The following is a 56,585-nucleotide window of genomic DNA, read 5'->3' as shown; positions in this document are numbered from 1 at the left end:
GCCGCGGTTGATCTGCACGCGGCCCGAGTCGTCCACCCACGGGACCCGGAAGATGATCTGGCGCTCGGGCTCGCACACGCGCTCGAGGACGGCCGCCTCGACGTAGCGCGGGTGCTTGCGCAGCACCGGGCCGAGCGAGTCGAAGACCTCGCGCACGGCCTGGTGGAACTCGGCCTCGCCGGGGTTGCGACGCAGGACCTCGTCGTAGACGGACTGCAGTCGGCTGTCCATGGGCTCTCCTCGTCTGGACTCGCGGAAACTCCTGCTGACGGTACGCCTGTGCCAGAAGTTCCCGTACCGGCGTCTCACTCCCTGCGCACCCGCAGCGGTCGCGCACAGGTTCGACGCGGGGTCGGGGACGACACAACCGTCCACCCACTGAGAAACCCGATCGATCTGGTGCGGTTTTCGTGGAGCCGTTGCTATACCCGTCCCCAGGTCACGAGCACCAGCGCCAAGCCCCGGCTCGCTGGTCGGCAACCCCCTGTCACGGCGGGGTGCTCCGGGAGATGACCAGGCCGCGCGCGACCGGCCCCGCACCCGCGGGACGGCCGCACGGCAAGCGTGATCGACGACTACTGCGAGGTACACATGACCCACCGCTCCCTCTCCCCGACGGTCCTCGCCGTCTCCGGCAACCCGCGACCCGGCTCGCGGACGCTGGGGGCCGCCGAGACCGTGGCGCACCGCGTCGCCGCCCTCCTCGGCACGACCGACGTCTCGACGATCGACCTCGCCGCGTTCGGCAGCGAGATCCTCGGCCCCAAGCACCCCACCGCGGACGCCGCCCGCGACCGGCTGGCCGCGACGACCGTGGCCGTCGTGGCGACGCCGGTCTACAAGGCCTCGTACACCGGGCTCCTCAAGGCGTTCCTCGACCTCTACGGCCCGGACGGGCTCGCGGGCGTCGTCGTCGTGCCGCTCGTCGTGTCCGGCAACCCCGCCCACGCGCTCGTCGGCGAGGTGCACCTGCGGCCCGTGCTCGTCGAGCTCGGGGCCGTCGTCCCGACCCGCTCGCTCACCGTCACGGAGGCGCAGCTCGCGGACCTCGCGCCGGTCGTCGAGACCTGGGTCGCGCGCGAGGGCGAGGCCCTGCGCCGCGCCACGACCCCGCTAGCCACGCACGACCCGCTGCCCGGCGACGACCGCGACCAGGCCGTCACCGACGCCTTCGCGGGGGTGGCCCGATGACCGCCGAGCTCACCCACCTGGAGGCCCTCCTGGCGGAGCAGGACGAGCCGCAGCTCTCCCCCGACGAGTACAAGTCCGTGTTCCGCGGCCACCCCGCCGGGGTCGCCGTGATCGCGCTCGAGCACGACGGCCGCCTCGTCGGGTTCACCGCGACGTCGGTCATCTCCGTCTCGGCCGCGCCCCCGCTGCTCGCGTTCTCGCTCGCGTCGACGTCGTCGTCGTGGCCCGCGGTCTCCGCGGCGCGCACGCTCACGGTGAGCTTCCTCGCCGACCATCAGGACGACGTCTCGGCACGCTTCGCGACGAGCGGCATCGACCGGTTCGCCGACGGCGGCTGGTCGCGCCTCGGCACCGGGGAACCCGTCATCGACGGGGCCCTCTCGTGGGTCCGGGGCCGCGTGGTCCAGCGCACGCCGGTGGGCGACTCCTACCTCGTCTCGCTGCGGGCGCTCGCGTCGAGCGTCGGCACGGACACCGGCCCGCTGCGCGGGGCGACCGACACGGCGTCGCCCCTCGTCTACCACGACCGCACCTACCACCGGATCGGGGACCACTCGGCGCTCTGACCGCACGCGACAGGCACCACGGGCGAGGGGCCCCACGGCGGACGCACCGCCGTCGGGCCCCTCGCCCGTCCCGCGCCGCCCCGCACGGGTGGACCGGTCACCAGCTCCAGCCGCGCGCGCTCAGCTCGAGCTCCTCGCGGAACCGCTCGTCGTCGCCCGTGCGGAACCCGGCCCGCAGCGGCGCGTCCTCGACCGAGAGCCCGGTGAGCCGGCACGCCTCCCGCAGCAGCGCGTCGTAGGCGCCCTGGACCGCGAGGTAGTGGTGGGCGCGGGCGTAGACGTCCGGGTCCGCCTCGATGCGCCGCATCTCCGCCGCGAGCTCGCTCAGCCGGACCTGGAGCGCGAGCGTCGCGAGCGGGTCGGGGGCCGGCGGGCGGCGCCGCAGCAGGTGCGGCCGGCTGGTCGTCCGGTGGCTCGGGGGTCGGCCGGCGCGGCGCAGCACCCACCACACGGCGGCGACCGTGCACGCCGTCGCGCACCAGACCATCAGCAGCCACGACATCGGAGCCGACCTCTGCGCGAGAGACCACAGGACACCTCCAGTCTAGGTCCGCACGCCGCCGCGAGCCATGGGTCGCGCGCACCATCCCCCGGACGACGGCGCCGCCGTACGATGCCGACGACGGCTCGCGACGACGCGGGTCAGGGCGACGAGGGGGCGACCGGTGGCGACAGCACGACGGTTGCGGACGATCGCGTTCCGCGGCCAGCTCTGGGCCGCGCTCGTCCTCCCGCTCTGCCTCGTGGCAGGGGCCGCAGCAGCGGGGGGCGGCCTGCTCCTGGCGGGGTTCGTCGTGGCGGCGATCCCCGTCGCGGGCTTGTTCGCCCTCGCCCCCGTGCTGGGGACGTGGGTCGGGCGCATGCGGACCGCCGACGACGTCCCGCTCCCCTACGCCGTCGTGACCCTGGCCCTGTGGGTCGCGGCGCTCCCCGTCGGCTTCCTCCTGGCATTCACCCAGCCGGTGCCGGTGGACGTCCCCGTTCCTGCGGGGTACGCCGCCGCGGAGGCCGCGAGCGCCGTCGTCGCCCCCGCGGTCCTGCTGCTCTGGGTCGCCCAGCTCGTCCTGGCGCTCGTCGGCGTCCGGGCGCGCCGTCCGGGCGCACCCGACGGCGTCGCGCGGACCTCGCCGACGGGGCCGGCAACCGGCTCAGAACGGCACGGCATGGGTGCGTGACGCGGTGCCGCCGGTGCGCGTGGCGGGAGCGGTGAGACCACGCGCGTCGAGGAGCGGGCGCACGCCCTCCGCGAACCAGTACGCCTCCTCGAGGTGCGGGTAGCCCGAGAGGACGAGCTCGTCGAACCCGGCCGCGCGGTACTCCTCGACCAGGTCGGCGACCTCTTCGTGGCTGCCGACCAGCGCCGTCCCGGCTCCGCCGCGCACGAGCCCGACGCCTGCCCACAGCCCGGGGTGGATCTCGAGGTCCCGCGCGCGCCGGGTGGCCGCGAGGTCGCCGCCGCCGTGGAGCGCGACCATGCGCTGCTGCCCGACCGACCCGGACGAGCCGAGGAGCCGCTGGGCGCCCGCGATCTGCTCGGGCGTGAGGTCGTCGAGGAACCGCTGCGCGACGTCCCACGCGTCGGCCGACCGGTCGCGCGTGATGACGTGCAGGCGCACCCCGCAGCGGATCGTGCGCCCCTGTGCGGCGGCGAGCTCGCGCACGCGCTCGATCTTCTCGCGCGCCTGCGCGGGCGGCTCGCCCCACGTGAGGTAGACGTCGGCCTGGGCCGCCGCGACGGGCAACGCGGCCTCCGACGATCCGCCGAAGAAGATCTCGGGGCGCGGGTCCGGCGGCGCGGACGTCCGGGCGTCGGCGATCCGGTAGTGCGTGCCCTCGTACGAGAGCGGCGCCTCGTCCCACACGCCGCGCACGACCTCGAGGAACTCGCGCGTGCGGTCGTACCGCTCGTCGTGCTCGAGCCAGTCGCCGAACCGGCGCATCTCGTTCTCGTCGCCGCCCGTGACGACGTTGAGGAGCAGCCGCCCACCGGACAGGCGCTGGAACGTCGCGGCCATCTGCGCCGCGAGCGTCGGCGAGACGAGGCCCGGGCGGAACGCGACGAGGAACTTCAGCCGCTCCGTGCTGCGGATCAGCGCGGACGTGACGAGCCACGCGTCCTCGCACCACGTGCCCGTCGGTGTGAGCACGCCCTCGTAGCCGAGGCGGTCGGCAGCGACCGCGACCTGCTCCAGGTAGTCGAGCGACGGCGCGCGGAACCCGGTCGCCCGGCCGGGAGTGTCCTTCGCGTGCGCGCCGTCCACGATCCCGCGTGCGTCGCCCGACGTCGGCAGGAACCAGTGGACCGCGAGCGGGCGGCGGGCGGCCGCCTCGTCGGGCGGGGGCGCGGGTGTCGCGGGCACGGCCGCTGCGTCGGTGCTCATCCCGCGAGCAGGTCTGGCTGCGGGTGACGGACGCCCTGCACGGCCCCGCGCGGGATGGCCGCTCCGATCGCCGCGACGTCGTCCGGGGTGAGCGCGATCGAGGCGGCCGCGACGTTCTGCTCCAGGTACGCGAGGCGCTTCGTACCGGGGATCGGGACGATGTCGTCACCCTGGGCGAGGAGCCACGCGAGGGCGAGCTGCGCCGTCGTGACGCTGCGCTCGGCCGCGAGCTGCTCGAGAGACCGGACCAGGCCGCGGTTGTGCTCGAACGCCTCGCCCGCGTAGCGGGCGTGGGAGCGGCGCACGTCGTCCGCGGCGAAGCCGTCCGTCGCGTCGACGGTGCCCGTGAGGATGCCGCGACCGAGCGGCGAGAACGGGACGAACCCGACACCGAGCTCGCGCAGCGTCGGCAGGACCTCGTCCTCCGGGTCGCGCGTCCACAGCGAGTACTCGCTCTGCACGGCCGTGACCGGGTGGACGGCGTGCGCGCGGCGCACGGTGGCCGCCGACGGCTCCGAGAGCCCGATCGTCCGGACCTTGCCCGCCTCGACCAGCTCGGCGAGCGCCCCGACCGTCTCCTCGATCGGGACCTGCGGGTCGATGCGGTGCAGGTAGTACAGGTCGAGCCGGTCGGTACCGAGGCGGCGCAGGCTCGCGTCGATCGCGGCACGCACGTACTCGGGGCGCCCGTCGACGCGGCGGCCGTCGGGGTGGCCGCCGACCGGGGGAAGCCCGAACTTCGACGCGAGGACGATCTGGTCGCGGTGGGCTCCGAGCACCCGGCCGATGAGCTCCTCGTTGCGGCCGTGCCCGTAGACGTCGGCCGTGTCGATGAGCGTGGCCCCGAGCTCGAGCGCCCGGCGCAGCACGGCCTCCGCCTCGACGGCGTCCGCCGGTCCATAGGCGTCCGTGACGGACATGCCGCCGAACCCGACGGCCGAGACGGTGAGGGCGGCGTCCCCGGAGCCGAGCGTGCGCGGCGGGAGGAGGTGCGGGGCGGGGGCGAGGTCGTCGGTCATGCCGCCAGCGGACCACCGCGAGCGCCCCGCGGCAAGAGCGAGGGCCGGTCCTCTCACCTGGCGAGAGAACGTGACGCGCCCCGCCGCCGCGGTGCCCGCCGACACGTGTCGGCGCAGGTCAGGCACGCCTGTCCTTGCTGGCGGGGACGGGGAATGGTACCTAGTCTGGAATCGTTCAAGAGAACGAGTCACGAGTCGGCACCGACGGAAGCCGGGTGACCGCCGCACGTTCCGGGAGACCCCCGAGAGAGCGAGGAGCACCATGTCCGCACCCACCATCCACCGCGCCACCACCCGCTTCGAGGCGTCGGAGGCGCTCCGCTCCCACCTGCAGCGCGTGCTCGTCGCGCTCGTCGACCTGCACGTCCAGGGCAAGCAGGCCCACTGGAACGTCACGGGCCGCGGGTTCCGCGACCTGCACCTCCAGCTCGACGAGGTCGTGGACGTCGCGCGCGAGCACAGCGACACGGTCGCCGAGCGCATGCGCGCGCTCCAGGTCGTGCCCGACGGCCGCACCGAGACCGTCGCGACGACGACCGACCTCTCGCCGTACCCGGCGGGCCTCGTCTCCGTCGGCGACACGGTCGACGCCATCGTCGAGCGCCTCGCCCAGACGGTCGAGGTCGTGCGCGAGGTGCACGACGGCGTCGACGCCGAGGACCCGACGAGCGCCGACATCCTGCACGAGATCATCGCCGACCTGGAGAAGCAGGCCTGGTTCCTCTCCTCGGAGAACCGCGAGGCCTGATCCCGCCCGGCCTCACGAGGTAGAGCCGCAGGTCGCGAGGTAGAACCCCTGGTGTTCTACCTCGCGACCTGCGGCTCTACCTCGCGGCGGGGCGGGCGAGCCGTTCGTCGAGCAGGGACGCCGCCCAGGCGGCCAGCGCCAGTGCCGCGACGGCGGCGCTCACGACGACGAGCCCGTCGCGGTGGGCGTCGAGGACGCCCGGGACCGCGCTGCCGGTCCGGGCCACGAACGTGCCCGTCATCGCGGCGATGCAGACCGTCGCGGCGACGCGCTGCACGAGCTGGAGCGCCGCGCCGGCGACACCGCGCTCCGTGCCCGGGGCACCCTCGAGCGTGAGCGTCTGGTTGGGCGAGATCGTGAGCCCCGCGACGACGCCCGTGAGCACCTGGGAGACGACGAGCGCGGCGACCACGGCCGACGTGGGCGCGACGGCGACGGCCAGCGCCGTCCCCCCGGCCACGAGCGCCTTCGCGCCGACGGCCACGGTCACGCCGCGGCGGCCGAACCGGCGGAACAGCCGCCACGAGAGGTTCGCCGCCACGACCGAGGCGATCGCGCCCGGCGTCGTGACCAGGCCTGCCTGGACCGGGCTGAGGCCCGCGCCGTCCTGGAGGAACAGCATGAGGACGGCGGAGTACCCGAGCGCGGCACCGAAGCTGAACGCCGCGACGACGCAGCCCAGCACGTAGGTCGGGGAACGCAGGAGGACGGGCGCGAGAACCGGTGTCCGGCCGCGCCGTGCGTAGCGCGGCTCCCACACGACGAGCGCCCCGACGGCGGCCACGAGCACCCCGAGCGACAGCGGCAGCACGACGGCTCGCGGCCCCTCGGCGACGAACGGGACGAGCAGCCCGAGCGTCACGAGCGACACGAGCACCAGCCCGACGGCGTCGAACCCGCCACCGACGCGACCGCCGCGGGCGCGGCTCGCGGGCAGGCCCTCGCCGGCCGGACGGCCTGCTGCCCGGCCGCCCCCGGCACCGCCGTCGCGACCGGGCGCGCCGGGCGGGGTCGGGCCAGCCGCTCGCGTCGAGCCGCGACGCAGCACGCGCAGGGCGACGACGGCCACGGCGAGCCCCAGGGGCGCGGCGAGCCCGACGGCGGCGCGCCACCCCGCCGCCGGACCGAGGACGGACAGGATCCCGCCGCCGACGAGCGGGGACACGACCATCGCGAACGCGCCCGTCGAGGCGTACGCCCCGAGCGCACGCGCGCGGGCGGGCCCGGCGTAGTGGTCCTGGAGCAGGCCGATGACCTGCGGGTTCGCGGTCCCCGCGCCGACTCCCTGGAGCAGTCGCGCGGCGACGAGCACGTCGGCGTCCGACGCCGTCGCGCCGACGAGGCTCCCCACGGCGAACAGGGCGAGACCGACGGCCAGCGGGCCACCGCGCCCGAGCCGGTCGCCGAGGCGGCCCGCCGGGACGAGCGCGAGGCCGAAGGTCAGCGAGTACCCGGCGAGGATCCACTGGAGCTGCGCGGTCGTCGCGCCGAGCTCGGCCCGCAGCGCCGGCGCCGCGACGGTGAGGATGGCGGAGTCGAGCAGCGTGACGAACCCGGTCGCGAGACAGACCCGCAGCACGGCCCGCGACGCCCGGCCGTCCGTCGTCACCGCCACGGCAGGCCGTCACCCGGACGACCGCTCACCCGAGGTAGCTCGTCACGACGTCGTGCAGCGCGGTGGCGGTGAGACCCAGCGACTCGACGTCGACGCGCTCGTCGTTCCCGTGGAACAGGGAACGGAACACCCCCGGGTCCCACTGCTCGCTGAGCAGGCCGAACCCGTAGGCCGGCACGCCGCGGCGGCGGAAGAAGCGCCCGTCCGTGCCGCCGGTCCCGAGGACCGGCACGACGTCGGCGCCCGCGTGCGCGCGCACGGCCCGCTCGATCGCCGCGTACGCCGCGCCGTCGGTGGGCGACTGCGACGCCTCGCCGAACCAGTTCCCCTCGACGTGCACGTGCGCGCGCAGGTCGCCGAGGGCGTCGTCGAGCAGGTCGGCCACGTCCTGCGGGGTCGCGCCGGGAAGCACGCGGATGTCGAGCGTGACCTCGGCGAGCCCGGGGATGACGTTGGGCTTCGACCCGGCGTGCAGCACGGTCGGCGCGACGGTCGTGTGCGTCGTGGCGTGCGCGACGGACGCGAGCGCGCCGAGCTCGGGGAGCGCGTCGTCGAGCCGCGCGGGGTCGAGCAGCGCGGCCCGCACGTCGGGCGCGAGGTCGAGCGCGTCGACGTAGCGGCGCCACAGGTCGCCGATGACGACCGGCCCGCGGTGCGCGGTGATCCGCCGCACGGCCTCGGCTGCGAGCACGATCGCGTTGAGCGACCCGTACGGCCCCGACCCGTGCCCGGGCCGCCCGACGACCCGCAGCCGGCGCCCGGCGCCGCCCTTCTCCCCGACCGCGATCGTGCGGCTCCCGCGAGACCCCAGCGGGACCCCGCCCGACTCCGTGAGGACCGCGTCGACGTCCACGAGGTCGTAGCGGTGCTGCGTGATCCAGTCGACGCCCCACGTGCTGCCGTGCTCCTCGTCGGCCACGGCGGCGAGCACGAGGTCGCCGCGCAGCCGCCGCCCGCTCTCCGCGACCGCGCGCGTGACGACCGTGAACGCGGACGTGAGTCCCAGCATGTCGATCGCGCCCCGGCCCCACACCCAGCCGTCGACGAGCTCGCCGCCGAAAGGGTCGCGCGTCCACCCCTCCGGCTCGACGGGGACGACGTCGGTGTGCCCGACGAGCGCGAGCGACGGGGCGTCGGGGTCGGTGCCGCGCAGGCGCGCGACGAGCGACGTGCGGCCGGGGCGCGGCTCGACCCACTCGACCTCGAGCTCGAGGCCGTCGAGCGCGTCCGCGACGGCGCGCGCGTTGCGCGCCTCGTGCCCCGAGCCGACGGTGCCGTCGTTGACGCACGCGTTGCGGATCATCGCCTGGAGCAGCTCGGTCGTGCGGCCCGCGAGCTCGGTGCGCGACGGCGCGGGGGCCGGGTCCGCGAGCACGCGCGGCCCGGGCGTCGGCCTGGTTCCGGGCCGGGCACCGGGTGCTGCCGGTCGTGCGGCGGCGACGGTCATCGTGCGCTCCTTGCGGTCGTGGACGACGCCCGGGACGCGTCCTGGAGCGCGCGTCGGCCGGGGATGGCCGCCACGAGCTCGCGCGTGTACTCCTCCTGCGGGTCGAGCAGGATCTGCTCGGCCGCCCCCTGCTCGACGACGCGCCCGCGGTGCATGACGCCGACGTGGTCGGACACCTGCCGCACGACTGCGAGGTCGTGCGAGATGAACAGGTACGCGAGTCCGTGCTCGGCCTGGAGCCGCACGAGCAGCTCGAGGATCTGGGCCTGCACGGACACGTCGAGCGCCGAGACGGGCTCGTCGAGCACGACGAGCGCCGGGTTCAGGGCGAGCGCCCGCGCGATGGCGACGCGCTGCCGCTGGCCGCCCGAGAGCTCGCGCGGTCCCCGCCGGAGCACGTCCGGCGGGAGCGCGACGTCCTCGACGAGCGCACGTGCCCGGTCTGCCCGCTCGGACGGCGACCCGACCCGGTACGCCCGGAGCGGCTCGGTGACGATCTGCTCGACGGTGAACCGCGGGTCGAGCGACGCGTACGGGGACTGGTAGACCACCTGGAAGCCGCGGCGCAGCGACCGCAGCCGCTCGCCGCGCGCCGTCGTGATGTCCTCGCCGGCGAACTCGACCGTGCCCGCGGTGGGGCGCTCGAGGCGCAGGGCGAGCCGCGCCGTCGTGCTCTTGCCGGAGCCGGACTCCCCCACGAGCGCGTACGTCTCGCCCCGCCCGACGGCGAGGTTCACGCCGTCCACCGCGACGAGCGTCCGGTGCGCGGCGCCCCGCGGCAGCGTGAACTCCTTGCGCAGGTCCCGCACCGCGAGGACGGGCGTGCTCGCGGTGTCCGGACCGCCGCCGTCGGGCACCGCGAGCCGCTGATCGGCCGCGCGGCTCGCGACCGCGGCGCGGCTCGCCTCGGCGCCCGGGACGATGCCGTCGCCCGGCACCGCCTCCGGGGTGCTGCCCGCGACGAGGCGCGAGCTCGCGAGGCTCGGCGCGGCCGCGATGAGCTGCTGGGTGTACGGGTGGCGCGGGTCGTGCAGCACCTGGTCGGCCGTGCCCTCCTCGACGACGACCCCGCGCTCCAGGACGACGATCCGGTCGGCGCGGTCCGCCGCGACGCCGAGGTCGTGCGTGATGAGCAGGACGGCGGTGCCGAGGTCGCGCACGAGGCCGTCGAGGTGGTCGAGGATGCGGCGCTGGACGGTCACGTCGAGCGCGCTCGTCGGCTCGTCGGCGACGACGAGGCGCGGCCGGGCCGCGACGGCGATCGCGATGAGCACGCGCTGGCGCATCCCGCCGGAGAGCTGCGACGGGTACTGCCGCGCACGGGCCTCCGGGTCGTCGATCCCGGCCTGCCGCAGCAGCTCGACCGCCCGCTCGCGTGCCTCCTTGCGCCGCGCGAGCCCGTGGATGACGAGCACCTCCGCGACCTGGTCGCCCACGCGCGTGACGGGGTTGAGCGAGACCGTCGGGTCCTGCGGCACGAGGCCGACGTCGCGGCCGCGCACCTGCTGCCACTCCTTCTCGGAGAGGTCGCCGACGTCGCGTCCGCCGAGCCGGATGGTCCCGCCCGTCACCGCTCCCCCGCGCGACAGCAGGTGCAGCGCCGCGTGGGCCGTCGTGCTCTTGCCCGACCCGGACTCGCCCACGAGCGCCACGACCTCGCCCGCCCCGACCGTGAGGTCGACGCCGCGGACCGCCGCGTACGAGCCGCCGTCGCGCGTGCGGTAGGCGACCTCGAGCCCGCGGATCTCGAGCGCGGGCACCTCGTCCGGCGTCGTGCCGGGACGTTCCTGGGTGGTCGGCGTCGTGGCGGTCATGCGTCCCCTCCGGTCCGTTCCAGGGCCCGCGCGATGCGGTTCGCCGACAGCACGACGGCGACGATCACGAGGCCCGGCATGGTCGTGAGCCACCACGCGGTGGCCAGGTAGTCGCGCCCGCCCGAGACGAGCGACCCCCACTCGGGCGCGGGCGGCGGCGTCCCGTAGCCGAGGAAGCTCAGCGCCGAGATCGCGAGCACGGCGGTCCCGAGCTCGAGCGCGACGAGCGCGAGCACCGGTCCCGTCGAGTTGGGCAGCACGTGGCGCCCGAGCACGCCGTACCAGCGCACGCCCGACGCGCGGGCCGCCTCGACGTACACCGACGTCGAGGTCCGCAGGACCTCGGCCCGCATGACGCGCGCGAACGTCGCGACGCTCGTGATGCCCACGGCGATCGCGACCTTGACGGTCCCGAAGCCGAGCGCCGTGATGATCGCGAGCGAGAGCAGGATGCTCGGGATCGCGAGCAGCACGTCGACGAACCGCCCGACGACGTCGTCCACCCACCCGCGCACGAACCCCGCGACCAGGCCGAGCAGCGACCCGGCGACGAGCCCGACCGCGACCGCGATGACGGTCGCGCTGAGCGAGGCCGACGCGCCGTGGACGACGCGCGCGTACACGTCGCGCCCCAGGTGGTCGGTGCCGAACAGGTGCGCGCCCGACGGCGGCTGCAGACGGTCCGCGGGCACGCCCGTCAGGGGGTCGTACGACGTGAAGAGCTGCGGGACGACCGCCCACGCCGTGACGAGCAGGACGACGAGCACGGCGACGACCAGCCCGGGACGCCGCGCGGCGTATCGCACCCCGCGGCGCCACCGGCCCGCCGGGCCGGCGCCGCGGACCCGCCCGTACCGGATGATCGCGCGCGCGTCCTCGCGGTCCGCGACCTCGATCTCCTCGGGCGTGCGCACCTCGGGCGCGTCGGCGGGCGGGGCGTCGGGGACGAGCTGGCCCGACGGCGGTGCGTCGGCCACCGCGGCACGGTCCACGACCCGGACCTCGTCCCGGAGCACGATGCGCACTCCCGGCCTGGTGCTCATGCGGCCACCGCCTTCTGTCGTGCGTCGATCCGGGGGTCGAGCAGGGGGTAGAGCAGGTCGACCACGAGCGTGACGACCACGAACACGAGCGCCGAGAGGACGACGACCGCCTGCACCACGGGGATGTCCTGCGCGTCCACCGACGTGACCGTGAGCCGTCCCAGGCCCGCGCGCGAGAACACCGTCTCCGTGACGACCGTGCCGCCGAGCAGCCCGCCCACGACGACCCCGAGCACGGTCAGCGCGGGGATCGCGGCGTTGCGCAGCGCGTGGCCGAAGTGCACGCGCGCCCGGCTCGCGCCCTTGGCGCGCGCCGTCTCGACGTACGGCTCACCGAGCGTCCCGCGCAGGCTCCGCGCGAGCACCTGGGCGAGCGCGGCGCTCGCCGGGACGGCGAGCGTGATCGCCGGCAGCACGAGGCTGATCGCGCCCTCGTTGCCGATCGCGGGGAACACCGGGAGCTGGAAGGAGAACCACTGCAGGAGCAGCAGGCCCAGCCAGAACGGCGGCAGGGCGACGCCGAGCGGAGGGAGCGACGCGAGCGCGTGGCGCAGCCAGGCCGCGCGCGGGAACGTGCTCGCGATCGCGATGCCGGCGCCTGCCACGACGGCGAGGACGAGCGCCGCGGCCGTGAGCCGGAGCGTCTCGGGGAGCGCCTGGAGCACGAGCTGGGTCGCGGGCGCGCCCGACGAGTACGACGTACCGAAGTCGAGGCGCAGCGCGTGCCACAGCGCGTCGGCGTACTGCACGAGCACGGGCCGGTCGAGGCCGTACTGCGCGCGGAGCGCGTCGAGCAGCGCGGGGTCCACCTGGTCCGCCTCGCCCCCGCCGCTCGCCATGAGCGCGGCCGGGTCGCTGGGCAGCAGGTAGAGGACGAAGAACGAGATCGTGAACGCCGCCCAGAGCACGAACAGCCCCTGCCCGGCGCGACGCAGGACGTACCGGCCCATGGGTCGGTCCTCCTTCCGTGGGGAGACGGTCCGCCTGCCCGACGCCGCGACGTCGGGCAGGCGGACCCGTCGGGTCAGCCCTGGGTGACCCAGGCGTCGTAGAAGTCGAGGCGCGACGACGCCTCGAACGTCAGGCCGTGGACCGTGTCGGCCGCCGCGATGGTCGTCGACAGCTCGTAGACCGGGATCGCGTGGCCCTTCTGGACCAGGAGGCGCGACGCCTCCGTGACGAGCTCCTGCCGCTCGGCCGGGTCGGTCGCCGCGGCCGACGCGTCGAGCAGGTCGTCGACCTCCTCCGCGTCGCGCTGGTTGATGTTGCGCGCGTTGGCCGAGAAGATCGTCCGCAGCACGTCCGGGTCGGAGCGCGTGAGGTTGTAGTAGTCGAAGTCGAAGTCGCCGCTCTCCTTGATCGCCTGCGACTCCGCGACGGTCACGTGCTGGAGCTGGAGGTCGACGCCGATCTGCGCGAGCTGCTGCTGGACCAGCTCGAGCGGCTCCGGCACCTGCCAGAACGTCACGGTCGTCGAGAGCTTCTGGCCGTCCTTCTCCCGGACGCCGTCGGCGCCCTCGACCCAGCCCGCGTCGTCGAGGATCTTCTTCGCGCCCTCCGGGTCGTAGGCGAGCTCGTCCGCGACGCTCTCGTAGAGCGGCGTCGAGTGGGACAGGACGCTCGTGGCCGGCTCGTCCTGCTCGCTCAGCACGGTGTCCGCGATCTGCTCGCGGTCGATGCCCTTGAGGATCGCGGTGCGCACGGCCTCGTCGCCCGCGAGCGGGCTCGACTCGTTGGGGAAGAGGTTGAACACGACGCCCGGGTTGGCGCGGTACTCGAGCCAGAACCCGTTCCCGTCGAACTGCGGGAGGTCGACCGTCGAGATCGCGGCCGTGGCGTCGATCTGACCGGAGACCAGGCTGCCGCTGCGCACGCTCGCCTCGGGGATGACCTTGAACGTCACCGTGTCGAGGTAGGCCTCGCCCTGGTGGTCGTTGGCCTCCGAGCCCCACGCGTAGCCCGCGACCTTCTCGAGCACGATCTCCTGGTCCTGCGTGTAGGACTTCACGGAGAACGGGCCGGAGCCGACGAACTTGCCGGCGCAGCGGTCCTCGACGCTCAGGTCGGCCGACGACGGCGCGAGGAGGCCGAGCGAGAAGGTCGAGGTGGCCTGGAGGAACTGGGCGCTCGGCGCTGCGAAGTCGACCGTGAGGGTCTGCGGGTCCGTGACCGTCGTGCCCTCGTAGCCGACGAGGTACTGCGACCCGAGCGACGCCGTCGCACCGAGGGCGACGATCGCGTCGAAGTTGGTCTTGACCGACTCGGCGTCGATCGGCGTGCCGTCGGCGTAGGTCGCGTCGTCGCGCAGGTGGAAGGTGTAGCTCGACGCGTCGTCGTTCACCTCCCAGCTCTCCGCGAGCCACGGCAGGATCTCGCCCGACTCCGGGTCCTGCGCCGTGAGCGACGCGACGGTCTGCCGGGCCGCGGCGATGGCGTCGTTGTTGCCGACCTGCTGCGGGTCGATGCAGTGCGAGTCGACCGTGATCGCGAAGGTCAGGTCGCCGCCCGCCACGGGCTCGCCGGACGGGCTCGGCGACCCGTCGCCGTCGGACGCGCCGGAGCCGCCGCCCGCGCACGCGCTGAGCAGGAGGCCCGTCGCGGCGGCCGCCGCGGCGACGGTCAGGGACCGGCGTCGGTGAGGTGTGGGGATCATGTCGTGCTGCTCTCCTCGTGTGCCGGCTGAGGACCGGCGATCGTCCGGCGCCGGTGGTCGTCCGCGCCGGGCCGAGGGCCGGTGCGGCGGGGGAACCCACCGGGGTGCCGTGCTTACCGCGCGGCGGGAGCCGCGCGGTCAGGTCGTTCCCGGAGCACCCCGTCACGTCGAAGGGTTGCTGGTCAGCGAGCCGGGCCTGCGTGCTGACGCTCGTCACCTGGGAGCAGGAAAGACAATCTCGACCGGTTGAGTCAAGTTTCGAGACGGGCGTCCCGCCTGCCGGACGGATGTTTCCCGCAACGGCGCCTCCCCACTCGCTGTGGGCATGAGATGGGCCCGGTCCCGCCGCGGGAACCGGGCCCATCTCCCGCCCACAACCCGTGGGCCCGCGTCAGGAAGCGGTGAAGCCCGCCGCACGGCGGGCGTCGGCCGGGCCCCACAGGTCGGTCTTCACCTCGGCCCTCACGACGGGGACCACCTCCTCCGCGAACCGGCGCAGGACGTCCTCCTGCTGCGTGGCGGGGATCAGGTGGTTCACCGAGACGGACTGGAGGTCGTGCCCGTAGGAGGCGTGGTAGTCGAGGATCTTCTCCGCCACGCGCTCCGGCGAGCCCACCAGCGCCGGGCCGCGCTCGACGGCGTCCTCGACCGTCCGGAAGCTCGGCGCCTTCCCGACGGCGTCGGGCCCGTAGCCGCGGCGTGCCGCGGCCGCGACCTGGCCCTCGTAGATCGGGCGGTACTGCTCGATCGCCTCCTCCGTCGTGTCGGCGAGGAACAGCCCGCCCGAGCCCGACCCGACGAACCCGTACGCCGGGTCGTGCCCGTGTTCCGCGTACTGCTCGCGGTAGCGGTCGATGAGCACCTGGTAGTTCTCGCGCGGCTGGAGCGCGTTGGCGCTCACGATCGGGTCCCCGTACCGCGCCGCGAGCTCCACCGCGAAGCGCGACGTCGCCGACCCGTGCCAGATGCGGAACGGCCCCGCGAACGGACGCGGCAGCGTCGTCGCGTGCTCCAGCGCGTGCCGGTGCCGCCCGGTCCAGCTCACGTCCTCCTCGGACAGCAGCAGCCGCAGGAGCTCGTAGTTCTCCTGGAGGTACTCGTACTGCTTGTCGATGTCCAGCCCCAGCAGCGGGTACTGGAGCACCTCGTTGCCCTTGCCGATGACGATCTCCAGCCGCCCGCGGCTGAGCTGGTCCACCGTCGCGAGGTCCTCGGCGACGCGGATCGGGTCGAGCAGCGACAGCACCGTCACGCCGGTGCTCAGGAGGATCCGCGACGTCCGCGCCGCGACCGCCCCGAGGATCACCGTCGGTGCCGACGACAGCACCTCCCCCGCGTGCCGCTCCCCCACCGCGAACGAGTCGAACCCGAGCTCCTCCGCCAGCACCGCCGTCTCCACGACCCGGTTCAACCGGTCGGACGGCGCGACCGCCTCCCCGGTCACCGGATGGGGCGGGTTGAACACGATGTCGAGTACCTGGAACCGCACGGTCCTGCTCCTTGCTGTCGTCGTTCGTGGTCGGGCCGGGCGGGCGCGCCACCGAGATCGGCAGCGCCGGTCGAGGTCGGCACGTGCACGTGCCGATCTCGGCCGGGGCTGCCGACCTCGTCCTTCTCTGCCGATCTCGGTCGCGGACCGTCAGGCCGCTGCGGCCTCCGCGGTCGCGGCGTCGCGCTTCGCGACCTCCTCGCGGACGATCGGGATGACGTAGCGGCCGAAGTCGATCGCGTCGTCGAGCAGGTCGTAGCCGCGGGCGGAGATGACGCGGACGCCGAGGTCGTAGTACGCGAGGAGGGCCTCGGCGACCTGCTCGGGCGTGCCGACGAGCGCGTTGGAGTTGCCGGCGCCGCCGGTGGCCTTGGCCGTCGCGGTCCACAGGGCGGTGTCGAAGCGCTCGCCCTGGGCGGCGATCTCGAGGAGTCGCTGCGACCCGGCGTTCTCGGGCTTGTCGATCGGGTGCCGACGGCTGAGCTGCCCGCCCGCGGCGGCCTTGCGCGCCTCGATCCGGTCGAGGACGCGGTGCGCCTTCTCCCAGGCGAGCTCCTCGGTCGGCGCGACGATCGGCCGGAACGCGGCGTGGATGCGGGGCGGCGTCGCGCGGCCCGCGGCGGCGGCCTCGGCGTGCACGCGCGCGATCTGCTCGGCGGTGCGGTCGAGGGGCTCGCCCCAGACGGCGTAGATGTCGGCCTCGGCCGCGCCGACGCGGAACGCGGCGTCGGACGACCCGCCGAACGAGATGGTCGGGGTGCGTCCCTCGAACGGCTTGGCGTCGAGGACGAAGTCGTCGAAGTCGTAGAACGGGCCGTGGTGGTCGAACGGCTCGGCGCTCGCCCAGGCCTGCTTGACGATCTGGATGTACTCGTGGGTGCGCGCGTACCGCTCGTCCTTGGTGAGCGTGTCACCCTCACGGCCCTGCTCGTGGTCGTTGCCGCCCGTGATGAAGTGGACGGACAGGCGCCCGCCGGAGAGCTGGTCGAGCGTGGCGAACGTCTTGGCGGCGTAGGTCGGGTAGGACACGTTGGGGCGGTGCGCGAGCAGCAGCTCGATCGACTGCAGGCGTGCCGCGGTGTACGCGGCGAGGGCGGCCGGCTCGGGACCGGAGGAGCCGTAGGCGAAGAGGACGCGCGTCCAGCCGTTGTCCTCGTGCGCGCGGACGATGCGTTCGAGGTAGGCGGGGTCGAACGCGGCGGTCGTGCGCTCGGTGGTCTCCGAGGCGTCGTTGGTCGTGGCGATGCCGAGGAACTCGACGGGCATGAGGGTTCTCCGTGGGGTGTGGTGGTGCGGGTGGGGTCGGTGGGCTCAGGACCGGGCGGGTGTCGTCGGCTCCGCGGGGGCCTCGACCGGGTCGGACGCCGGGAGGCCGGCGTCCTTCCAGGCCGGGAACCCGCCGTCGACGTGCGAGACGTTCGTGTACCCGCGCTCGGCGAGCGCCGCGGCGACGGGTCCGGAGCCGTTCGGCGAGCCGCACACGACGACGACGGGCGTGTCGAGCGAGATCGCCGGGTTGTCGGCGGGGCCGAACAGCGCGTCGAGGTCGTGGCGGTCGGCGAGCGTCGCGCCGGGGATCTCGCCGTGCGCGGCGCGGCCGCCCGCCGAGCGCACGTCGATCAGCAGGGCGCCGTCGGCGACCTTGGTGGCGGCGTCGGCCGCGGTCTGGAGGGGCGGGGTGGTCATGGTGTCTCCTTCGAGGTGGGTCGTCAGCGGGTGGTGGCGAGCGCAGGGACGACGTCGGTGGTGGCGGTGGAGCCGGCGGCGAACCAGTGCTCGGCGAGCAGCTCGAACGAGCGGCGTGCGTCGTCGGCGTCGTGGGTCGCGGTGGTGACGAGCAGCTCGTCGGCGCCGGTCGCGCGGCGCAGGGTCTCGAGCCGCTGGACGACCGTCTCCGGGTCGCCGACGATGCGCGTGTCGACGCGGTCGGCGACGAGCGCTCGCTCGGCCTCCGGGCGCTCCTCCCACGCGGGCGAGGTGCCCGGCTCGGGGTAGGCGATCGCGCCGTCGGCGCCGCTGCGGATGGAGAGCACCCAGTCGGCGAACGGCGTCGCGAGCTCGCGCGCCCGCTCGATCGTGTCGGCGACGAGCACGTCGGCGGACACGACGACGTACGGCTCGTCGAGCACGCCCGGACGGAACGCCTCGCGGTAGGCGGCGACCGTGTCGATCGTCGCCGACGGCGCCACGTGGTAGTTCGCGGCGATCGGCAGGCCGAGCTCGCCCGCGACGCGCGCGCTCTCGCCGGGGCTCGACGCGAGGACCCACAGGTCCCAGTCGGCGCCCTCGACGGGCGGGCTCACGTACGGCGTCCCGTGCTCGTCGCGGTACGTCCCGGCACGCAGGCCGAGCACGAGGTCGAGCTCGTCGCGGAAGCTGACCGGCGTGCGCGACGCCCCGACGATGCGCTTCTGCGCGAGGATCCGCTCACGCAGCACGGAGTCGTTGAGGTTCGACGGCGGCGCACCGGGGACGTAGAGCCCCTCGACGACGCGCGGCCCGGTCGGGACGGACCGCGCGGCCCGCAGCGGACCGTCGGAGCCGCCGGTCCCCTTCGGCGGCGTGAAGGCCCGCCCGAGCCCGAGGTCGACCCGGCCCGGGTGCAGCGCGGCGATCGTCCCGAACTGCTCGGCGGCGACGAGCGGGCTCGTCGTACTGAGCAGCACCGCGCCGCTGCCGACGCGGATGCGCTCGGTCCGGGCCGCGACGGCCGCGGCGAGCACGGCGGGCGACGCGGAGCCGACGCCGGGCGACAGGTGGTGCTCGGCGTACCAGACCCGGTGGTAGCCGAGCCGGTCGAGGTCGCGCGCGAGCCCGACGGCGCGGCGCACCGCGTCCTGGCCCGTCGCCCCCTCGGGCACGATCGCGAGGTCGAGGACGGACAGCGGGACGCGGCCGGACGCCGGTCGCGGCCCGCCGGGAGCGGCGGTCGGGTGCGGGTGCTGGTGGGACGACATGGCTTCCTTCAGTGGTCGTGCGGCGGCCGGTGGTGGTGCGGCGACCGGTGGCGGTGCGGCGGCTCCCGACGACGCGGTCGCGCGGGATGCCGGGTTACTTGGACGGGAACCCGAGCGCGGCGAGCGTGGGTCGCAGGTGGGCGCGCCCGCGGAGGGCGCCGGGGACGCGCAGGCGGTCGACGACGCGGTCGTGCCAGCCGCCGTCGAGCCCCTCGTCGCGGTAGAAGGGCGCGATGCGCTCCTCGTACGCCGCGACGTGCTCCGCCTGGTCGCCGTGGTAGCGCTCGGCGTGCAGCACCGCCGCCTGCGGCAGCCGCGGCTTGACGCGCTCGCCGCCCGCGGGGTCGGGGTGGCCGACCACGAGCCCGACGACCGCCACGACGCCCTCGGGCAGGCCGAGCTCCGCCGCGACCTGCGCGGGGTGGTTGCGCAGCGCGCCGATGTACACGGTGCCGAGGCCGAGGGACTCGGCCGCGACGACGGCGTTCTGCGCGGCGAGCGCGGCGTCGAGGAACGCCACGACGGTCGTCTCGAGGTAGTCGGTGGCCTCGAGCCGGACGCCCTGGCGCTCGCCGAGGGCGCGCGCCCGCGCGACGTCCGCGAGCCACACGAGCAGCAGCGGCGCGGTGCGTACGTGGTCCTGGTCGCCCGCGAGCGCCGCGAGCCGGTCCTTGCGCGCGGGGTCGGTGACGGCGACGACGCTCCAGAGCTGGAGGTTCGACGACGTCGGCGCGGACTGCGCGGCGGCGACGAGCGTCGGGACGACGTGGTCGGCCAGCGGGTCGGTGCGGTAGCGGCGCACCGTCCGGTGACCGAGCTGCGTCGCGAGGACGGTGCCGGGACGGACCACGGCGGGTGCCAGTCCCTCGGTCGCGCCCGGCGCGACGTCCTCGACGGAGCCGGGGTCCACGCCGTACCGCGCCGCGACCGCAGCGCGGGAGCCGTGGGTGTCGTGGGGCGGCGTGGCGAGCGTCGCGGGGTCTGCGGGCGGAGCCGGGGCGTCCGCGGCGGCAGGTGCGGGAGCGATCGTCACGAGGCGGTCCTCTCGGGAAGTGCGGCGAGGCGGGCGAGCGCGAACCGGTCGGCCGCGGGGAGGTCGTCGGGGGTGGTCGCGAGGTCGGCGAGCACGCGGCCGACCGCCGGCGCGAACTTGAAGCCGTGGCCGGAGAACCCGGCCCCCACGACGACGGGGCCGCGGCGGTCGAGCACGAAGTCGTGGTCCGGTGTCGTGGTGTAGGTGCAGCTCACGGGGACGTAGGCGTCGGGGTCGAGCCCGGGCAGCCACGTGCGCACGTAGTCGCGCAGCGCGGCGAGCTGGCCCGGCTCGGGCCGGTAGGAGCGCCGGTCGGGGTCGACGACGGGGCCGACCCCGTGGAAGCCGACCTTGACGCCCTCGCCCGGGGTCGCGAGGCCGTAGACGCCGCTCGGCCAGGCCGTTCCCGGGCCGACGTCGTGCGTGAACGCCGGCCACCCCGCGGGCGACGCGCCCGCGGCGAGCGCGAAGTGCGCGGGCTGCTCCTGCGTGACGACGAGCGGGAGCTCCTGGCCCAGCAGCCCGCCCCTCGGACCGCCGAGGAGCCCGGCGCTCCACGCGCCGACGGTCACGACGACGACCCGCGCGACGACGTCGCCGCCGTCGGTCACGACGCGCACGCCCTCGGGGACGCGCTCGACGTGCCGGACGGCGACCTCGTGGCGGACGTCGGCCCCGCTCGCGGCGGCCGCGCCCTGGAGGGCCGCGACGGCGCGGTCGGCGTGCAGCCGTCCGGCCGTCGCGACCTCGTGCAGCACCCGGCCCTCGAACCGCAGCCCCGGCCACCGCTCGGCCGCGGCCGCGGGGTCGAGCCACTCGTGCTCGATCCCGCGGGCCGCGAACGCGGCGCCGATCGCGTCGGCGCGGCGCTCGGCGGCGCTGTCGCGCCGCCCGTGGCTCACGCCGCCGGTGACGGCGAGCAGCTCGGTCCCGGTCTCCGCCTCGACCTCGCGCCACAGGCCGAGCGCCTCCTGCGCGAGGTCGAGGTACTCGGGCTCGGCGTACGTGGTGCGGTAGATGCGCGACGTGCCGTGCGAGGCGCCGTGCGCGTGCCCGGGCGCGAAGCGCTCGAGCAGCACGACGTCGCGCCCGCGCCGGGCGAGCTGCCACGCGGCGGCCGAGCCCATCACGCCACCCCCGACCACGAGGTGGTCGACGTGCTGGGTGCTGGTGGTCATGCGCGAGTCACTCCGTCTTCGGGAGGCCGGGCGGGTTGGTCTGCGACTCCTCGACGGCCTCGGACTCCAGGCCCCACCGCTGGAGCACCTCGAGGTACGTGCCGTCCTCGACGGCGTGGTTGATCGCGGCGGTGATGGCCGGGGCCACCTCGTTGCCCTTCTTCGTCGCGACGGCGATCTGCGCGGTGTCCGGCCAGCCGCCGTTGAGCGTGCCGACGACCGAGAAGTCCTGCGGGGAGATCGCAGCCTGGTACGCGAGCGACGCGTTGGGGCCGACGTACGTCTCGATGCGCCCGGACTGGAGCGCGAGCAGGACGTCGGAGAACTGCTCGTAGTACTCGGGGCCCTGGATGGGGTCGAGGCCGTCCTCCTGGTTGAGGCGGTCCCACTCGAGCACGATCTTCTCCTGGTTGGTCCCGGAGCCGACGGCGACGACCTTGCCCGCGATGTCCTCGCGCTTCGTGATCGACGTGATGTCGGAGTCGGCGCCCACGAGCCAGCCGAGCTCGTCGTTGCGGTACGTGGAGAAGTCGATGGTCTCCTTGCGCTCCTCCGTCACGGTGACGTTGGAGATCACGGCGTCGACGTCGCCCGAGCCGAGCGCCAGCGGCCAGTCGGCCCACGCCTTGACCTCGAGGCGCAGGTCCTTGCCGAGCGCGTCGGCCACGAGCTGCGCGATGTCGGTCTCGTTGCCGATCGGCGTCTCGTCGTCGTCGGCGAGGAAGCCGAGCGGCGGCGCGGAGCCGGCGGAGATCGCGACGACGAGCTCGTCCTTGTCCTTCCAGGCGTCCGGCAGGAGCGCGATCGCCTCGGCCGACTCGGTGGTGCGGATGCGGTCCTGGTCCGGGCTCGTGCTCACGTCGAGGGCGTCCGAGACGGACGTCGTGCTCTCCTCGGTCGCCGCGCCCTCGTCCGCGGCGGCCGGGGCCTCGGTGCTCACCCCGGAGCAGGCCGCGAGCGCCAGCAGGGGCACGACGGCGAGGGCGGCGAGCGCGCGGGGGGCGCGGGCGCGGGTGGTCGTTGCGGTCACGGGTGTCCTACCTCTCGGGTGGTGCGTCGGGCGACGCAGGGAGTGCGGGTGTGCGGGACGGCCGGGCGGCCGGTCGCGGGTGACGACGTCGGGAAGCGGTGGCGGGGGCGGTGCGCGAGGTCGTGGACCCCGGTCCGCCCCGGGTCAGAGGACCTTCTGGAGGAAGGCCCGGGTGCGGTCGTGACGCGGGCGGTCGAGCACCTCGGCGGGCGTGCCCTGCTCCACGACGACCCCGTCGTCCATGAAGACGACGGTGTCGGCGACCTCGCGGGCGAAGCCGATCTCGTGCGTGACGACGACGAGCGTCGTGCCCGTGCTCGCGACGTCCTTGATCACCTCGAGCACCTCCCCGACCAGCTCGGGGTCGAGCGCCGAGGTGGGCTCGTCGAACAGCAGCACCTTGGGCCGCAAGGCGAGCGCGCGGGCGATGGCGACGCGCTGCTGCTGGCCGCCGGAGAGCTGGCGCGGCCGCGCGTCGGCCTTGTCCGCGAGCCCGACGCGCTCGAGCAGCGCCCGGGCCTCGGGCTCGACGTCCTCGCGGCGGCGGCGCTGCGCCGAGACCGGGGCCTCGACGACGTTCTCCAGCGCGGTGAGGTGCGGGAACAGGTTGAAGCTCTGGAACACGAACCCGATCTGCGTGCGCTGGCCGAGGATCTCGCGCTCCTTGAGCTCGCGCAGGGTGTTCCCCTTGCGGCGGTACCCGATGAGCTCTCCGTCGAGCGAGATGAACCCCTTGTCGACCTTCTCCAGATGGTTGATCGCGCGCAGCAGCGTCGACTTGCCCGAACCGGACGGGCCGAGCACGACCGTCACCGACCCGGGCGGCACGGTGAGCGACACGTCGCGCAGCACCTCGAGCGTGCCGAAGCTCTTGTGGACGCCGTGGATCTCGACGAGCCCGGCGGTCGCCACGTCGGTGGGCGCGACGGCGGTGGTCGCGCCGACGGCGCTCATGCCGCACCTCCCGACGTGCGCGCGGTGCGCGTCAGCACGCCCACGCGGGCGCGGGCCGCGTACGCGGGCGGGACGGAGTCGGGCACCGGCCGGCCGGAGAGCCGCGACGCCCAGACCAGGACCGTCCAGCGCGCCTTCTGCACCGGCGTCGGTGGCAGCGTGCGCACCGCGCCCTTCGCGTAGTGCCGCTCGACGTAGTACTGGACGACCGTGATGAGCGTCGTCAGCACGAGGTACCAGATCGACGCGACGATGAGCAGCGGCACGACGCGGCCGTTGCGGCCGTAGATGACGCTCACGATGTAGAACAGCTCGCCGTACGCGAGGACGTAGACGATCGACGTGCCCTTGAGGAGCCCGATCACCTCGTTGACGGCGGTGGGGATGATGGAGCGCATCGCCTGCGGCAGGATGATGCGGCTCACCTGGCGCCGCTTGGGGATGCCGAGCGAGGCCGCCGCCTCCTGCTGCCCCTGGTCGACCGAGAGGATCCCGGCGCGCACGATCTCCGCCGAGTACGCGGCCTGCGAGAGTCCGAGGCCGAGGATCGCGGCCCAGAACTTGTCGATCACGGACAGCGTGTCGAAGTACAGGAACTCGGGCCCGAAGGGGATGCCGACGCTCAGGTACGGGTACAGGTAGGCGAGGTTGTACCAGAGCAGGAGCTGCAGCAGCAGCGGCACGGACCGGAACACCCACGTGTACGTCCACGACACCGACTGCAGGAGCGGTGAGCGCGACAGACGCATGAGCGCGAGGACGGTGCCGAGCGCGAACCCGACGACCGACGCGACGAGCGTGAGCCGGATCGTGGCCCACGCGCCCTCGAGGATCGAGGGCCAGGTGAGGTACGTCGCGACGACGTCCCACTCCCAGCGGTCGTTCGTCACGAGCGAGCTGACGACCATCGCGAGCAGCACCGCGACGCCGGCCGTGGCGACCCAGCGGCCCGGGTGCCGGGCGGGGACGATGCGCAGGCTCTCGAGCGGGAGCGCGTCGTGGACCCCGTGCGAGCCGGCGCGCGGGTCGGCGGGGTGCCGGCCCGACGGCGGCGCGAGCTGGCGGGACTCGTCCTGCGGGAGCGACACGGTGCTCATGGCGCGACCTCCAACCACTTCTCGAAGGCGAGCGGGCCGATCTCCTCGGGATCGGTCCCGGTGTCGAACAGGGGCGTGTAGCCCGTCGCGAGGTAGAGGCCTGCCGCCTCGGGCTGCCGCGGACCGGTCGTCAGGTAGAGACGCCGGTACCCGCGCTCGACCGCGCGGCGCTCCAGCTCCACCAGCACGACGCGCGCCAGGCCCTGGCGCCGGTGCGCCGAGTGCGTCCAGATCCGCTTGAGCTCGGCGGTCCGCACGGCGGGCGACCCGTCGCCGCGCCGTGCGGACTGCCGGGCGAGGCGTGCGGGGTCGCCGAGCTCCGGCTCGGTCCGACGGCGGAACGCGCCGCCCGCGACCGGCTCGCCGTCCTCCAGCACCAGCACGAGCTCGCCGTGCGGCGCCGCGAAGTCCTGCGCGGGGTAGTGCTCCATCTCGGCGCGGAGCTCGTCCGCGGTGAGCACGCGCTGGTACCGCGTCCAGTACTCGTGGGACAGCTCGTCGAGGAGGGGGCGGACGAGCGGGTCGTGCATGGCGACGGACCGGACCTCGCGCACCACCGCGCCCGACCCCGTCGCTCCCGGCGCCGCCGGGCGCGCCGCGACCGCGGTCACCGGGGTGCCCTCTCGCCTGCGGTGACGGCGAACGGCACGTGGTTGCCCTCGACCGGCGCCGGGCACGTCCCGAAGTCGCTGAACGCGTACGGGAGGTTGATCGTGCGGTTGAGGTCGAGCCGCACGCGCCCCTCGGTGCCGGGCGCCACGTCGGCGTCCACCCACAGGACGCGCCAGGGCGCGACGTCGTCCGCCTCGTCGCTGAAGAGCAGCGTCACCGCGCCGCCGGCCTTGCCCGTGAGGACGAGCGTCGCGCGATGGGCGACCCCGTCGCGCTCGACCACGAGGTCGACCTCGCCGACCGTGCTCACGTGGTGCACCAGCCCGGGGCGCGCGGCGCCGACGACGACGGGCCGCGGCGCGTCGTACCACCGCACCGCCGCGTCCACGACCCAGGCGGGGTCGTCGGCGAACGTCGGGACGCCGTCGAACGCGAGCCGCGCGGGCGCGAGCGGGTCGCGCACGCGGACCGCGTACCGGCCCGTGCGGCGCACGACCTCGATCGCGACCTCCCGTGTCTCGCCGGGACGACGACCGTCGTGGCGTCCGCACCCGCCGCCGTGCGCACGGCGCCGTCCGTGCCCGCGCGGTGGTGCGCGCCGTCGGCGTCGGCCCACCAGAGCCCGGGCACCCCGGGCAGCGCGGCGGGCTCGGAGGGCAGCCAGTGGTACGCGACGAGGCTCAGCCAGCCGTGCGGCGGGCGCAGCCCCTCCTCACGCTCGGCGTGCCAGTCGGCCCACGCGGAGGCGTCGGGCGACGGGGGCGACGCGGGCGACACGGCGGCGTCGGGCGTGCCGGTGGTGGTGGGCGCGGTGGCCACGGCGCCCGTGGCGGTCGGCGTGCTCGTGCTCATGGGTCCTCCGAGGTCGGTGCGGTGCAGATCTGCGGGACGGTTGCGGGCGGGCTGCGGTCAGCCCACGAGCTCGGCGGACGCCGGCTCGGGGTCGGCGGTGCGCTGCGCGGCGTCGGGCCGGACGAGACCGAGGTGCTCGCGCAGGGTCGTGCCCTCGTACTCGGTGCGGAACGACCCGCGCTCCTGGAGCAGCGGGACGACGCGGTCGAAGACGTCGTCGAGCCCGCCCGGCGTGAGGTGCGGCACGAGGATGAAGCCGTCGGACGCGTCCTCCTGGACGTGCCGGTCGATGTCGTCCGCGACCTGCTGGGGCGTGCCGACGAACCCGCCGCGCGACGTCACCTGGAGGACGAGCTCGCGGATCGACCACCCGTTCGCCTCGGCCTGCTCGCGCCACGCCGCGGCGACCGCCGCCGGGTCCTTCGCGTGCCGCACGCGGCCCCGCGTGATCGACAGGTTCTCCGTGTCGGGGTCCACGTCGGGCAGCGGCCCCTCGGGGTCGTACGCCTCGAGGTCGCGGCCCCAGACCTGCTCGAGGAACGCGATCGCCGTCGGACCCGAGACCTGCTGGAGCCGGATCTCCCGCGCGCGCTCCTCCGCCTCGGCGGGCGTGTCGCCCAGCACGACGACGGTCGCGGGCAGGATCTTCAGGGAGTCGCGGTCGCGCCCGTGGGCGGCGAGGCGCCCCTTGACGTCCTCGTAGAACGCGCGCCCGGCGTCGAACGTCGAGTGGGCGGAGAACACGACGTCGGCGGTCCGGGCGGCGAAGTCGCGGCCGTCGGCGGAGTCGCCCGCCTGGAACAGGACCGGGTGACCCTGCGGTCCGCGCGGCGTCTCGAACAGCCCGACGACGTCCGCGTACGTCCCGTGGTGCGCGACCGGCCGCACCGACCCGGGGCGCAGGAACTCGCCCGCGATCCGGTCGGCCAGCACCGCGTCGTCGTCCCACGAGTCCCACAGGGCGCGTGCGACCTCGACGACCTCCGCCGCACGCGCGTACCGCTCGGGGTAGGGCAGGTACCCGCCGCGGCGGAAGTTGGCGCCCGTGAAGGCGTCGGGGCTCGTCACGAGGTTCCACGCCGCGCGACCCTCGGAGAGCAGGTCGAGCGTCGCGAACTGCTTCGCGAGCTCCCACGGCTCGTTGAACGTCGTGTTGATCGTGCCCGCGAGGCCGAGGCGGTCCGTGACGGCCGCGAGCGCGCCGAGGACGGGCAGCGTGTCGGGGCGGCCCACGACGTCGAGGTCGTGGATGCGGCCCTTGTGCTCGCGCAGGCGCAGGCCCTCGGCGAGGAAGAAGAAGTCGAGCTTCGCGTCCTCGGCGCGGCGGGCGAGGTGCTCGAACGAAGCGAAGTCGATCTGGCTGCGCGAGCGGGGGTCGCTCCAGACGGTGGTGTTGTTGACGCCCGGGAAGTGGGCGCCGAGGTGGATCTGCTTGCGGGGGCGCGTGCTCATGTTCGTCGGTCCGTCCGGGTTCAGGCGATCGCCGCGTAGCGGTTGGCGGGGAGCGGGAGGCCGAGCGTGTCGCGCAGCGTCGTCCCGGGGTAGGCCGTGCGGAACAGGCCGGCCCCCTGGAGGAGCGGCACCACGCCGTCGACGATCGCGTCGAGGTCGGTGCTCAGGGACGACGGGCGCAGGAGGAACCCGTCGGCCGCGCCGGCGTGCGTCCACTCCTCGACCGTGACGGCGAGGTCGCGCGCCGTGCCGACGTGCGTGAGCGAGTCGGTGTCCCACGAGACGCCCTCGAGGTCCTCGAGCAGGTCGAGGCGCGCCTGGGCGCTCGCACGGGTGTCGCCGATGACGACGTAGGCGTCGACGAGGACCCGGAGGGTGTCGGGGTCGCGCCCGGCGTCCGCGGCCGCGTCGCGCACCTGCGACCGGAGCGCGACGGCCTCGTCGCGGGTCGCGGCGCGGACCCGGACGACGTCGGCCCGGCGGGCCGCGAGGTCGAGCGACGCGGGCGTGTCCGCCCGGACGACGACGGGCGGCTGGCCCTGCGGCGGGCGCGGCGTGATCGACGGCCCCTTGACGGCGAAGCGGATGCCCTCGTGGTCGACGTAGTGCAGCTTCTCGCGGTCCACGAACCGGCCCGTCGCGACGTCGCGGATCTCGGCGTCGTCCTCCCACGAGTCCCAGAGGCGCGTGACGACCTCGACGGCCTCGTCCGCCTCGGCGACGGCGTCGGGCTCGTCCTGCGCGCCCTTGCGCCCGAACGCGGCGGCCTCGGCCGGCGTCGTCGACCACCCGACCTGCCACCCGGCGCGGCCCGCGCTCACGTGGTCGATCGTCGCGATCGCCTTGGACACGTGGAACGGCTCGGTGTGGGTCGTGGTGACCGTCGGGACGAGGCCGATGCCCGCGCTGCGCGGCGCGAGGCGGGACGCGACGAGCGCGGCGTCGAGCCGGCCGCGCACGGACCCGTTGCGGCCCGGCTGGAGCGTGAAGGCGTCGTCGAGGGTGACCAGGTCGAGCAGGCCGCGCTGGGCGGTGGCCACGAGCTCGACGAGGCGCTTGGCGTCGAAGAGGCGCTGGGCCTGGGAGCCCACGGTCCGCCAGGCGGCGGGGTGCGCGCCGGCGTCGGTGAGGTCGACGCCGAGGTGGAGGGTGCGGGCGGGGCGGGGGTCGGACATCGCGAGGATCCGTTCTCAGTTGAGCCGACGGCGCGCTCAGGGCGCGGCGGGGTGCCGGAAGGTGGGCAGGGCGGTCCGGCCGCGCGCGGGCGGCAGGACGGGGCTGGGGAAGCCGGGAGGGACCCGGACCGCGCGCGGGTGGCGCGGGGTGTCAGAGGCGGGTCGTCGTCAGCGACAACAGGCGACGCGCGCGGGACCCGTGGCCCCGAGGGCGGGGGCGCCAGGGCCGCCCGCGAACGGACAGGGGTACGTCGACGCGTGCGCGGTGCTCACCGCGGTGCTCGACTCTCGCCGGTCCATCGTCCGTCTCCTTCGTGCCCGTCGCCGGGCTCCGCGTCGTTGCCCCGCACCGCGCGTGTCTGCGCGACGCGGGACCTGGTCCTCACCCGGGGCACCCCACCGCGCGGGAGGGTTGCCGTCCGACGAGCCGGGGCTTGGCGTCGGAACTCATGACCATGTCCTGTGACCGGGGTACGTCGACCTCGGTTGCGCGGGAACTTACGAGCGGCCACCGCGGGGTGTCAACGCGCCGAGGAGACCTTCCCACATACTGGACTGGATCGGTCGACTTTGAGCTGGTTCGGAGCGCTATTTGCACTGAGTGCATCGATGCACTTAGTGTCAAGAGGTGCCCCTCCCCTCCGCGACCGAGCCGCCGGGTGTGCCCGCGCCCGACCCCGCGACCGACTCCGGGAGCGACCCCGCGACCGGCCCCGCGACCGATCGCCGCGCCGCGCTGCGTGCGCGGCACCGCCGCGCGATCGTCGACGCCGCCGCGTCGCTCATGGAGGAGAACGGGGGCGCCCGGTTCACGGTCGACGAGCTGGCCGCACGCGCCGACGTCGCGCGGCGCACGATCTTCAACCACTTCGCGTCGCTCGACGACGTGGTGGTCGAGGTGTGCGAGGACGTGCTGGGCACCGTGGTCGACGCGCTCGGGGCGAGCGCCGCGGACCCCGGCACCGACCGCACGACCCCGCTCGACGACCTCACCGCCGCGCTCCGCGGCACCGACCTCGTCGGCCCGATGGCCTACCTCACGCGCGCCCTCGGCGGCACCGCGACCGAGCCCACCCCGCGCGTCACGACGATGGTCGTGCGCACGTTCACCCACCTCGCCGAGCGTCTGGTCGCCGAGACCACGCGGCGGCACCCCGACGTCGACCCGCTCGAGATCGAGATGCTCGTCGGCGCGCTCATGGCCGGGGTCCTGGTGATCCAGCGCCGCTGGTGGGCCGCGACCGGCGCCGCCGACGACGACGCCTCGCGCCGCGTGTGGGCGGACCTCCTCGACCGTCTCGTCGCGCGCATGCGCTCAGGCTGGGAGCTCCCCGCCTGACGCCTCCCGCCCTCACCTCCCCGACCGCCACCGGACCGCACGCCGCACCGCCCACCGGACCACCCCGGACTCCCCACCGAAGGACCCTCATGGCTGAACTCCTCTACCGCCTCGGGCGTGCCAGCGCGCGCCGCGCGCGGACCGTCCTCGCCGCGTGGCTCGCGGTGCTCGTGCTCGCCGGGGCGGCGTTCGTCGCGTTCGGCGGCTCGCTCGCGAGCAGCTTCTCCATCCCCGGCACACCGACCGCCGAGGTCACCGAGCGCCTGCAGACGGCGCTCCCGGAGGCGTCGGGCGGGAGCGGCACCGTCGTCTTCGTCACGGAGGACGGCTCCGCGTTCACGCCCGAGCAGGAGGCGGAGATCTCCGACCGCCTCGCCGCGGCCGAGGACGTCGACGGCGTCGAGACGGCCGTCGACCCGTTCGCCACGCAGGCCGAGCTCGCGGACCAGCGTCAGCAGGTCGAGGACGGCCGCACCCAGATCGAGGCCGGGCGCACGCAGATCGAGGACGGTCGCACGCAGCTCGCCGCGGGCCAGGAGCAGATCGACGCCGCGCTGACCCAGCTCGACCAGGGCCAGACCCAGCTCGACGCGGCGCGCGCGCAGGCAGAGGCCGCGGGCGCGCTCGACCAGGCGGCGCCCCAGCTCGACGCGCAGCAGGCCGAGCTCGACGCCGGGCGCGCCGAGCTCGACGCCCAGGCCGCGGCGCTCGACAAGCAGGTGACCGCGCTGGAGGACCAGAGCACGACGCTCGAGGAGCAGTCCGCGCAGCTCGAGGCCTCGGCGCCGCTGCTCGAGATGGCGTCGGAGATCCGCATGGTGTCCGAGGACGGGAGCGCCGCCGTCGCGAGCGTCGCGTTCACCGAGCCGAACATGAGCATCGAGCAGCAGACCAAGGACGACCTCGTCGCGGCCTTCACCGACGACCCGGTCGAGGGTGTCCAGACGGACTTCTCGTCCGACATCACGCAGGGCGTCCCCCAGGTCTTCGGCGTGGGCGAGGCGATCGGCCTCGTCGTCGCGGCGGTCGTGCTGGTCGTCATGCTCGGCACGCTCGTCGGCGCGGGGCTGCCGATCCTCACGGCCCTCATCGGGGTCGGGATCGGCGCGCTCGCCGCGATGTCGCTCTCCGGCGTCGTCGAGATGTCGTCGGTGACCCCCGTGCTCGGCCTCATGCTCGGGCTCGCGGTCGGGATCGACTACTCGCTGTTCATCGTCAACCGGCACCGACGCCAGCTCAAGCAGGGCGACGAGGTGCTGGAGTCGATCGCGCTCGCGAACGGCACGTCGGGCAACGCGGTCGTGTTCGCCGGCGCCACGGTGCTCATCGCGCTCCTCGCGCTCAACGTCACCGGCATCCCCTTCCTCGGCCTCATGGGGACCGTCGGCGCGCTGTGCGTCGCGATCGCCGTGCTCATCGCCGTCACGCTGACGCCCGCCCTGCTGAGCATGATCGGGACGCGCATCCTCAGCCGCCGGGAGCGCGCCGCGCTCGCCGGTGCCGCGGGTGCAGCCCCGGGCGAGACGGACACGGCGGCCGACACCGCGTCGTCGGGCACGACCGCCCCGGACGGGACCAAGCCCGTCCGCCCGATGTCGACGCTGCGCGCGGTGGGCACGGCGCTGCTCGCCGTCGTGGCGCTCGGGGTGATCGCCCTCCCCGCGCTCGACCTGCGCACCAACCTGCCCGACGGGTCGTCGGAGGCGCACGACTCCACGCAGTACCGCGCCTACTCGACGATCGCGGAGCAGTTCGGCGAGGGAACCAACGGGCCGCTGCTCGTCGTCGCCGACCTCCCGGGCGAGCCCACGGAGGCGGAGGCGCTGGAGTACCAGGTGCAGGTCGCCCGGTCGCTCTTCGCGCTCGACGACGTCGTCGCGGTCGCCCCGATCGGGACCTCCGCGGACCGCACGGTCGCCGCGTTCCAGGTGATCCCCGCCGAAGGGCCCACGAGCGAGTCGACCGAGGCCCTCGTCCACGCGCTGCGCGACGTCGAGGCGCCCGACGGCAAGGCGTCCCTGGGAGTCGCGGGCTCGGCGAGCGGCAACATCGACATCTCCGACAAGCTCGCGCAGGCGCTGCCGATCTACCTCGCGGTCGTGGTGGGGCTGTCGCTCGTCATCCTCGTGCTGGTGTTCCGGTCGGTCTTCGTGCCGGTCGTCGCGACGCTCGGGTTCATCCTGTCCTACTTCGCCGCGCTCGGCGGGGTCGTCGCGATCTACCAGTGGGGCTGGCTGTCGGGGGTGTTCGGCGTCGAGACGCCGGGACCGATCCTCAACTTCCTGCCCACGATCCTCGTCGGCATCCTGTTCGGCCTCGCGATGGACTACCAGCTCTTCCTCGGTTCGGGGATGCGCGAGGCGTACGCGCACGGCGCCCCGGCGCGCGTCGCGATCACGCAGGGCCTGCGCGCGGGCCGGTCCGTCGTGACCGCGGCGGCGATCATCATGATCTCCGTCTTCGGCGGGTTCGTCTTCTCGCACAGCGCGATGATCCGGCCCATCGGGTTCGCGCTCGCGTTCGGCGTGCTGGTCGACGCGTTCGTCGTGCGGATGCTGCTCGTCCCGGCGCTCATGCACCTCGTGGGCGACAAGGCCTGGTGGCTCCCCCGCTGGCTCGACCGCATCCTCCCCGACGTCGACGTCGAGGGCGCCGCCCTGGAGCGCCGCCACCCGCACCACCCCGACGGGGATGCCGGCGCGGACGACGCGGGCAGTGCCACGACCGACCCTGGAGCGACCGAGCCGGAGCCCGCGCGCGGCTGAACGCTCCACGTCACCCCCCGGCGCCGAACCCGGGGTTCCGCGTCACCGAGTCTGCTCGGTGGCGCGGAACCCCGGGTTCGGCGTCAGGGGCGGGGCACGTGGACCGTCGCGACGATCGCGCGGTGGTCGCTGCCGGGCACGCGCAGGGAGCCGACGTCGGTCACGACGTTCTCGCGGTCCGTCACCACGTGGTCGAGGTTCAGGACCGGCGGGACGGTGCCCGGCCGCGGCGACCACGACAGGTCGAGCCCGCTCCCCGACGCGCGCGACGCGTCGTGGAAACGGTCGCCCAGCAGGCGGCGGAACGTCGCGTGGTCGTGGGTCGCGTTGAAGTCGCCGACGAGCACCTGCGGGAGCGGGTCCGCGGTCGCCCGCTCGGCCAGCGCGGCGGTCTCCTCGCCCCAGACGCGCACGTACTCCGGGATCGGCGGGATCGGGTGCACGGCGGTGACCCGCACCGGCACGCCGTCGACCTCGACGGTCGCGGAGGGCATCGCGTCGTTGGAGAACGGCTCGACGTCGACGTCGTCGAGCGGCAGCGCGCTCCACAGCCCGCTGCCGAGCGCCCCGGACCCGACCTTCGCGTCGGCGCTGTACGGGAGCACGTCCTCGATGCCCGCCGCGACGAGGCGCTCGCGCAGGTCTGTCGTCAGCTCCAGCACGGCGAGCACCTGGACGTCCTGCTCGCGGACGAGGTCGACCAGCGCGTCCGCGTCCGCCGACCCGAGCCACGCGTTGGCGCCCATCACACGCACGGAGGCCGCGTCGTCGGGCGGCGCCGGACCGGGCACGAACGCCGGCACGAGCCACACCGCCTGCGCGGCGACGCACACCGCGAGCAGCGCCGCGAGGACCCACCGGCGCGCGACGAGCGTGACCACGAGACCGACGACGGCAGCCGCCGCGACGAACGGCGTGAACCCGACGACCTGCGCGAACGGTGTCACCGCGTCGTACGGCACCGCGCGCACGACCGTGAGCAGGACGCCCACCACGGTCCCGACGGAGAGCAGCACCGTGAGCACCGGACCGCCGGGCCGCCGTCGGGCGGTGACGCGCGCGGGCGGGAGGCTCGTGGTCGCCGAGGTCATCCCCGGACTCTCGCAGCGTCGCCGCGCACGCGACGACCCGCCGCACCACCTCGCCCATCGATCTCCACCGAACCCACCCGTCGCCCGAGACCCGCCGAACACGACGTTGCTGTCGTTCTCGGGCTCTTTCCGACGGCAACCCCGTGATCGACCGCGCGCAGGGTCGTGCTCGGCGGCCCGGCGCGAGCGGCGGCAGGTCAGGAGACGACGACGCCCCGGTCACCTGTGCGGTGACCGGGGCGTCGGTGGAGCGGGTGTCAGACGAAGATGGCCGGCAGCGTGCCGCGGAAGGCCGCGTCCGCCTCGCTGAGCGCGACGGTGAACAGGCCCGCGACCTCGAGCGCCTCGCCCGACTCGGCGGCCGCACCGGGCTCGGTGCCCGTCTCGCCGATCTTCAGGACGGGGACGCCGCGCGCGACGCACGCGTCGACGAGCTTGGACTCCTCGCCGCGGGGGACGGCGACGAGCGCGCGCGCCGTCGACTCGGAGAACAGCGCCTCGAACGGGGTGACGCCGTCGCGCTCGGTCAGCGCGTCGAGCGACACCGTGGCGCCGACGCCGAAGCGCAGCGACGCCTCGAGGAGCGCCTGCGCGAGCCCGCCCTCGGAGAGGTCGTGCGCGGCCGACACGAGGTCGTCGCGGCTCGCGTTGACGAGCACGCCGGCGAGCGCCTTCTCGGCCGCGAGGTCGACCTGCGGCGGGAGGCCGCCGAGGTGCCCGTGCTCGACCTCGGCCCACGCCGACCCGTCGAGCTCGGGGCGCGTCGTGCCGAGCAGGTAGATGCTCTCGCCCGTCTCGCGCCAGCCCGACGGCGTCGCGTGCGCGACGTCGTCGAGCACGCCGAGCACGCCCACGACCGGGGTCGGGTGGATGGAGGAGTCGATCTGCCCCGGCTCGCCGGTCCCGTTGTAGAGCGAGACGTTGCCGCCCGTGACGGGGACGCCGAGCTCGCGGCACGCGTCCGCGAGGCCCTCGATCGCCTCGACGAGCTGCCACATCGAGTCCGGGTCCTCGGGCGAGCCGAAGTTGAGGCAGTCGGTCACGGCGAGCGGGCGAGCGCCCGTCGTCGCGACGTTGCGGTACGCCTCGGCGAGCGCGAGGCGCGCGCCCGTGCGCGGGTCGAGCTTGCCGTAGCGGCCGTTGGCGTCGGTCGCGAGCGCGACGCCGAGGCCCGTGCTCTCGTCGACGCGGATCACACCGGAGTCGTCGGGCTGCGCGAGCGCGGTGTTGCCCTGGACGAACCGGTCGTACTGGTTGGTCACCCACTCCTTCGACGCGAGGTTCGGCGACGCGAGGAGGCGCAGGGCCGTCGCGCGGAGCTCGTCGCCGGTCTCGGGACGGGCGAGCGCGTCGGCGTCCACGGTGCGGGCGTTGAGCCCGTCCTGCCACGACGGGCGCGCGTACGGGCGGTGGTACACCGGGCCCTCGTGCGCGACCGTCCGGGGGTCGACGTCGACGATGCGCTCGCCGTGGTGGTCGATCGTCAGGCGGCCCGAGTCGTTGACCTCGCCGATCACGGCGGTCTCGACGTCCCACTTGCTCGTGATCGCGAGGAACTCGTCGAGCTTGTCCGGCGCGACGACCGCCATCATGCGCTCCTGCGACTCGGACATGAGGATCTCGCCCGCGTTGAGCGTGGGGTCGCGCAGCAGGACGTCGTCGAGCCACACGTGCATGCCGCCGTCGCCGTTGGAGGCGAGCTCCGACGTCGCGCAGGAGATGCCGGCCGCGCCGAGGTCCTGGATGCCCTCGACGACCTTCGCCGCGTAGAGCTCGAGGCAGCACTCGATGAGGACCTTCTCCATGAAGGGGTCGCCCACCTGGACGCTCGGGCGCTTGGCGGGGACGCCGTCCTCGAACGTCTCCGAGGCGAGGATCGAGGCGCCGCCGATGCCGTCGCCGCCCGTGCGGGCGCCGAACAGCACGACCTTGTTGCCCACGCCCGACGCGTTGGCGAGGTGGATGTCCTCGTGGCGCAGCACGCCGAGGCACAGCGCGTTGACGAGCGGGTTGCCCTGGTACGAGGCGTCGAACACGAGCTCGCCGCCGATGTTCGGCAGGCCCAGGCTGTTGCCGTAGCCGCCGACGCCGCTCACGACGCCGTGCACGACGCGCGCCGTGTCCGGGTGGTCGACCGCGCCGAAGCGGAGCTGGTCCATGACGGCGACGGGGCGCGCGCCCATCGAGATGATGTCGCGCACGATGCCGCCGACGCCCGTCGCGGCGCCCTGGTAGGGCTCGACGAACGACGGGTGGTTGTGCGACTCGACCTTGAACGTCACGGCCCAGCCGTCACCGATGTCGACGACGCCCGCGTTCTCGCCGATGCCGACGAGCAGGTGCTTCTTCATCTCGTCCGTCGTGGCCGTGCCGAACTTCGACAGGTGCACCTTGGACGACTTGTACGAGCAGTGCTCGGACCACATGACCGAGTACATCGCGAGCTCCGCGGCCGTGGGGCGGCGCCCCAGGATGTCGCGGATGCGCTGGTACTCGTCGGGCTTGAGGCCGAGCTCGGCGTACGGCTGGTCCTCGTCGGGGGTGGCGGCGGCGTGCTCGACGGTGTCCAGCGTCGGTCGAGCGTCAGAGCGTGCGGAAGCCTGGGGTGCGGGGGCGGTCATCGTTTCCCTCGGGTGGGCGCTGATGCGGGGAGCGCACGACGGCGCGGGGCCCAGTCTACCGGCGGGTCGCCGGACGTCGTGGCCCCGTCCGCCCTCCGGTCGGGTGCCGTCAGGCGACGAGGCCGACGACGACCCCGACGACCCCGAGCAGCGGCGGGACGAGCTGCACCAGCGCGGCGCGCGCCTTCGACGGCGACGAGAGGATCAGGACGAGCCCGGCGGCGACCATCGACCCGGCGCCCGCGACGACGAGCGTGAGGCCCACGTCCTGCCGGTCCGTCGCGTACAGGACGATCCCGAGCACGACGAGCACCGCGAGGAACAGGTTGTAGAAGCCCTGGTTGAACGCGAGCTCCCGGGTCGCCTCCGCCTCCTCGCGCGACGTGCCGAACGTCGCGCGAGTGCGCGCGCTCGTCCACGTGAGCGACTCCATGACGAAGATGTACACGTGGATCGCCGCGGCGACCCCTGCGAGCGCCAGCCCGAACCCGATCACGGTCGGCCCCTCCCGGTCCGCGAGGCCGCACGGTGCACGACCTCACGCCGGTGGGCCGGCCCGGGTCGCTGCCTCAGCGGTCCTCAGCGTTCCACAGGTAGGGCTCCGCCGCCGCGAGCGCCACGGCGAGCGCGCTGAGCGCGAGCCCGACGCGTGCGTGCGGCAGGCGCACGCCCCGGGCGCGCAACCGCTCGCCCCGGCGGTAGGCCCACTTCTCCCCCGCGACGGCGAGCGCCGTCGCGAGCACGACTCCCCCGACCGCGGCGGCTCCGACGACCCCGGGCGGGACCTGCGTCGGCTCGACGCGGTCCGGCGCGTACGTGTTGTCCTCGCGCACGGCGTCGTCCGCCGGCTCGGCCTCGGGCAGGGTGCTCGTCCTGCTGCTCGGCACCACGTCGAGGCCGTCGGCGTCGGTGCCCGCCGCGCGGGCGGCGTCGCGCAGCGACCGGACGCCCTCGCGCGCCTCGCGCCCCTCCGCGGTCGAGGTCACCGTGAGCACGGCTCCCGTCGTCGCGACAACCGTCTTGGCGAGCGCGCGGGCCCAGCGCGGCCGCACGACGTCGGGCACGGCGTACCAGGCGACGGTCGTCAGGCCCGCGATCGCCACGGTGCGCGGGTCGGCGGACCGGCGGGTCGGCTCGTGCTCGGTCATCGTGTCCCTTCGTCGGACGGGTGCGGTCGGCCCGGCGGGCTCGCGGGGTCCAACGGCCCGGGGCCGTCCGGAGTTCCTCGTCACGGCGCGACGGCGCGCAGCCGCTCGCGCAGGTAGCGGACCGCCGGGGCGTCGGTCATGGTGGCGCGCCACACGACCGTCACCGGACGGGTCGGGACAGGCTCGCGCACGGGCACGGCGACGACGTCGGCGGGCAGGGGGCCGCGACCGAGCCGCGGGACGAGCGCGACGGCGAGGCCCTGCGCCACGACCTCGACCTGCGACGCGAACTCGAGGCACCGGAAGTCGATGCGCGGGACGCGCGGCTCGCGCGCGAACATGTGGCAGAACCACTCGTAGCAGATGGTGCCGTCGGGCGTGCAGACCCAGGTCTCGTCGAGCAGGTCGGCGGGCGTGAGCGTGGACCTCCCGGCGAGGGGGCTCGACGCGTGCACGAGCACGTCGGCCTCGTCGCGGAAGAGCTCCTCGGCCCGCAGGCTCGGGGGCAGCGCGAGGCCGACACCCTCCCAGTGGTGGACGAGCGCGAGGTCGAGCGTCCCCGCCGCGACGGCCGCGACGGCGTCCCACGGCTCAGCCTCCTCGACGACGAGCCGCAGGTCGGGGACGTCGTCGCGCACCCGTGCGACGAGCGGCGCGACGACGCCGCGCACCGCCGTCGAGAACGACCCGAGGCGCACGGTCCCCGTCGGCCGGGCGCCCGCGTCGTGCAGGCGGGCGCGCAGCGACTCGACCTGCTCGCGCAGCGCGCGGCCCTCGTCCACCACGCGCCGGCCGGCGGCGGTGAGGACGACCCCGCGCCCCTCGCGGTCGAGCAGGCGCGCGCCGAGGTCGCGCTCCAGGCGCTTGACCTGCTGCGAGACGGCGGACGGCGTGTACCCGAGGTCGCGCGCGGCGCCGTGGACGCTCCCCGTGCGCTCGATCGCGATGAGCGCGCCGACGGCCGAGAGGTCGATCATCGCGCGGCCCGACGACGGACGGCGGTCGTGCGGGCGGGCTGCCGGACGGCGGGTGCGGCGCACTCCGCGGGGCCGGTGCGCGCGGGGTCGGAGCTCACCGCGCCACGGTAGCGCGGCGCGCGCGACCTCGTTCCCGAGCCGGCGACGAGCGGGTCGGTGCGGGGTGCTCCCGCCGCCCAGACCGTTCCGGCATAATACCCGGAGGGGTATTCGACAGGAGGCGCGCACCATGACCCGACCCGCCCAGGACGCCGTCGCCGACCCGCGACCGCGGGACCCCGGGACCGCGCGCACAGAACCTGGGGGCACGCCCCGCGGGCGGCTCCGGCCCGACCGGCGCCGCGCCGTCGCCACCGCAGCGCTCACCGCGCCCGTGGGCGCGCTGCTGGTCGTCGCCGGCGGCGGCTGGGACCCGCTCCGGGCTCCGGTCTGGACCGCGGTCGTGCTGGTCGCCGCCGTCGTCGGAGCGAGCACGCTGGCGACCTTCGTCCCCCGCCGCGGCGAGAGCTGGCGGTCGGCGCTCGGCTGCGGGCCGTGCGCGGCGGTCGGCGCCCTCACGGTCCTGCTCGCCGCCTGGCTCGTCGAGACGACCCCGCACGGCCTCGCGGCGGCGGCGGCCGGACTGGGCGCCGTCGTGGTCGGGCGCGTGCACCGGCGCGTGTCGGTGCAGGCTTCCTGCCCGGTCCCGTGAACCGCTGACAACCCTGCACGATCCGCACCGAGAACCATGCACGACCGTGCGCTGGACGTGCACGATGCCGAAGGCGCACCCTCGTACCCATGCCCCTGCGCTCGTCCCTCCTCGCCCTCCTCGTCGCCGTCGTCTGGGGCGTGAACTTCGTCGTCATCGACCTCGGCCTCGGTGACATGCCGCCGACGCTCTTCGTCGCCCTGCGCTTCCTCGTCGTGCTCGTCCCCGCGATCTTCCTCGTCCCGCGACCCCGCGCGCGGTGGCGGGACGTGCTGCTCGTCGGCGCGTTCATGAGCCTCGGCCAGTTCGGCCTCCTCTACACCGCGCTCGCGCTCGGCATGCCCGCCGGCCTCGCGTCGCTCGTGCTCCAGGCGCAGGTCGGGCTCACCGTGCTGTTCGCCGCCGCGACGCTGCGCGAGGTGCCGACGCGGTCGCAGCTCGTCGGCGTGCTGGTCGGCGCCGCCGGGCTCGTCGTCGTCGGCGTGGGTCGCAGCGCGTCGACGCCGGCGCTCGCGTTCGTCGTGACGCTCGCCGCCGCGGCGTCGTGGGCGGTCGGGAACGTCGTCGCCCGGCGCGCCGGGAGCCGCCAGGCCCTTCCCTCGGCGGACCAGGGCTCGACGTCACGGCGGCCCGGGCTGGAGGGGCTGTCGATGACCGTGTGGTCGGCGCTCGTCGTGCCCCTCCCCATGCTGGGCCTGTCGCTCGCGCTCGACGGGCCCGACGCCGTCGGGCACGCGCTCACGCACCTCACGCTCGCGCCCGTCCTGTCGACCCTGTACACCGCGTGGCTCGCGAGCCTCGTGGGCTACGGGATCTGGAACACGCTGCTCGCGCGGCACCCGGCGTCCGCGGTCGTGCCGTTCACGATGCTCGTGCCGCCGGTCGGGATGCTGGCCGCGTGGGTCGTGCTCGACGAGGTGCCGAACGCGGCCGAGCTGCTGGGCGGCGTCGTGCTCCTGCTGGGCGTCGCGACGACGACGGGCGTGCTGCGCCGACGTCCACGTCACGCCACGAGCGCACGCCCGGGGTCCGCCGAGCCCGGGGTCGCTCCCCACCCGCCGGCCGACCTGGGGAGCGACCCCGTGCTCGGCAGCCCGGAGGCGACACGCGCCCGTTCGCGCTGACAGGAGGCAGCGGCCGGGGGTTCCATGGAGGTCCGGGATGTCCGAGACGCGAGGGAGCCTCTCATGAGCCAGACCGAGGGTCGTACGGAGGAGCGGCAGCAGCCGGAGCTCAAGCGCGTGATGGGGCCCAAGCTGCTGCTCCTGTTCATCGTCGGGGACATCCTCGGCACGGGCGTGTACGCGCTGACAGGGCAGGTCGCGGGCGAGGTCGGCGGGGCGGCGTGGCTGCCGTTCCTGCTCGCGTTCGTGGTCGCGACGATCACCGCGTTCTCCTACCTTGAGCTCGTCACCAAGTACCCGAGCGCCGCCGGCGCGGCGCTGTACACGCACAAGGCGTTCGGCATCCACCTGCTGACGTTCGTCGTCGCGTTCATGGTCATGAGCTCGGGCATCACGTCCGCGTCGACGGCGTCCAACGCGTTCGCCGGGTTCGTCTCCGACGGGTTCGGGCTGGCGCTCCCGACGGGCGGCGACGGCAGGCTCCTCATCGCGCTCGGCTTCATGGCCCTCGTCGCGCTCGTCAACTTCCGCGGCGTCGGCGAGAGCGTCCGGGCGAACGTCGTGCTGTCGCTCGTCGAGCTGTCCGGCCTGCTGCTCGTGATCTTCGTCGGGCTGTGGGCGACGACGCAGGGCCGCGCCGACTTCTCGCGCGTCGTCGTGTTCGAGAGCGCGGACGACAAGAGCGTGTTCCTCGCCGTGACCGCCGCGACGACGCTCGCGTTCTTCGCCATGGTCGGGTTCGAGGACTCGGTGAACATGGCCGAGGAGTGCAAGAACCCCGTGCGCGACTTCCCCCGCATGATGCTCACCGGGCTGTCGGTCACCGGCGCGATCTACGTGCTCGTCGCGATCACCGCCGTCGCGCTCGTCCCCGTCGGCGACCTCGTCGACGACTCGAAGGGCTCCGCGCTCACGCAGGTCGTCGCGGCGGGGGCGCCGAACCTGCCGTTCGACACGATCTTCCCCTTCATCGGCATGTTCGCCGTCGCGAACTCGGCGCTCATCAACATGCTCATGGCGTCGCGCCTGCTCTACGGCATGGCGAACCAGGGCGTGCTGCCGCGCGCGTTCGGCCAGGTGCACCCGTTCCGCCGCACGCCGTGGGTCTCGATCCTCGTGACGACGGCCATCGCCTTCGCGCTCATCGTCTACGTGGTGCGGCAGTCGGGGACCGAGTCGGGCACCAACGCGATCGCGCTGCTCGGCGGGACGACGTCGCTGCTCCTGCTCGTCGTGTTCACGATCGTCAACATCGCGCTCCTCGTGCTGCGCCGCGACCGCGTGGACCACCAGCACTTCCGCACCCGCACCTGGCTCGCGGTCCTCGGTGCGCTCACGTGCGCGTACCTCGCCGGCCCGTGGGCGCGCAGCGCCGAGCAGCAGGAGCAGTACGTCATCGCGGGCGCGCTCGTCGGCCTGGGGATCCTGCTCTCGTTCGTCACGTGGCTGTACAACCGCTCGGTGCGGCACCGTCAGATCGCGTTCTCCGACGTCTCCCGCCTCGAGGACGAGGTCCCGGACGACTCCGACGACGACGGCAGGTCCCGCTGAGCGACGACGTCCGCCCGGGGCCGTGAGCCTCGGGCGGACGTCGTGCGCAGCCTCAGGTCGAGCGCTGGCGCGTGCGGAACGCCTGCGTCGCGAGCCAGCCCATGACGACCGCCGCGAGCGCGAGCAGCCCGAGACGGCCCCACACCACGCCCCAGTCGGGCGACGCGGCGAGCGCCTCGCGCCCCGCGACGACGGCCCAGTCGAACGGGTTGTACCGCGCGACGTCGGACACCCAGTCCGCGGACAGCCGCGTGTCCATCACGGCGGACGACAGGAACATGAGCGGCAGCGTGATGAGCTGCGAGATGCCGATGAGCGCCTCCTGCTGCCCGGTGAGCAGGGCCATCGCGTTGCTCAGCGCCGAGAACAGCGCCGTGAGCAGCACGACCGCGAGCAGCAGCGCGAGGACGCCGAGCGTCGTCTCGCCCGGCGTGCTGCCGAACCGCGCCCCGCACAGCCACGCGACCGCGAGGACGACGAGGGCCTGCCCGACCGCGATGACGGCCTGGTAGATCATCGTCGACGCCATGAGCGCGCCGCGCGACGCCGGGGACGTGAGGAAGCGGTCCATGACGCCGCGGTCCATGTCCTGCACGTACGACGTGCCGGCCCACGCGGCGCCGAACATCGCCGTCATCATGACGACGCCCGGCGTGATGAACTCGAGGTACGTCCCGCCCGTGGAGAAACCGGGGATCTCGACGACGGCCTGGAAGAGCTGGCCGAACAGCAGCAGCCAGATCATCGGCTGCACGAGGTTCATGACCATGAACACGGGGATGCGCGCGCCCTGGCGCAGCGCCCGGGCGGTGAGCAGCCCGGTGTGCACGACGGCGGTCATGCGGCCACCCCCTCGGTCGTCGCGTCGAGATCGCGGCCGGCCTCGGCCGGTTCGGCGGACTGGGCCGCTGCGAAGGTGCGGCCGGTGTGCCGCAGGTACACGTCGTCGAGGCTCGGGCGCGCGAGCGTCGCGGACGCGACGGGCAGCCCCGCCGCGTCGAGCGCGGTGAGGACGGCGGGCAGCGCGACGGCGCCCGAGTCGGCCCGGGCGCGCAGGGTGCGGCCCTCGACGTGCACGTCGCGGACGCCCGCGCAGGCACGCACCGCGTCGGTGACGCGCGCCGCGAGGGCGGTCGCGCCGTCGGGCACGGCAGCTGCCGTCCCGGGCGCGAGCTCGACGACGATGCCGTCGCCGCGCAGCTCGTCCTTCAGCGCGTCGGGGGTCCCCGCGACGGCGACGCGGCCGTGGTCGACGATCGCGAGGTTCGCGGCGAGGCGGTCGGCCTCCTCGAGGTAGTGCGTGGTGAGGAGGATCGTCATGCTCTCGCGCGCCGTCATGCGCTCGATCTCGGCCCACATCTCGGCGCGCGCCTCCGGGTCGAGCCCGGTCGTCGGCTCGTCGAGGAACAGGACCTGCGGCCTGTGCACGATGCCCATCGCGACGTCGAGCTTGCGCGCCATGCCGCCGCTGTACGTCTTCACGAGGCGGTCGGCCGCGTCCGCGAGGGAGAACCGGTCGAGCAGCTCGGTCGCCCGGGCGTGGGCGGCGCGCGCGCCGAGGCCCTGGAGCCGGCCCGCGAGGACGAGGTTCTCGCGTCCGGAGTCCATGGGGTCGGTCACGGGCTTCTGCGCGACGTACCCGATCGCGCGCCGCACGCGCTCGGGGTGGCGGGCGACGTCGATCCCCGCGACGGTCGCCGTGCCGGAGTCGGCGCGGCTGAGCGTCGTGAGGATCTTGGCCGTCGTCGACTTGCCCGCCCCGTTGGGGCCGAGCAGCGCGAACACGGTGCCCGCGGGGACGGCGAACGACAGGCCGTCGAGCGCGTGCACGGGCGGGCGGCCGCGGCCGCCCGGGTAGGTCTTGCGCAGGTCGACGGCGGCGATCGCCGTCTCCCGCGCGCGGGTGGTGGTGGGCACGATGGGGCTCCTTGTGTCGGGAGCCGTCTCGCCGGGGGTGGTCCCTCCCGCGCGGCTAGCATGGGAGGGCCCTGGGTGACTGTTGACGCAGCGGTTCTGTCGGTTCCGGCGGGACGACTCGGGCTCGGTGGTCCGGATGTTGGCGCATCCGGGCCACCACTCTTTCTCCGTCCGGCACGCGCCCGGTCGGGCGCGCCCCGGTGGTCTCAGGGGGTGGGGTCGGCGGGCAGGTGCCGGCGCACGACCTCCTCGATCTCCTCGGGCGAGGCGCCCGCGGCGCGCAGGCGCGCCATCTCGGCCCAGCCGTCCTGGCCGCCGACCTCGCCCGCCTCCAGGCGTGCGGCGAACCGGTCGATCCACGTGCGCTCCGCGCGGAGCATGGCCAGCCGGTAGTCGGCCTCGACGAGGAAGAGCTCCGGCAGCCCGGCTGCCGCGGCGCCGGTGAGCCCGGCGTCGCGCGTGCGGATCTCGTTGTCCAGCGACGCGAGGCGCGCACGCAGGAGCGCCGCGACCTCCTCCGGCGAGAGCATCGCGATGAGCGACAGCCCGGCCTCGACGTCCGGGTACTCCTTGGACGGCACCGCCAGCAGCTCGCGCAGCCACGCGGCCGCCTCGACCTTGCCCGCCTCCGTGATCTCGTAGACGACGCGCTCGGGCCGGTTGCCCTCGCGCTCCGAGTGCGACGGCGTGATGAAGCCGTGCTTCTCGAGCGACTTGATGACGGAGTACAAGGAGCCGAAGTTGAGCCGGATGCTGTCGTCCTTGCCCCGCTCGCGCAGGGTCGTCGTGATCTCGTACGGGTACATGGGTCGCTCGGCGAGGCTCGCGAGCACCGCGAGCGCGAGCGGGTTGGACACAGGACGACGGGACATCGCTCACCTCCAAATACTTGATCTAGAATATTCGATCCAGATCACTCGTGCAAGACTCCCTCCACGGCAGCCGAACGGGGGGTTGTGGCCCGTCCGGGCGCTGGGATGGGCGACATCCACATGCTCGGCGCGCCGGATCGCATGCTCGACAGAACGGCAGGGGGCTGTGGCGGTCGTCGGGCGGTCGTCGCGCATGATGGGTCCATGCAGACCCGCGTCGCCGCCTACGCCGTGATCGTCCGCGAGGACGGGAGGATGCTCCTCCCCCACTGGAGCGAGGGCGACCACGGCGGCTGGACCCTGCCCGGCGGCGGCATCGACCCCGGGGAGCACCCCGAGGCCGCGGCCGTCCGCGAGGTGCGCGAGGAGACCGGCTACGACGTCGAGCTCGACGGCCTGCTCGGCGTCGACAGCATCGTGGTCGACGCCGCGGCCCGGCTGCGCCCCGAGGACCGCGACCGGGCGCTGCACGCGATCCGCATCGTCTACCGCGCCCACGTGGTGGGCGGCGAGCTGCGCGTCGAGGAGGACGAGTCGACCGACGACGTCGGCTGGTTCACGCCCGACGAGGTCGACGCGCTCCAGCGGGTGGGGCTCGTCGACCTCGCCCGCCGCTGGGCCGGCCTGCTTCCCGTGTCGTCGTGACCCGGCCCGGCCGCGCCGGAGCGCGGCGCCGGCCTCGTCCGACGGTGCGACCCCTCGCCGCCGGCGTCCTGATGCTCGTCGTCCTCGCGGGGTGCACGCCCGACGGCGGGGCGTCCGCGCCGAGCCCCGGCACCGTCACGACGACGCGGGCGGACGGCACGTCCGGCGAGCCCGACGAGGACGGCACGGCAGACGCCGGTGGCGACACGACCGCGGCGCCCGAGGTCGTGCGGGTGCCCGTGGGTCCAGCGACGGTCGAGATCGCGGCGCCGGCGCTCGTTTCCACCGCGGCGGACGGCGGTGCTCCGGCAGCGGCTGTCTCGGCAGGCGACGAGGGCGCGTCGAACGTCGCGCTCGTGCTCACCGACGCCCCGGCTCTGGTCTCGGTCGAGGCCGGGTCGCTCGTGCGCCACCCGGACGGCACCCTGACGGTCCTGGACGACGCCGGCACGCCCGTCGGCGGGCTCGACGCCCCCCGCGTCGTCGGTCCGCACGGTGAGGACCGGGCCGAGGGCACGGCCGGCGCCGACGGGACGGACGACGAGGCATCGGCCGGACCGACCGCAGCCGGCGCTCCCGGGGTGCGGGTCGTGCTCCTCGACGCGCACCGCGCGGAGGTGACGCTCGTGCCCGCGGCAGGGACGTCGTCGGGCACGTCGCCGGACACCTCGTCCGGTCCCGACGGGACGAGCGGCGCGCCGCGGACCCTCGCGGGGGACGCGAGCGGGACGGGGACGGCCGACGACGCAGGCGCGACGGGCGCCGGCCCGGCCGCAGCCTGGGACGTCGTCGTGACGCTCGGCACGCAGGCGGTGCGGAGCGCCGACTGGGGCGAGCGCGAGGGCGGGCGGTCGCTCGCGGTCGACGCGACCGCGTGGGCGCGCGCCGCGGGCCGGGCGGGCCAGGAGCTCGTCTGGGCGCAGGTGCTCGCGGCGGAGCCGGAGGCCGACACTCCGACGATGCACGACCAGCTCGTGTGCCACGCCGTCGGCGCCCCGGACAAGGCGACGTGGAACCTCGAGCCGTGGCGGCCCGACGTCGGGCTGCTCGCCACGATGGCGGCGCGCTGCAACCCGACCTGACCGGCAGCGCCCGTACCGCGCCGAGCACGACGTCGCGCGCCGTCGAGCACGAGGTTCGTGTCGTTCTCGCCCTCAGAACGGCAGCAACCCCGTGCTCGGCGGGGGGACGGGGGGCGGGGGGCCGGGGGGACGGGGGCGGGGACGGCAACGGCCCGGGCGGCACGAACGGCTGGTGGACGTCGTGCTGCCCGGGCCTGACCCTCGGCGGCGGTACCGCTCCGCTGCAGTGCCGAGGACGTTCCGGGGACGGGCCGGTCAGCGACCGGTCGCGAACCTCAGCGGGCCTGCGGGCCGCCCTTCGCGGCCTTGCGCAGCGACTTCTCGCTGCGCGGCTCGTCGCCGCTCGCGCGCAGGCGGCGATAGTGGTCGCGCGCCTCGTCCTGGCGCTCCTTCTCGATGCCGGTCGCGATCGTCGCGCGCAGGTGCTCGGGGCCGTAGCCCCACGCGTCGACGAGGTCCTGCGCGTGGGGGCGCAGCCGGTCGATGAGGCGGTCCAGGTAGCTCGTGACCGTCCGTGCGCGCTGCGTCGAGAGACGGCCGTTGAGCAGGTACCACGCGAGGTGGCGCTCGACCAGGCTCAGGCCGAACAGGTCCCGCACGGTCGTGAGGACCTCGCGCGTGCCGGCGTCCTCGATCGTCTCGAGCGCCCGCGTGAACGCCTCCCAGCGCAGCAGCTCCGCGTGGGCGCGGGCGGCCTCGACGAGCTCGACCTGGTGGGCGTTGAACAGGTTCGTCGCGGTCTCCGGGTCGGCCTTCTGCGCGGGGCGCAGGGCCTGCGCGACGTCGGCGACCATCGTCTCGACCCGGTCGGTGAGCAGCGCGCGCTGCGTCTCGGGGTCGCGCAGGTGACCCGCGGCGCGGCGCGGGTCGCCGACGTCCGCGAGCGCCTGCGCGGCCCGCTTGAGCGGCGTGCGGTGCAGGGCCATGTCGCCCGCGCGCTCGACGACGACGCGCGCCATCTGACCCGGCGTGATGCCCTTGAACTGCTTGCCGTAGTCGGCGAGCAGGCGCTTGGCGACGAGCTGGAGCAGGACCGTGTTGTCGCCCTCGAACGTCGCGTAGACGTCGAGGTCCGCGCGCAGGCTCGTGATGCGGTTGGCCGTGATGAACCCCGCACCGCCGCACGCCTCGCGCGTCTCCTGGAGCGTGTCGAGCGCGAACCGGGTGCTCGTCGCCTTGAGCGCGGCCGCCGTCGTCTCGAGGTCCTCGCGCTGCTCCGGGGTGTCCTCCTCGCCGGAGAACACCGAGTGGAACAGGTCGAGCAGGCGGTCGTGCGCGAAGTGCGCGGCGTACGTCTCCGCGATCGGCACGATGAGGCGCCTCTTGTGCGTGCCGTAGTCGAGGAGCACGACCTCCTCGGTCGCGCTCGCCCCGGTGAACTGGCGGCGCTCGTTGGCGTACCGCACGGCGATGGCGAGGCCGAGCTTCGACGCGGTGACCGCGGCGCCGTCGAGCGACACGCGCCCCTGCACGAGCGACCCGAGCATCGTGAAGAACCGGCGGCCCGGGCTCTCGATCGGGCTGGAGTACGTGCCGTCCGCGTCGACCGAGCCGTAGCGCGCGAGCAGGTCGGCGCGCGGGATCCGCACGTGGTCGAAGTGCAGGCGGCCGTTGTCGATGCCGTTGAGCCCGCCCTTCTGCCCGTCGTCCTCGCCGCCGACGCCGGGCAGGAACGGCAGACGGCCGAGCTCGTCGCGCTCGCCCGCGGTGTCGCGGATCGGCACGTAGAACGCGTGCACGCCGTGGTTGACGTTCTTCGTGATCAGCTGCGCGAACACGACCGCCGCGACGCCGTGCACCCCCGCGTTGCCGAGGAACTCCTTCCACGCCCCGCGGAACGGGGTGTGGACGACGAACTCCTCGGTCTCCGGGTCGTAGGTCGCCGTGGTGCCGATGCTCGCGACGTCGGACCCGTGGCCGATCTCCGTCATCGCGAACGCGCCGGGCACCGAGAGGTCCATGGCGCCCGGGAGGAGGCGGTCCTGCTGCTCGGGCGTACCGAGGTGCAGGATCGCCGCACCGAACAGGCCCCACTGCACGCCCGCCTTGATCTGGAGCGACGGGTCGGCCGCGACGAGCTCCTCGAACCCGGCGAGGTTGCCGCCCGCGTCGTCCGCGCCGCCGAGGCGCTCGGGGTACCCGCGCCAGACCTGCCCCTTGCCGACGAGCAGGCGCATCTGCTCCAGCACGCGCTCGCGGTGCTCGCGCAGGGTCAGGCCCTCGATGCGCTGGAACGCCTCCTCGCCCGCGGTGGCGCGCGCCGTCGCGCGCAGGTCGGCCCACCGGCCGAGCAGGAGCTTCTCGAGGGAGGCGACGTCGACGCGGGCGTCGCCCTGCGACGTCGCGCTCGCGTCACCCGTGGTCGACGCGCGCTGTGCGAGGGCGGGACGGTCGGACGTGGCGGTCATGGGATCTCCTTGAGTTCTGAGGCGGTCGCCGGGTGCTCAGGGTGGCCGGTGACGGGGCGGACGCCGTCGCGACGGGTCGCGGGCGACGTGCGCCGGTCGTCGTGGGAGCGGGGGGTGCCCGGGTTGTGGGAGAGGACGCCGACGGGCCCGGCCCAGAGCCAGGCGGCGACGCGCTCGGTGAGCTGCTCGCGGTCGGGGACGTCAGCCCGGTCGCGGTGGCCGAGCCACCACTCCCCGGCACCCCGCACGAACCCGACGGCGCCCGCGGCCCAGGCCGCGGCGTCGGTGGGAGAGACGTCGGTGACGCGCGCGAACGGCTCGGCGACCAGCTCGATCACCGAGTCGAGGAACGCCGCGAGCGGTGCACGGCTCGCGCCGGCCGTCCCGTTCGTGAGCCCGCTCGCGGCGAGCTGCGCGGCGGGCTCCTCCGTCCCCGCGACGGCGCTCGTCCGGGTGACGAAGTAGTAGACGTTGGGCGAGCTCTCGATCATCTCGAGGTAGACGCCGACCATCGCGCGCAGCGCACGCTTGGGCGTCTCGGCCGACTCGGCGGCCTGGGTCAGCGCGTCGTGCATCTGCCCCACGACGGCGGAGCCGAGCGCGACCTGCAGGCCGGTCTTGTCGTCGAAGTAGCGGTAGATGATCGACTTCGACGTCCCCGACGCCGCCGCGATCTCGTCCATGGAGACCCCGGGGCCTCCGCGGTGCACGGCCTTGCTCGCCGCCCGGATGAGCTCCGCGCGGCGTGCCGCCCGGTGCTCGTCCCAGCGGGTCGACCGTCCGTCCACCGCCGCGCCCGGCTGCACCCGCCCTCGGGTGACCGGCCGCGCGTCGGCACCTGCGTTCACGTCGTCCTCCGTTGCGCCCGACCTCGATGTCGTCGGTGCCTGGTCCTCCGGCACCGCGTCGGGGCAGGGCACGGCCCTGTGACCCGACTCACGAAACCGAGAGTATCAGGTACTCTTGGTATTGGACACCAGCCGGCCCTCTCCCTCGCCTCCGCGCGGCATCGACTGCGGCATCGCCGTCGAACTCGTGCAGAGGCTCCCTCCCCGGGCCGGGACCGACGCAGCGCAGCGAGCACGGACAGGAAGTGAGGCACAGTGGCCAACCGCACCAGCCCCCGCCAGACCCCCGAGCAGTCCTCCGCGAGGGCCCCCGAGCAGGCTCCCGAGACGAGCACCCCCGGCGCCCCCCGCGACGCCTGGGTCGTGGGCGGGAACCGCATCCCGTTCGCCCGCGCGGGCAAGAAGTACTCCTCGGCGAGCAACCAGGAGATGTTCACGGCCGCGCTCGACGGCCTCGTCGCGCGCTTCGGACTCCAGGGCGAGCGGCTCGGCGAGGTCGTCGGTGGCGCCGTGCTCAAGCACTCGCGCGACTTCAACCTGGTCCGCGAGTCCGTGCTCGGCTCGTCCCTCTCCCCCGAGACCCCCGCGTACGACCTCCAGCAGGCGTGCGCGACCGGCCTCGAGGCGACGATCGCCGTCGCGAACAAGATCCGCCTCGGCCAGGTCGAGTCGGGCGTCGCGGGCGGGTCCGACACGGTCTCCGACGCGCCGATCGCCGTGAGCGAGGGCCTGCGCCGGGCGCTGCTCGAGGCGAGCCACGCCAAGACGTTCGGCCAGCGCGTCAAGGCGTTCACCAAGGTGCGCCCCTCCGACCTCGCGCCCCTGACCCCCGCGACGGACGAGCCGCGCACCGGCCTGTCCATGGGCGAGCACCAGGCGATCACGACGGCGCGCTGGGGCATCTCCCGCGAGGCGCAGGACGAGCTCGCGCTCGCGAGCCACGAGCACCTCGCGGCCGCGTGGGACGCCGGCTTCTTCGACGACCTCGTCACCCCGTTCCGCGGGCTCGTGCGCGACGACAACCTCCGTACGGACTCGTCGCTCGAGAAGCTCGCCGCGCTCAAGCCGGTGTACGGCAAGCGCCTCGCGGGCAGCGCCGACGGCGCCGAGCCGACCATGACGGCGGGCAACTCGACCCCGCTGACCGACGGCGCGTCCACGGTCCTGCTCGCGTCCGCCGAGTGGGCCCGCGAGCGCGACCTCCCGCTGCTCGCGCGCGTCGTCGACGCCGAGACCGCGGCCGTCGACTTCGTGCACGGTCACGAGGGCCTGCTCATGGCACCGGCCCACGCCGTCCCGCGCCTGCTCGCGCGCAACGGCCTCGCGCTCGGCGACTTCGACCTCTACGAGATCCACGAGGCGTTCGCCTCCACCGTGCTCACGACCCTCAAGGCGTGGGAGGACGACGAGTACTGCCGCACCGAGCTGGGTCTCGACGGCGCGCTCGGGTCGATCGACCGCTCGCGCCTCAACGTCAACGGGTCCTCGCTCGCCGCGGGCCACCCGTTCGCCGCGACCGGTGGCCGCATCGTCGCGACGGCGGCCAAGCTCCTCGCCGCGAAGACCGCCGAGACCGGCGCGCCCGCGCGGGCGCTGATCTCCGTGTGCGCCGCGGGAGGCCTCGGCGTCGCCGCGATCCTCGAGTCGGTCCCCACCACGGACCCCGCGACCGACGCCCCCGCCTGACGGCCCGACGACCCGAGAGGAACCACCGTGACCGACTCCTACGTCCAGGCCGTCAACTCCGGCTTCACGAAGACGCTCGCCAAGAAGCTCGGCCTCCCGCGCCCCGCGGTCCTGCGCCGCTTCCACGCGGGCGACCCGCTCACCGTCGGGCCCGTGCTCGTGCTCGGCGGCACGCCCGGCGTGCGGGACGACGCCGACCGCGTGGCCGAGGCCCTGCTCGCCTGGGACCTCGACGTCCGCCAGACCCCGGACGACACGACCCGCTGGGGCGCGGTGGTCGTCGTGCTCAGCGGGATCGAGCGTCCTGAGGACGCGTCCGCGCCCGTCCTGGCGCTCTCCGCGTCGCTCCGGCGGCTCGCGCCGAACGGCCGCGTCGTGACGATCTCGCGCGCCCCCGCCGACGCCGACTCCCCCGAGCTGGCCGCCGTCCGCGAGGGTGTCGACGGGTTCCTGCGCTCCGTCGCCAAGGAGCTCCGCTACGGTGCCACCGGCAACGGCATCCAGGTCACCGACGACGCCCCCGTCGACAGCCCGAGCGTCCTCGCGACGCTCCGCTTCTTCCTGTCCGCCAGGTCCGCGTTCGTCGACGGCCAGCTCCTCCGTGTCGGCGCGAGCACGCCGTCGGACCTGGGCGCTGCCCCGCGCGAGGGCTCTACCTCGTCGGACCAGGGCTCTGCCTCGGCAGGTGAGACGGGCGCCGGCCCGATCCAGGGCCCGAGCCTCGACCGGCCGCTCGCCGGCAAGGTCGCCGTCGTGACCGGCGCGGCGCGCGGCATCGGCGCGCAGGTCGCCCGGACGCTCGCGCGCGACGGCGCGAAGGTCGTCGTGGTCGACGTGCCCGCGGCGGGCGAGGCGCTCGCGAAGGTCGCGAACGAGATCAAGGGCACGGCGCTGCAGCTCGACGTGACCGCCGACGACGCGGGCGCGCGCATCCTCGAGCACGCCCGCGCGCGGCACGGCGGGCTCGACGTCCTCGTGCACAACGCCGGGATCCTGCGCGACAAGCTGCTCGCCAACATGTCCGCGGACAAGTGGGACGCCGTGATCGCGGTGAACCTCGCCGCGCAGCTCCGCATCACGGAGTACCTGCTCGGCGCGAACGGGTTCTCCTCCGCGCCGCGCATCGTCTCGCTCGCGTCGACGAGCGGCATCGCCGGCAACCGCGGCCAGTCGAACTACGCCTTCTCGAAGGCGGGCGTCATCGGGCACACGCGCGCGTTCGCGCGCCTGCTCGCGGCGCCAGGCGGGCCCGGCGGCACGGCGAACGCCGTCGCGCCGGGGTTCATCGAGACGGACATGACGGCGTCGATCCCGTTCGTCCAGCGCGAGGTCGCGCGCCGCGTCGCGTCGCTCCAGCAGGGCGGCCAGCCCGTGGACGTGGCCGAGGCGATCGCGTTCCTCGCGTCGCCCGGGGCCGCGGGCGTCAACGGGCAGGTGCTGCGCGTGTGCGGGCAGAACGTGGTGGGCCGGTGACCGCCGCACCCACGTCGACCGACGGCGCCGCTGCCACTCCTGCCGGAACCCCTCCCGCGCGCGTCGAGACGCTGCCCGCGATCCCGGGGCTCGGCGGCCTGTACGTGCGCGGAGTCGCGGCGTCGGGCCGGATCGCAGCGGCGCACCGGCTCCCCGGGGGTGGCGGCCGACGCGACCTCGCGCTGCCCGACGTCACCTACCGCGTCGCGGGCGTGCCGACGGGCGACGCCGCCGCACCCGGCCACGTGGGCAGCGCCGCGCACCTCGCGCGGTACGCGCGCCTCGTGGGCGAGGCGCCCTCGGAGGTGCTGCCCGCCGGGTACCTGCACGTGCTCGGCTTCCCCCTCGCGACGGCCGTCATGGTCCGGACCGACTTCCCGCTGCCGCTGCTCGGCATGGTGCACCTCGCGAACTCGGTGTCCGTGCTGCGTCCGGTGCGGCTCGGGGACACGCTCGAGGTGCGCGCCTGGGCCGAGCGGCTGCGTCCGCACCGGCGCGGGGTCCAGGTGGACCTCGTGACCGAGGTCTCCGTCGAGCGCACCGACGAGGAGCGCGCTTCCGGGACCGGCCTGCCGGCGACGACGCTCGCCTACCGGGGCGTCTCGACGTACCTCGCGAAGGGCGTCACGCTCCCCGGCGACCCGGCGGACGAGGACGGCACGGCGGCGTCGGGCACCGAGGCGTTCGTCCCCCCGCTCCCGACGGCGCGCTGGGCCCTCGGCCCGGCGACCGGTCGCGCGTACGCGGCCGTCTCCGGCGACCGGAACCCCATCCACACGTCGGGGCTCGGCGCCAAGGCGTTCGGGTTCCCGCGCGCCATCGCGCACGGGATGTACACCGCCGCGCGGGCGCTCGCCGAGGCGGGGCCACGCCGTGGCGACGCGTACGACTGGACGGTGTCGTTCGCGAAGCCGGTCCTGCTGCCGAGTACGGTCGACGTGGCCCTGCGCCCCGCGGGCGACGTGCCCGCCGCGGTGCGGGACGCCGTCGGGCAGGTCGCCCCCGCAGTGCCCGACGGCGCGGGTGACCCGACGACGGGCGTCGTCTACCAGGCGTGGGACGGCAAGGGCCGGTTGCACCTCGTGGGCCGGATCACGCCCCGCTCCTGACGAGTCGCGTCGCCGCCCGGGCCGACCGGCGCGCCTGCCGGACGGCCCGGGCGTGGTCGCGCACGTCACTCCTCAGCGCGACGCGCACCGACGCGATGTCGACCGCGGCCACGCACAGCATTCCGGGCAGGACGGCGAACCAGTAGGCGATCGCCGCCGGAGTCAATAGCGGGCTCCACACGACGGCGCCGACGCACATGGCACCGCTGACCCCGCTGGCGCCGACGAGCACGTGTCGGGCGCTCCAGGCGCTCGTCATCATTCCGCCCAGCACGATCTGCACGAGTCCGAGCGCGCCGACATTCAGGACGAGCCAGGCCAGGCCGTCGGGCTGCGGACCGTCCCCCGCAGAATCCATGACCATGACCACGAGGAGCATGGCTAGCGCAACCCCCGTGCTCGCGAGCACGGCGAGCCCGAAGTACACCACGACGGTCCCGGCGCGATGGACCGACCACGGAGCGGGGGGCAGATCGGCGCGCACCCGTGGTGCGCGCGGTCGCGGTCGCACCCTGTTCTGCCAGTCCCAGACGGGCTCGGGCGGTTCGTGGTGCATGGCGTGCGGCCCCCTTCGTCGACGACCCCGGGCAACGGGGCCCGTCGCACGCTAGTGGCGCACGGACCTCCCCGAGACGTTGTCCACAGGCCCCGTCCGCCCATCGCCCCGGAGGGCGTCGAGGCGCGCGAGCAAGCCGTCGCGGACGGCCGGCCACTCGTCGAGGAGGATCGAGAAGTAGGCCGTGTCCTGGCGCGACCCGTCGGGCGCGACACGGTGGCTGCGGAGCACTCCCTCGGGAACGGCGCCCAGGCGCCGGATCGCCCCGATCGAGCGGCTGTTGCGCGCGTCCGCCCGCAGCGCGACGCGCGACACACCCAGGTCCTCGAACGCGTGGCGCAGCAGCAGGTACTTGCAGGCCGGGTTGGTCACGCCGCCCCACCACTCGCGTGCGTAGAACGTCGAGCCGAGCTCGATCCGGCCCTGGGAGGGCACCCACTCGTAGAGGGACGTCGACCCGCGGACGACGTCGGCGCCGTCGGGCGCGCCGTCCGACGCGGCGCTCGACCCCGAGCCGACGACCGCGAACGCGAGCCGGCCGGGGGCGGCGACGGCGTCGCGGACGTACCGGGTCATCGCGTCCGTCCCGCTCGGCACGCGGCTGGACATTCCGGCCCAGATGCCGTCGTCGACGAGCGCGCCGAGCGCGGGAGCGTGGCTGTCGTCGAGCGGGACGAGGCGGACGCCGAAGCCTTCGAGGGTGGTCTCGTGCTGCACCCGCACATCCCACCACAACCGTGGGTGCCCGACCGCGTGCGAGCGACCGGGGCCGTGCCTACGGTCGACGAGTACCGACGAGAGGAGCACTCATGGGACTCGGAGACAAGGCCAAGCACGCCGCCGAGGAGGCGGGCGGAAAGCTCAAGGAGGGCGCGGGCAAGCTCACGGACAACGAGCGGCTCGAGGCAGAGGGCAAGAAGGACCAGGCGAAGGCCGACATCAAGCAGGCGGGCGACGACGTCAAGGACGCGTTCGACCGCTAGTCCCTGCCCCTGACCTGCTCGCGAGGGCTCCGCTCCGGCGGGGCCCTCGCGGCGTACCGGGCCGGACGGCGGTCCCGGTACCGCCGTCCGGCCCGGGTCTCCGGCGACAGGCCTACGACGCGGCGAGCGGCAGCGGGACCACCGGGTGCGCCGGGGCGAGCACGGGCACGACGCGCGGCGCGTTGATCCGCTCCAGGAGGCCGACCTCGACGGTGGGCCACTCGGGCGCGAGGATCGAGAACATCACGGAGTCGGCGCGCGTCCCGTCGGGCGCGGTGCGGTGGCCGCGCATGACGCCCTCCTCGTACGCGCCGAGGCGGCGCATGGCCCCGAGCGAGCGGGTGTTGCGCGTGTCGACGCGGAAGCCGACGCGGTGCACGTCCCACGTCTCGAACGCGTGCCGCAGCAGCAGCCACTTGGTCACGGGGTTGACGAGGCTCCCCCACGTCGAGCGGGCGTAGAACGTCCGGCCCACCTCGACCCGGCGGTCGACGAGCGACAGGTCGCGGAACGCCGTGCTGCCGAGCACGTCGCCCGGAGCCCCGTCGGGTCCTGCGGCGCGCACGACGAAGCCCGTCAGGTCGGGCGCGGCGCGCGTCGCGGCCACCAGCTCGGCCATCCCCGCGACCCCGAAGGGCATGGGGATGCTCATGCCTGACCACATCGCCTCGTCGACGAGGCCGGCCAGTGTCTCAGCGTGCTCCAGGGCCAACGGCTCCAGCCGGAAACCGTGCCCCGAGAGGACGACGTCGTGCAGCACAGCGCATATCAGAGCACACGCGGACGACGCCGCCAAGAGGGTCCGGCGACGCGGTGGACAACGCTCGTCGACACTCGGGTGAACAACGGCCCGAGTGGTTGCGAGAGAGCGACGCCCGCCCGAAGGAGCGAGCTCCGGTGCCTCGACACGGCGCCACGTCGCTCTCTCGGCGGGAGGTCGCTGTCTCGCCGTCAGACGGCGGGGCCGCACCCCGCGGCGTCGGCGAGGAAGCCCGCCGCGGCGGTCGCGAAGAGGCCCTCCAGACCGGAGCCCGCGGGCACCGGGCGCGGGTCGTCGGCGACGGCCCAGCAACCGTCGACGACCTCGTACCGCGTCGTCGGCCCCTGCTCCACGTACGACCGCACGGCCTCGACGAGCCGGACGACGTCCGCACCCGTCGTCCCGACACCGACGGACGCGCGGATCGCGCCCGCGTCGTACCCGAGGCGCGCGAGCAGCGGGTGCGCGCAGAAGCGACCGTCGCGCACGCCGATGCCGTGCTCGGCGGAGAGGTACGCCGCGACGAGGCCGGGGTCGTGACCCTCGACGGAGAAGGTGACGACACCGACCGGGTCGACGGCGTCGTCCCAGACCCGCACGACGCGCACGCCCGGGACCGCCTCGAGGCCCTCG

General features: G+C 74.8%; 52 protein-coding genes and 3 riboswitches (2 of these 55 running past the window's edge). Of the genes, 15 read left to right on the top strand and 37 right to left on the bottom strand.

The annotated features are described in order from the left end of the window. A protein-coding gene (gene gdhA / locus JOE63_RS04945) for an NADP-specific glutamate dehydrogenase (protein WP_204539621.1) crosses the window boundary here: on the bottom strand, positions 1–231 show its 5' end (the start). 1,107 nt of this gene lie to the left of the window's left edge; only the first 231 of its 1,338 coding nucleotides appear in the window; it begins with the start codon at positions 229–231; its stop codon lies beyond the left edge, outside the window. A 206-nt stretch (positions 232–437) separates the two neighbouring features. After that, positions 438–571, top strand: a riboswitch (SAM riboswitch). 20 nt (positions 572–591) lie between these two features. On the opposite strand from gdhA, the gene JOE63_RS04940 reads away from it, so the two are divergent. After that, positions 592–1,191: an NADPH-dependent FMN reductase gene (locus JOE63_RS04940; RefSeq protein ID WP_204539618.1), complete on the top strand. Its 600-nt coding sequence runs from the start codon at positions 592–594 to the stop codon at positions 1,189–1,191. After that, complete coding sequence (locus tag JOE63_RS04935) at positions 1,188–1,757, top strand: flavin reductase family protein (RefSeq protein WP_204539615.1); 570 nt, start codon at positions 1,188–1,190, stop codon at positions 1,755–1,757. Before JOE63_RS04940 ends, JOE63_RS04935 begins: the two co-directional genes overlap by 4 nt. Positions 1,758–1,854: 97 nt before the next feature. Here the strand turns inward: JOE63_RS04935 and JOE63_RS04930 are convergent, their stop codons facing one another. Further along, complete coding sequence (locus tag JOE63_RS04930) at positions 1,855–2,259, bottom strand: hypothetical protein (protein WP_239576623.1); 405 nt, start codon at positions 2,257–2,259, stop codon at positions 1,855–1,857. A 163-nt stretch (positions 2,260–2,422) separates the two neighbouring features. Here JOE63_RS04930 and JOE63_RS04925 point away from each other — a divergent pair, with 163 nt between their 5' ends. Further along, positions 2,423–2,932, top strand: a complete 510-nt coding sequence (locus JOE63_RS04925; RefSeq protein WP_204539612.1) for a hypothetical protein — start codon at positions 2,423–2,425, stop codon at positions 2,930–2,932. On the opposite strand, the gene JOE63_RS04920 is transcribed toward JOE63_RS04925, so the two are convergent. Both JOE63_RS04920 and JOE63_RS04915 read right to left on the bottom strand, forming a co-directional pair. Next, a complete protein-coding gene (locus JOE63_RS04920) occupies positions 2,906–4,138 on the bottom strand; it encodes an LLM class flavin-dependent oxidoreductase (RefSeq protein WP_204539609.1) in 1,233 nt (410 codons plus the stop codon). The genes JOE63_RS04925 and JOE63_RS04920 overlap by 27 nt on opposite strands. Then, positions 4,135–5,157 (bottom strand): aldo/keto reductase, encoded by a 1,023-nt coding sequence (locus JOE63_RS04915; RefSeq protein ID WP_204539606.1) that lies wholly within the window; start codon positions 5,155–5,157, stop codon positions 4,135–4,137. The genes JOE63_RS04920 and JOE63_RS04915 overlap by 4 nt, the downstream gene beginning before the upstream one ends. Positions 5,158–5,419: 262 nt before the next feature. Here JOE63_RS04915 and JOE63_RS04910 point away from each other — a divergent pair, with 262 nt between their 5' ends. Beyond that, a complete protein-coding gene (locus JOE63_RS04910; protein ID WP_204539603.1) occupies positions 5,420–5,905 on the top strand; it encodes a Dps family protein in 486 nt (161 codons plus the stop codon). Positions 5,906–5,981: 76 nt separating this feature from the next. Here the strand turns inward: JOE63_RS04910 and JOE63_RS04905 are convergent, their stop codons facing one another. From JOE63_RS04905 to JOE63_RS04815, 19 genes are all read right to left on the bottom strand, one after another. Beyond that, the gene (locus JOE63_RS04905; RefSeq protein ID WP_204539600.1) at positions 5,982–7,520 is read right to left on the bottom strand and encodes an MFS transporter; all 1,539 of its coding nucleotides are present in this window, start codon (positions 7,518–7,520) and stop codon (positions 5,982–5,984) included. A 25-nt stretch (positions 7,521–7,545) separates the two neighbouring features. Continuing rightward, positions 7,546–8,967: a M20/M25/M40 family metallo-hydrolase gene (locus tag JOE63_RS04900; protein ID WP_204539597.1), complete on the bottom strand. Its 1,422-nt coding sequence runs from the start codon at positions 8,965–8,967 to the stop codon at positions 7,546–7,548. After that, positions 8,964–10,781 (bottom strand): dipeptide ABC transporter ATP-binding protein, encoded by a 1,818-nt coding sequence (locus JOE63_RS04895; protein ID WP_087470980.1) that lies wholly within the window; start codon positions 10,779–10,781, stop codon positions 8,964–8,966. Before JOE63_RS04895 ends, JOE63_RS04900 begins: the two co-directional genes overlap by 4 nt. Continuing rightward, entirely contained in the window at positions 10,778–11,824 is a 1,047-nt protein-coding gene (locus JOE63_RS04890) for an ABC transporter permease (RefSeq protein ID WP_204539594.1), read from the bottom strand. The genes JOE63_RS04895 and JOE63_RS04890 overlap by 4 nt, the downstream gene beginning before the upstream one ends. Continuing rightward, positions 11,821–12,774 (bottom strand): ABC transporter permease, encoded by a 954-nt coding sequence (locus JOE63_RS04885; RefSeq protein ID WP_087470978.1) that lies wholly within the window; start codon positions 12,772–12,774, stop codon positions 11,821–11,823. Before JOE63_RS04885 ends, JOE63_RS04890 begins: the two co-directional genes overlap by 4 nt. Before the next feature lie 74 nt (positions 12,775–12,848). Continuing rightward, entirely contained in the window at positions 12,849–14,477 is a 1,629-nt protein-coding gene (locus tag JOE63_RS04880; protein WP_087470977.1) for an ABC transporter substrate-binding protein, read from the bottom strand. Positions 14,478–14,581: 104 nt separating this feature from the next. Continuing rightward, positions 14,582–14,695, bottom strand: a riboswitch (SAM riboswitch). 173 nt (positions 14,696–14,868) lie between these two features. After that, on the bottom strand, positions 14,869–15,966 hold the full coding sequence (locus tag JOE63_RS04875) for an LLM class flavin-dependent oxidoreductase (RefSeq protein ID WP_087470976.1): 1,098 nt from the start codon (positions 15,964–15,966) through the stop codon (positions 14,869–14,871). Between the two features lie 150 nt (positions 15,967–16,116). After that, positions 16,117–17,232, bottom strand: coding sequence for an LLM class flavin-dependent oxidoreductase (locus JOE63_RS04870; protein ID WP_087470975.1), 1,116 nt, complete (start codon positions 17,230–17,232; stop codon positions 16,117–16,119). Positions 17,233–17,277: 45 nt separating this feature from the next. Further along, complete coding sequence (locus JOE63_RS04865) at positions 17,278–17,652, bottom strand: rhodanese-like domain-containing protein (RefSeq protein WP_204539591.1); 375 nt, start codon at positions 17,650–17,652, stop codon at positions 17,278–17,280. A 23-nt stretch (positions 17,653–17,675) separates the two neighbouring features. Next, positions 17,676–18,923, bottom strand: a complete 1,248-nt coding sequence (locus JOE63_RS04860) for an LLM class flavin-dependent oxidoreductase (RefSeq protein ID WP_087470973.1) — start codon at positions 18,921–18,923, stop codon at positions 17,676–17,678. Positions 18,924–19,017: 94 nt separating this feature from the next. Further along, positions 19,018–19,956: an NADPH-dependent oxidoreductase gene (locus JOE63_RS04855; RefSeq protein ID WP_307839935.1), complete on the bottom strand. Its 939-nt coding sequence runs from the start codon at positions 19,954–19,956 to the stop codon at positions 19,018–19,020. Continuing rightward, on the bottom strand, positions 19,953–21,134 hold the full coding sequence (locus tag JOE63_RS04850; protein WP_204539588.1) for an FAD-dependent oxidoreductase: 1,182 nt from the start codon (positions 21,132–21,134) through the stop codon (positions 19,953–19,955). Before JOE63_RS04850 ends, JOE63_RS04855 begins: the two co-directional genes overlap by 4 nt. Positions 21,135–21,141: 7 nt before the next feature. Continuing rightward, positions 21,142–22,164: an ABC transporter substrate-binding protein gene (locus tag JOE63_RS04845; protein ID WP_204539585.1), complete on the bottom strand. Its 1,023-nt coding sequence runs from the start codon at positions 22,162–22,164 to the stop codon at positions 21,142–21,144. A 144-nt stretch (positions 22,165–22,308) separates the two neighbouring features. Then, positions 22,309–23,118, bottom strand: a complete 810-nt coding sequence (locus tag JOE63_RS04840; RefSeq protein WP_087470970.1) for an amino acid ABC transporter ATP-binding protein — start codon at positions 23,116–23,118, stop codon at positions 22,309–22,311. Then, positions 23,115–24,215, bottom strand: a complete 1,101-nt coding sequence (locus tag JOE63_RS04835) for an amino acid ABC transporter permease (protein WP_087470969.1) — start codon at positions 24,213–24,215, stop codon at positions 23,115–23,117. Before JOE63_RS04835 ends, JOE63_RS04840 begins: the two co-directional genes overlap by 4 nt. Next, positions 24,212–24,826, bottom strand: coding sequence for a GNAT family N-acetyltransferase (locus tag JOE63_RS04830; RefSeq protein WP_244286025.1), 615 nt, complete (start codon positions 24,824–24,826; stop codon positions 24,212–24,214). The genes JOE63_RS04835 and JOE63_RS04830 overlap by 4 nt, the downstream gene beginning before the upstream one ends. Then, complete coding sequence (locus tag JOE63_RS04825; RefSeq protein WP_204539582.1) at positions 24,823–25,320, bottom strand: DUF1684 domain-containing protein; 498 nt, start codon at positions 25,318–25,320, stop codon at positions 24,823–24,825. Before JOE63_RS04825 ends, JOE63_RS04830 begins: the two co-directional genes overlap by 4 nt. A gap of 416 nt (positions 25,321–25,736) precedes the next feature. Next, on the bottom strand, positions 25,737–27,131 hold the full coding sequence (locus JOE63_RS04820; protein ID WP_204539579.1) for an NtaA/DmoA family FMN-dependent monooxygenase: 1,395 nt from the start codon (positions 27,129–27,131) through the stop codon (positions 25,737–25,739). Between the two features lie 20 nt (positions 27,132–27,151). Next, on the bottom strand, positions 27,152–28,306 hold the full coding sequence (locus JOE63_RS04815) for an LLM class flavin-dependent oxidoreductase (RefSeq protein WP_087470966.1): 1,155 nt from the start codon (positions 28,304–28,306) through the stop codon (positions 27,152–27,154). Positions 28,307–28,652: 346 nt separating this feature from the next. Continuing rightward, positions 28,653–28,761: riboswitch (SAM riboswitch) on the bottom strand. Positions 28,762–28,934: 173 nt separating this feature from the next. On the opposite strand from JOE63_RS04815, the gene JOE63_RS04810 reads away from it, so the two are divergent. Further along, on the top strand, positions 28,935–29,645 hold the full coding sequence (locus JOE63_RS04810; RefSeq protein ID WP_307839934.1) for a TetR/AcrR family transcriptional regulator: 711 nt from the start codon (positions 28,935–28,937) through the stop codon (positions 29,643–29,645). Between the two features lie 89 nt (positions 29,646–29,734). Continuing rightward, positions 29,735–32,410 (top strand): MMPL family transporter, encoded by a 2,676-nt coding sequence (locus tag JOE63_RS04805; protein WP_204539576.1) that lies wholly within the window; start codon positions 29,735–29,737, stop codon positions 32,408–32,410. Positions 32,411–32,493: 83 nt separating this feature from the next. Here the strand turns inward: JOE63_RS04805 and JOE63_RS04800 are convergent, their stop codons facing one another. From JOE63_RS04800 to JOE63_RS04780, 5 genes are all read right to left on the bottom strand, one after another. Further along, positions 32,494–33,501 (bottom strand): endonuclease/exonuclease/phosphatase family protein, encoded by a 1,008-nt coding sequence (locus JOE63_RS04800; RefSeq protein WP_204539573.1) that lies wholly within the window; start codon positions 33,499–33,501, stop codon positions 32,494–32,496. 257 nt (positions 33,502–33,758) lie between these two features. Next, positions 33,759–36,122, bottom strand: coding sequence for a phosphoribosylformylglycinamidine synthase subunit PurL (gene purL / locus JOE63_RS04795; protein ID WP_204539571.1), 2,364 nt, complete (start codon positions 36,120–36,122; stop codon positions 33,759–33,761). A 109-nt stretch (positions 36,123–36,231) separates the two neighbouring features. Further along, on the bottom strand, positions 36,232–36,618 hold the full coding sequence (locus JOE63_RS04790) for a DUF1304 domain-containing protein (protein ID WP_087470962.1): 387 nt from the start codon (positions 36,616–36,618) through the stop codon (positions 36,232–36,234). 73 nt (positions 36,619–36,691) lie between these two features. Further along, on the bottom strand, positions 36,692–37,270 hold the full coding sequence (locus JOE63_RS04785) for a hypothetical protein (RefSeq protein WP_204539568.1): 579 nt from the start codon (positions 37,268–37,270) through the stop codon (positions 36,692–36,694). Between the two features lie 80 nt (positions 37,271–37,350). Further along, positions 37,351–38,247 carry a LysR family transcriptional regulator gene (locus JOE63_RS04780; protein WP_204539565.1) on the bottom strand — a complete coding sequence of 299 codons (897 nt, stop codon included), beginning with the start codon at positions 38,245–38,247 and terminating at the stop codon, positions 37,351–37,353. Between the two features lie 229 nt (positions 38,248–38,476). Between JOE63_RS04780 and JOE63_RS04775 the strand changes: the two genes are divergently transcribed. From JOE63_RS04775 to JOE63_RS04765, 3 genes are all read left to right on the top strand, one after another. Next, positions 38,477–38,938, top strand: coding sequence for a hypothetical protein (locus tag JOE63_RS04775; RefSeq protein ID WP_087470959.1), 462 nt, complete (start codon positions 38,477–38,479; stop codon positions 38,936–38,938). 89 nt (positions 38,939–39,027) lie between these two features. Beyond that, the gene (locus tag JOE63_RS04770) at positions 39,028–40,062 is read left to right on the top strand and encodes an EamA family transporter (RefSeq protein ID WP_204539562.1); all 1,035 of its coding nucleotides are present in this window, start codon (positions 39,028–39,030) and stop codon (positions 40,060–40,062) included. A 63-nt stretch (positions 40,063–40,125) separates the two neighbouring features. Further along, positions 40,126–41,613, top strand: a complete 1,488-nt coding sequence (locus JOE63_RS04765; protein ID WP_204539559.1) for an APC family permease — start codon at positions 40,126–40,128, stop codon at positions 41,611–41,613. Positions 41,614–41,665: 52 nt separating this feature from the next. Here JOE63_RS04765 and JOE63_RS04760 read toward each other — a convergent pair whose 3' ends face one another. The 3 genes from JOE63_RS04760 to JOE63_RS04750 all read right to left on the bottom strand — a co-directional run bounded on the left by JOE63_RS04760 (position 41,666) and on the right by JOE63_RS04750 (position 44,402). Continuing rightward, positions 41,666–42,454: an ABC transporter permease gene (locus JOE63_RS04760; RefSeq protein ID WP_087470956.1), complete on the bottom strand. Its 789-nt coding sequence runs from the start codon at positions 42,452–42,454 to the stop codon at positions 41,666–41,668. Next, complete coding sequence (locus tag JOE63_RS04755) at positions 42,451–43,530, bottom strand: ATP-binding cassette domain-containing protein (protein WP_204539556.1); 1,080 nt, start codon at positions 43,528–43,530, stop codon at positions 42,451–42,453. Before JOE63_RS04755 ends, JOE63_RS04760 begins: the two co-directional genes overlap by 4 nt. A gap of 206 nt (positions 43,531–43,736) precedes the next feature. Continuing rightward, positions 43,737–44,402, bottom strand: coding sequence for a PadR family transcriptional regulator (locus tag JOE63_RS04750; RefSeq protein ID WP_087470955.1), 666 nt, complete (start codon positions 44,400–44,402; stop codon positions 43,737–43,739). Positions 44,403–44,606: 204 nt separating this feature from the next. Here JOE63_RS04750 and JOE63_RS04745 point away from each other — a divergent pair, with 204 nt between their 5' ends. Together JOE63_RS04745 and JOE63_RS04740 are read left to right on the top strand one after the other, a co-directional pair. After that, positions 44,607–45,047, top strand: coding sequence for an NUDIX hydrolase (locus tag JOE63_RS04745; protein ID WP_204539553.1), 441 nt, complete (start codon positions 44,607–44,609; stop codon positions 45,045–45,047). Between the two features lie 44 nt (positions 45,048–45,091). Then, entirely contained in the window at positions 45,092–46,129 is a 1,038-nt protein-coding gene (locus tag JOE63_RS04740) for a DUF2599 domain-containing protein (RefSeq protein WP_307839933.1), read from the top strand. 275 nt (positions 46,130–46,404) lie between these two features. On the opposite strand, the gene JOE63_RS04735 is transcribed toward JOE63_RS04740, so the two are convergent. Together JOE63_RS04735 and JOE63_RS04730 are read right to left on the bottom strand one after the other, a co-directional pair. Further along, positions 46,405–48,537 (bottom strand): acyl-CoA dehydrogenase family protein, encoded by a 2,133-nt coding sequence (locus tag JOE63_RS04735; RefSeq protein ID WP_204539550.1) that lies wholly within the window; start codon positions 48,535–48,537, stop codon positions 46,405–46,407. Beyond that, positions 48,534–49,385 (bottom strand): TetR/AcrR family transcriptional regulator, encoded by an 852-nt coding sequence (locus tag JOE63_RS04730; protein ID WP_244286022.1) that lies wholly within the window; start codon positions 49,383–49,385, stop codon positions 48,534–48,536. Before JOE63_RS04730 ends, JOE63_RS04735 begins: the two co-directional genes overlap by 4 nt. Before the next feature lie 255 nt (positions 49,386–49,640). Between JOE63_RS04730 and JOE63_RS04725 the strand changes: the two genes are divergently transcribed. From JOE63_RS04725 to JOE63_RS04715, 3 genes are read left to right on the top strand one after another with little or no spacing between them, the layout of a single operon-like run. Beyond that, positions 49,641–51,071, top strand: a complete 1,431-nt coding sequence (locus tag JOE63_RS04725) for an acetyl-CoA C-acetyltransferase (RefSeq protein WP_204539547.1) — start codon at positions 49,641–49,643, stop codon at positions 51,069–51,071. Positions 51,072–51,098: 27 nt separating this feature from the next. Then, on the top strand, positions 51,099–52,544 hold the full coding sequence (locus JOE63_RS04720; protein ID WP_087470952.1) for a 3-oxoacyl-ACP reductase: 1,446 nt from the start codon (positions 51,099–51,101) through the stop codon (positions 52,542–52,544). Further along, on the top strand, positions 52,541–53,653 hold the full coding sequence (locus tag JOE63_RS04715) for a MaoC/PaaZ C-terminal domain-containing protein (RefSeq protein ID WP_087470951.1): 1,113 nt from the start codon (positions 52,541–52,543) through the stop codon (positions 53,651–53,653). The genes JOE63_RS04720 and JOE63_RS04715 overlap by 4 nt, the downstream gene beginning before the upstream one ends. Here the strand turns inward: JOE63_RS04715 and JOE63_RS04710 are convergent. Together JOE63_RS04710 and JOE63_RS04705 are read right to left on the bottom strand one after the other, a co-directional pair. Continuing rightward, complete coding sequence (locus tag JOE63_RS04710; RefSeq protein WP_204539544.1) at positions 53,637–54,032, bottom strand: hypothetical protein; 396 nt, start codon at positions 54,030–54,032, stop codon at positions 53,637–53,639. The two genes, JOE63_RS04715 and JOE63_RS04710, sit on opposite strands and share 17 nt — an antisense overlap. A gap of 228 nt (positions 54,033–54,260) precedes the next feature. After that, positions 54,261–54,926 carry a GNAT family N-acetyltransferase gene (locus JOE63_RS04705; protein WP_087472729.1) on the bottom strand — a complete coding sequence of 222 codons (666 nt, stop codon included), beginning with the start codon at positions 54,924–54,926 and terminating at the stop codon, positions 54,261–54,263. Positions 54,927–55,018: 92 nt separating this feature from the next. Here JOE63_RS04705 and JOE63_RS04700 point away from each other — a divergent pair, with 92 nt between their 5' ends. Then, a complete protein-coding gene (locus tag JOE63_RS04700) occupies positions 55,019–55,192 on the top strand; it encodes a CsbD family protein (protein WP_087470949.1) in 174 nt (57 codons plus the stop codon). A gap of 112 nt (positions 55,193–55,304) precedes the next feature. Here JOE63_RS04700 and JOE63_RS04695 read toward each other — a convergent pair whose 3' ends face one another. Together JOE63_RS04695 and JOE63_RS04690 are read right to left on the bottom strand one after the other, a co-directional pair. Continuing rightward, positions 55,305–55,952: a GNAT family N-acetyltransferase gene (locus JOE63_RS04695; RefSeq protein WP_087470948.1), complete on the bottom strand. Its 648-nt coding sequence runs from the start codon at positions 55,950–55,952 to the stop codon at positions 55,305–55,307. Positions 55,953–56,143: 191 nt separating this feature from the next. Continuing rightward, positions 56,144–56,585: the 3' end of an aminotransferase class V-fold PLP-dependent enzyme gene (locus JOE63_RS04690; RefSeq protein ID WP_204539541.1), read on the bottom strand. 995 nt of this gene lie beyond the right edge of the window; only the last 442 of its 1,437 coding nucleotides appear in the window; its start codon lies beyond the right edge, outside the window; the stop codon is at positions 56,144–56,146.

Origin of the sequence: Cellulosimicrobium cellulans (assembly GCF_016907755.1) — a bacterium.
GTDB lineage: Bacteria > Actinomycetota > Actinomycetes > Actinomycetales > Cellulomonadaceae > Cellulosimicrobium > Cellulosimicrobium cellulans_D.
This window is presented reverse-complemented; position numbering and strand designations above follow the sequence as displayed.

Coding starts and splice junctions, on each gene's coding strand:
- JOE63_RS04805 (WP_204539576.1), top strand. CDS start 29,735: ATGGCTGAACTCCTCTACCGCCTCGGGCGTGCCAGCGCGCGCCGCGCG.
- JOE63_RS04870 (WP_087470975.1), bottom strand. CDS start 17,232: ATGCCCGTCGAGTTCCTCGGCATCGCCACGACCAACGACGCCTCGGAG.
- JOE63_RS04700 (WP_087470949.1), top strand. CDS start 55,019: ATGGGACTCGGAGACAAGGCCAAGCACGCCGCCGAGGAGGCGGGCGGA.
- JOE63_RS04765 (WP_204539559.1), top strand. CDS start 40,126: ATGAGCCAGACCGAGGGTCGTACGGAGGAGCGGCAGCAGCCGGAGCTC.
- JOE63_RS04835 (WP_087470969.1), bottom strand. CDS start 24,215: ATGAGCACCGTGTCGCTCCCGCAGGACGAGTCCCGCCAGCTCGCGCCG.
- JOE63_RS04780 (WP_204539565.1), bottom strand. CDS start 38,247: ATGATCGACCTCTCGGCCGTCGGCGCGCTCATCGCGATCGAGCGCACG.
- JOE63_RS04860 (WP_087470973.1), bottom strand. CDS start 18,923: ATGTCGTCCCACCAGCACCCGCACCCGACCGCCGCTCCCGGCGGGCCG.
- JOE63_RS04880 (WP_087470977.1), bottom strand. CDS start 14,477: ATGATCCCCACACCTCACCGACGCCGGTCCCTGACCGTCGCCGCGGCG.
- JOE63_RS04710 (WP_204539544.1), bottom strand. CDS start 54,032: ATGCTCCTCGTGGTCATGGTCATGGATTCTGCGGGGGACGGTCCGCAG.
- JOE63_RS04900 (WP_204539597.1), bottom strand. CDS start 8,967: ATGACCGTCGCCGCCGCACGACCGGCAGCACCCGGTGCCCGGCCCGGA.
- JOE63_RS04930 (WP_239576623.1), bottom strand. CDS start 2,259: ATGTCGTGGCTGCTGATGGTCTGGTGCGCGACGGCGTGCACGGTCGCC.
- purL (WP_204539571.1), bottom strand. CDS start 36,122: ATGACCGCCCCCGCACCCCAGGCTTCCGCACGCTCTGACGCTCGACCG.
- JOE63_RS04910 (WP_204539603.1), top strand. CDS start 5,420: ATGTCCGCACCCACCATCCACCGCGCCACCACCCGCTTCGAGGCGTCG.
- JOE63_RS04850 (WP_204539588.1), bottom strand. CDS start 21,134: ATGACCACCAGCACCCAGCACGTCGACCACCTCGTGGTCGGGGGTGGC.
- JOE63_RS04885 (WP_087470978.1), bottom strand. CDS start 12,774: ATGGGCCGGTACGTCCTGCGTCGCGCCGGGCAGGGGCTGTTCGTGCTC.
- JOE63_RS04840 (WP_087470970.1), bottom strand. CDS start 23,118: ATGAGCGCCGTCGGCGCGACCACCGCCGTCGCGCCCACCGACGTGGCG.
- JOE63_RS04915 (WP_204539606.1), bottom strand. CDS start 5,157: ATGACCGACGACCTCGCCCCCGCCCCGCACCTCCTCCCGCCGCGCACG.
- JOE63_RS04815 (WP_087470966.1), bottom strand. CDS start 28,306: ATGTCCGACCCCCGCCCCGCCCGCACCCTCCACCTCGGCGTCGACCTC.
- JOE63_RS04775 (WP_087470959.1), top strand. CDS start 38,477: ATGACCCGACCCGCCCAGGACGCCGTCGCCGACCCGCGACCGCGGGAC.
- JOE63_RS04940 (WP_204539618.1), top strand. CDS start 592: ATGACCCACCGCTCCCTCTCCCCGACGGTCCTCGCCGTCTCCGGCAAC.
- JOE63_RS04750 (WP_087470955.1), bottom strand. CDS start 44,402: ATGTCCCGTCGTCCTGTGTCCAACCCGCTCGCGCTCGCGGTGCTCGCG.
- JOE63_RS04760 (WP_087470956.1), bottom strand. CDS start 42,454: ATGACCGCCGTCGTGCACACCGGGCTGCTCACCGCCCGGGCGCTGCGC.
- JOE63_RS04770 (WP_204539562.1), top strand. CDS start 39,028: ATGCCCCTGCGCTCGTCCCTCCTCGCCCTCCTCGTCGCCGTCGTCTGG.
- JOE63_RS04785 (WP_204539568.1), bottom strand. CDS start 37,270: ATGACCGAGCACGAGCCGACCCGCCGGTCCGCCGACCCGCGCACCGTG.
- JOE63_RS04935 (WP_204539615.1), top strand. CDS start 1,188: ATGACCGCCGAGCTCACCCACCTGGAGGCCCTCCTGGCGGAGCAGGAC.
- JOE63_RS04890 (WP_204539594.1), bottom strand. CDS start 11,824: ATGAGCACCAGGCCGGGAGTGCGCATCGTGCTCCGGGACGAGGTCCGG.
- JOE63_RS04745 (WP_204539553.1), top strand. CDS start 44,607: ATGCAGACCCGCGTCGCCGCCTACGCCGTGATCGTCCGCGAGGACGGG.
- JOE63_RS04920 (WP_204539609.1), bottom strand. CDS start 4,138: ATGAGCACCGACGCAGCGGCCGTGCCCGCGACACCCGCGCCCCCGCCC.
- JOE63_RS04820 (WP_204539579.1), bottom strand. CDS start 27,131: ATGAGCACGCGCCCCCGCAAGCAGATCCACCTCGGCGCCCACTTCCCG.
- JOE63_RS04800 (WP_204539573.1), bottom strand. CDS start 33,501: ATGACCTCGGCGACCACGAGCCTCCCGCCCGCGCGCGTCACCGCCCGA.
- JOE63_RS04735 (WP_204539550.1), bottom strand. CDS start 48,537: ATGACCGCCACGTCCGACCGTCCCGCCCTCGCACAGCGCGCGTCGACC.
- JOE63_RS04865 (WP_204539591.1), bottom strand. CDS start 17,652: ATGACCACCCCGCCCCTCCAGACCGCGGCCGACGCCGCCACCAAGGTC.
- JOE63_RS04895 (WP_087470980.1), bottom strand. CDS start 10,781: ATGACCGCCACGACGCCGACCACCCAGGAACGTCCCGGCACGACGCCG.